The sequence below is a fragment of the Loktanella sp. 3ANDIMAR09 genome (assembly GCF_001420005.1).
In the GTDB taxonomy this organism is placed as follows: Bacteria; Pseudomonadota; Alphaproteobacteria; order Rhodobacterales; family Rhodobacteraceae; genus Loktanella.
Genome location: NZ_LJAK01000003.1, coordinates 56,095 through 111,728, shown reverse-complemented (window position 1 = coordinate 111,728; position 55,634 = coordinate 56,095). Strand labels below are relative to the sequence as shown.

Sequence of the window (55,634 nt, the reverse complement as noted above, 5' to 3'; positions counted from 1 at the left end):
CGCTGCACCGCGCGCATCAGGAACTGACGTTCCGCGCCGCCAAGGAGGCACAGGCCAACCTGCTAATCCACCCCGTCGTGGGCCTGACCAAGCCGGGCGACGTCGATCACTTTACACGCGTGCGCTGCTACGAGGCGGTGCTGGACCAGTACCAGCCGTCAACGACCACCATGTCCCTGCTGAACCTCGCGATGCGCATGGCCGGTCCGCGCGAGGCCGTGTGGCACGGATTGATCCGCAAGAACCACGGCTGCACCCATTTCATCGTCGGCCGCGACCACGCAGGCCCGGGCAAGAACTCTGCCGGTGACGATTTCTACGGCCCCTATGATGCGCAGGACCTGTTCCGCGAGCATCAAGAGGAAATGGGCATCGAAATGGTCGATTTCAAACACATGGTCTATGTGCAGGAACGCGCCCAATACGAACCCGCAGATGAGATTGAGGACCGCGACAACGTCACGATTCTGAACATTTCCGGCACCGAACTGCGTCGCCGCCTGCAAGAGGGCCTGGAAATCCCGGAATGGTTCAGCTTTCCGCAGGTTGTCGAAGAGCTGCGCCGCACCAAGCCAGCCCGGTCCAAGCAGGGCTTTACCGTGTTTTTCACCGGTTTCTCGGGTTCGGGCAAATCCACCATCGCCAATGCGCTGATGGTCAAGCTGATGGAAATGGGTGGCCGCCCGGTCACGTTGCTGGACGGTGACATCGTGCGCAAGAACCTGTCGTCGGAACTGGGCTTTTCCAAGGAACACCGCGACCTGAACATCCGCCGCATCGGCTATGTCGCGTCCGAGATCACCAAGAACGGCGGCATCGCCATCTGTGCGCCCATCGCACCCTATGCCACGACCCGCCGCGCCGTGCGCGAAGAGATCGAGGATTTCGGCGCATTCATCGAGGTGCACGTCGCAACCTCGATCGAGGAATGCGAGCGCCGCGACCGCAAGGGCCTGTACAAGCTGGCACGCGAAGGCAAGATCAAGGAATTCACCGGAATTTCCGACCCCTATGACGTTCCGAAGGACCCTGAACTGCGGCTGGATACCGAAGGACAGGATGTCGACAACTGCGCACATCAGGTCATTCTGAAGCTGGAATCCATGGGCCTGATCAGCGGCTAGATCCGACGCGAACATGCAAAGCAAAAGGCCGGGCATCAGCCCGGCCTTTTTTCTGTGGTCGGCCACAAACTGCGACCTCTTGCCACGTCCTCTCCATGATTTTGCCCAGATCGGCTGCGATCACGAACAAAACAAAGCTGCTCTCAAGAGAGGAAAAAGGGAATGCGTATCCTGGCGGTGGACGACGACCCTATCATTCTTGACTTTCTTTGCGATCCTGACGTTCTGGGCGGCACTCATGTGATCACGCCCGTTGGCTGCGCGGCGGACGCGTTGCGGGCTATCGCAGAGGCGGAAACGCCCTTTGACGCACTGCTGATCGATATCTACCTGCCCGGCCAGAACGGGATGGCGCTGTGCGGTGCCGTGCGCAAACTGGATGACTACGATCAGACGCCAATCGTCATCATGACGGCCAGCAACGATGTCGACCTGATCCAAGAGGCCTTTTCCGCCGGAGCGACCGATTTCGTCAGGAAACCTTTTGACGGACTCGAACTGCTGACACGCGTGCTGGTTGCCGAAACACTGGCTGACGCGGTTCAAAAGAGGCGCGAGGCACAGATCAGGGTAAACAGCCTGTCCGTGCTGCTGACGGATGCGTTTTCCCTGCTGCCGCCGCAGTCCGCACAGACCGGATTGCTGCGCTATATGGAGCTTGAAAACAGATTGCTGACCGCCCCGCAGGGCTGTCATGCGTTGCATCTGTTCCACATCATGGTGCCCAACGCCGAGCGCACCCCCAAGCCACAAGAGGCCGAGGCCTTTGCCGCTGATCTGCGTGCGGTCGCCAGTGCCGCGCTGTCATCAGGCAACCACAAGATGGATCTGGCCTACGCAGGTCACGGTCTGTTCGTTGGTGTGACCTACGGGCGCCGCTGCGAATCCATGAGCGCACTACAGATCAACATCGTGAAATCGCTGATTGAGGCCGGTCAGGACCGGATTGCCGACGGCATCACCTGCGGCAGCATTTCAGGAACGCGCGTCTGGACCAGCAGAACCGCGGTGGCCGCGGTCCGGCATTTCGTAAATGTCCACTCGGATTGTAGCGGGTCCGGCGACGTCATGGACGACGAATTGTTCGAAGTCGCCTGACGCCGCTGCATGGGCGAACCGGACAGGTTCGCCCTGATCGGTTATTGCAGGGTCACCAGCTGCATGTCGTGTTCGGCGGCCAGATGTGTGGCGATACCTTCGCTGGCAACAAGTGCGACCTGTTCGCCCTTGGTGTTGTGCACCGCGAACAGCGTGTCCAGATCGCCCGCCTGCTGGCGGACATCATCGGGCAGATCGTCGACCTGCACCTGCTTGAGATAGACGATGTTCTGGCCCAGATCGGCGAAGTCTTTTTTCGTGAACATGATTTAACCTTTCGAGATCTGTATTGTCTGGATAACGCGGTCGGGCTGCTTTCGGTTCAGATCGATGTGCAACAGGCCATTTTCCATCGTGGCGGCACCAACATCGACACCGTCAGCCAACACGAATGCACGTTGAAACTGTCGCCCGGCGATACCGCGGTGCAAAAACACGCGTTCGCCCATATCCTCGGTCATACGGCCACGGATCAACAGGGTCGCATCCTCGACCGTGATGCTCAGGTCATCCGCGGCAAAGCCCGCGACGGCGAGCGTGATCCGGTAGGATGTGTCAGAGGTCTGTTCGATGTTGTAGGGCGGATAGCCTTCGTTACCGGATTTGGCGGTGCGTTCCACCAGCCGTTCCAGCCCCTCGAACCCCAGCAGGAACGGATGCGTTCCCAAAGCCAATTTCGTCATTGCGATCAGTCCTTATATGCAAGCGACATCAATCGTGCGGTCCCGTAACGGCAACCGTCCTGTTGAAAATATGGGTGCAGCGCGCGCCCCGCGCAAGACCCTATGCCTGTGGGACAGTTCGCGCTAAAAGGACGTTCAGACAGACAGGCAATCGCGCATGAACACCTCATCCCGACTATCAGAGACCGAAGTGCAGCGCATCGAATTGGGCGTGCTGCGGCAGGAACACCATGATCTCGACCTTGCGATTTCAGCGTTGCAGATGACCCACCCCGGCGACGTGCTGACCATCAAACGGCTGAAACGCAAGAAACTGATGCTCAAGGATCGGATCGCGCGGATCGCGGACCAGCTGAACCCCGACATCATCGCCTAAAGGCGCATTGCGCCCCTGCGGCTGCTGACTATAGTGCCGCTTCGTTCAATTACCGGGGTGTCCCGCCATGACCCAACCACCTGTCGGCATCATCATGGGTAGCCAGTCCGACTGGCCCACGATGAAAGAGGCCGCGCTGATCCTCGACACCCTTGGCGTCGCCTATGAAACCCGGATCGTGTCGGCGCATCGCACGCCGGACCGTCTGTGGGACTACGGCAAGGGTGCCGTGGATCGCGGATTGCAGGTCATCATCGCAGGGGCCGGGGGTGCGGCGCATCTGCCCGGCATGATGGCGTCGAAAACCCGCGTGCCGGTGATCGGCGTGCCGGTCCAGACCAAGGCGCTGTCGGGCGTGGACAGCCTGTATTCCATCCTGCAAATGCCGCGCGGTTTCCCCGTTGCCACCATGGCGATCGGGGCTGCTGGCGCACAGAATGCCGGCCTGATGGCCGCCGGGATCCTCGCCTTGCAGGACGCCGATCTGGCCGCGCGTCTGGACCAGTGGCGCAGCGACCTGTCCGCATCCATTCCAGAGGTCCCGACCGATGACTGAACCGCTGCGCACGGGTGCGACCATCGGCATTCTGGGCGGCGGCCAACTGGGTCGGATGCTGTCAGTGGCCGCCAGCCGGTTGGGCTTCAAGACCTGCGTGTTCGAGCCGGGTTCCGATTGCCCGGCAAGCCATGTGGCGAATTTCCACCTCAAGGCCGATTACGACGACCATGCGGCACTCGAACGCTTTGCCCGGTCGGTCGATGTGATCACCTACGAATTCGAAAACATCCCAACCGCCGCGCTGGATGTGCTGGAGGCGATCACGCCAATCCACCCTAACCGCCGCGCGCTTGCGACCTCGCAGGATCGTTTGACGGAAAAGGACTTTCTGACTGGCATCGGCCTGACCGTCGCCCCCTTTTCCGATGTGACGGATGCGGACAGCCTGCGCGCGGCATTGGACAACATCGGCACACCGTCGATCCTGAAAACCCGGCGCATGGGTTACGATGGCAAGGGGCAGGCCCGGATCAAATCGCCGGACGACGCGGACGACGCCTTGGCCGCGATGAACGGTGCGCCTGCCGTGCTGGAAGGTTTCGTCGATTTTCAGCGCGAGGTGTCGGTGATTGCAGCACGCGCGCAGGATGGGTCCGTTGCCTGCTATGACCCCGGCGAAAACGTGCACCGCGACGGGATTTTGCACACCACGACCGTGCCCGCATCACTCTCGCCCAGTCAGCGCACCGACGCCGTGCTGATTGCCGCACGGGTGCTGAACGCGTTGGATTACGTGGGCGTTCTGGGTGTGGAGCTGTTCGTGACCCGCGATGCGCTGATCGTGAACGAAATTGCGCCGCGCGTGCATAATTCGGGCCATTGGACCCAGAACGGCTGTGCCATCGACCAGTTCGAACAGCACATTCGCGCGGTGGCGGGCTGGCCGCTGGGCGACGGAAGCCGCCACAGCAATGTCACCATGGAAAACCTGATCGGGGACGACATGGACCGTGTTCCCCTGATCGCCAAAACCAGCGCCAGCCTGCACCTGTATGGCAAGGCCGATGTCAAACCGGGTCGCAAGATGGGTCATGTAAACACGGTCACGGGTGCAGCGACCTAGGACCGCGCCTATTCGTCGCCCAGGATAACCCCTGTCAGGCTGAGCCCACGATCAAATGCGCCTGTTGTCAGAAACGACAGCACCTGCGCCATGACCAGCGGATTGTTCATCATGAAGGTATGAGTCACCGGCAGGGTGATGTGGTCGTTCATGCCGTCCAGCATGGTGGATTCCACACTGACCTTGCCGTCGTCTGGCCCGTCGATCACGTTGGAATAGATCGGGTTCAGGCTGCGTGATCCGGCGATCACACCCAGGTCATAGTCGGCCGCACCCGACAGGCGATTGGGCAGGCTCGTCGCCTCGGTGCCCAGTTGTTCACCGGCGGGACCGTTGATCCATTCAAAGGGCTCCCAATCGCCGAACACATCCACCAGTGCAGATCCGTTGTTCGGCGGTGCCAGCATCACCACGCGGCCAAAATTGGCGGGACGGTTGTTTTCCAGCCATGCCCGCACAAGAATGCCACCCATCGAGTGGGTCACGAAATTCACTCGACGGTCGCCGCATTGCGCCACGTCCTGACCCACGTTTTCGGCAACCAGCTGCTGGATCGTCTCCTCGGTCGAGGGATAGCCGCGGTTGACGACGAAATAGCCCCTGTTTTCAAGGTAGATCTGCATCGGTGTCAGCGATGTTTCAGAGCGGGCCAGACCGTGCAGCAGCACGACGCAATCCTTGTCCGGATCAGCCATCAGGGGACCTCCGCCGCCGCATGCGGCGAGAAATAGTGTTAGTGTCAGGGCGATGCGTTTCATGGCGCTAAGCTAGAGTGTCGCAGGCCCAGCGCAATAGGCTTGCGATCAAAACGGCGGAACGTCACTGTCCGCCCATGTCAAAACCGCCCCGCATTGCCGTTCGCGCCGTCCTCGTGGAAAACGACCGCCTGCTGGTGGTCAATGCCTACAAGGGGCGCGATGATCTGTGGTGCGCTCCCGGTGGCGGGGCCGAGGCGCACGCCAGCCTGCACGACAATCTGCGCCGCGAGATGATCGAGGAAACAGGATTGCGCGTGGACATCGGTCCGGTCTGCCTCGTGAACGAATTCCACGATCCCGAACGGGACATGCATCAGGTCGACATCTATTTTCGCTGCACCGTGGCCGATGCGCAGATCGACCCCGACTGGCAGGATCCAGAGGGAATCGTGACTGACAGGCGTTGGGTGACGCGGGCCGAATTGGCACAACTGCGGGTCAAGCCCGACAGCCTTGCGGCCGTGGCCTTTGACGGGGTGAGTATATTTTATGACCCGCTCGAGCCGCTTTTACGATAGAGCGACAGTGCGATCCCGCCCAGCACCAGCCCCGCTGCGATCACCAGACGCTGCGTCAAAGGCTCGCCCAGCAAGACCACGCCACCGGCAACGGCGATGACCGGCACGCTGAGCTGCGCGATGGCGGCGACCGTTGTCGGCAGCTGCGGCAGCACCCGATACCACAGCGCATAGCCAAGCCCCGAGGTTACGGCGCCGGAGGTGACGGCGGCCAGGATCGCTGGTGCTGTCAGCGTCCCGATCTGCCCGGACACCATCAATGCCAGGATCACCAGCGGCAGGCAAAGCACGAAATTCACCGCACTGGCGGCGACAGGGTCAGCGGCCCCCTGCCCCAATAAGGTATAGCCAGCCCATCCCAGACCAGCCGCGACCATGGCGATTGCCGGCAGCACGGGCACCTGCACCCCGCCTGCGGGCCACAGCAGGACAGCCAGCCCAGCCAGCGCGACCCCGGCACCGACCCAGCGCATCACCGGGACAACGGCCCCCCGCGCGACGGCATAGGCAAACATGCCCAACTGCACGCATCCGAACAGGATCAGCGCGCCCAACCCGGCATCCAGCGCCAGATATGCCCAGGAAAACCCGATCATGTAGACCGCCAGGGTGACGGCGCCGCCCAACCTGGCAGGGCTGACGCGCAACAGATCGCGCCGCGCGCATGCCAGCAGCACAGCAGCCCCCGCCGCCACACGCATGGCCGCGAATGTCATTGGTGCCATGTCATGACCTGCGACGGCCACCCGGTTCAGGATCGAATTCGCGGCAAAGGCCACCATGACCAAGGTCACGAGAGAGATAAGGCGCAACATGCTATTGAACGGGGAAATAGTCTTCGCATTGGCCTTCGCGATATACATCCGCTGTACAGCAATGCAGCCCGCCGCCAAAGGCGTATGCGTCACGCAATGCGACCGGGATGACATTCATTCCCAGTTTGTCCATCTGTTCCATCTGGTAAACCTCCGACGCCTCGACGCAGACGGTCTTGGGGTCCAGCACCAGCACGTTCATCGACAACCATGTGGACGAATAGCACAACGGTGGCGGGCTGTTATGGGCCGGTTGGGCGGCATCCACGATGTCCCATCCGTTGCGTTCGAACATCTGCCGTTGCGCGTCAGGCAACCGCCGTTGCGGGTTGTTCAGGATCAAACCGGGGCGCAACGGGGTAAAGGTCGCGTCGATATGGATCGGATAGGGATCACCGGGAAAGTTCACGGCATGCACGCGGTGGTCGGGGAAATGCCTGCGTAGCCATTCGATCCCCTTGAGGTTGGTCGTGAAACCGTGCTGCACCACCAGATCACGGCCAAAGCGCAGCACGTCGGCGGCGTCGAACAGCGGTTCTTCCTCGGTCGTGACGAAATGTTTCGCCGCGGCCCATTCCAGCCGTTTCGCGTTGCCGATTTTGTCCGACAGGTAATCGGGGTGATAATCGGCGTCGGTCAGGCGCGGCTTGGGCGCGGATTCGTGGCGAAACCGGGGGTCCTCTTCGAAATACCGCTGCATCAGGGGGCGGTAGTTGAGGTATTCGAACCATCGGCAGCGATAGGACATCGTCGCCTCGAGGATTTCTGACCCGACCGTCAGCAGGACATCGCGCGGCGGCATGCAGCCGAATTGGCTGTCGGTATGAAAATCGGGGGTCGTGGCGGGCTGCGCGTGGTCGATGGGCGTGGGGCGATCGACACGGATGCCGCGCCCCTCCAGCAGCGCCGCGAAACCGTCCAGCAATTCATTCGCGCGGTCGATCGTGTCCTGCGGCCGGCGGCCCCATTGGCCGCGCATGTCGCTGTCCTCTGGCACCTTGGCGTCCAGTGCGGGTTCAGCGGGGGGAATATGGCAATCATCCGCGCGCCCCACGATGACGTGGCGCAGGGGGTCCCATTCATTCCAGCTGTTGACGATTGTCTTGGTCATGGTGCCCTCCGCATCTGCGCCCGACCAGTGGTAGGGCGGCCACACCGATCCAGCAAGCACGGGTTTCGACCAAGGCCGATACAGGCGGCCCAGCCCCGCTGTCGCAACCGTGACATGCACACAACCGCGCCTGCGCTATCTGTGGGGCGGTTCAAACGGAGGAACGACCATGAAACGGATGACAGCCAAGGATTTCGACCAAGAGCTACTGGATCTCTACGATTATTATGCGCACGGCAAGATCACCAAGCGCGAGTTTCTGGATCAGGCGGGACGCTACGCGGTGGGCGGCGTGACGGCGCTGTCGCTGCTGGGCATGTTGTCGCCCAATTATGCGATGGCCGAACAGGTATCGTTCAACGACCCCGATATCGTGGCCGACTACATCAGCTATCCCTCGCCCAACGGCACGGGCGATGTGCGCGGGTATCTGGTGCGCCCTGCAAATGCCACGGGGCCTTTGCCGGCCGTGCTGGTCATCCACGAAAACCGCGGCCTGAACCCCTATATCGAGGATGTCGCGCGTCGGCTGGCCAAGGCCGGGTTCATGGCACTGGCCCCGGACGGTCTGACGTCGGTCGGCGGCTATCCCGGCAACGACGCTGACGGACGCGAATTGCAAAGCATGGTCGACGGCACGCAGTTGATGAACGATTTCTTCAATGGGTTTGAACACCTGCTGAATCGCGACGACAGCACGGGCCGCGTCGGTGCTGTCGGGTTCTGTTATGGCGGCGGCGTGGTCAATGCGATTGCCGTGGCCTACCCCGAATTGGCGGCTGGTGTGCCGTTCTACGGGCGCCAGGCCAGCATCGAGGATGTCCCGAAAATCGAGGCACCCCTCTTGTTGCAATACGCCGAACTGGACGAACGCATCAACGAAGGCTGGCCGCCGTTCGAGGCGGCGCTGCAAGCCAACGACAAAACCTACGAGGCGCATATCTATCCCGGTGTGAACCACGGCTTTCACAACGACAGCACCCCCCGTTACGACGCGGCAGCGGCAGAACTGGCCTGGGACCGGACCTTGGCCTGGTTCAACACTTATCTGACCTGATGCGTAGGCGGGCGCATCCCGACTGATGCGCCCGCAACCGACCATGCCGCGTTATGTCGCAGAAATGCCCGCTGCAATTTGCCCGGCGCACCATATCTGTTTGACGCACAGACAGGAGTTAATCCGATGAAACACGACACCGATATGGCATTGAGCGCCGACGCCTACATCACGCAGCACCACGAGCCCGTGGACTGGCGTGACCGGACCGCGCTGCGCGTCGTGAAATTCATGCGTTTCTTTGCCGACAAATTCTTTGCCCAGCGCTATGGCCACCGCGCCGTTGTTCTGGAAACCGTCGCTGCTGTCCCCGGCATGGTGGGCGGCCTGTTGCAGCACCTCAAGGCGCTGCGGCATATCCGCGACGACCAGGGCTGGATCAAGGAGCTGATCGAAGAGGCCGACAACGAGCGCATGCACCTGATGACGTTCATCGAAATCGCGCAACCGTCACGGTTGGAACGGTTTCTGATCGCCGCGGCACAGTTGGTTTTCTACAACCTGTATTTCTTTCTCTACCTGCTGGCCCCGCGCATTGCCCACCGGGTCGTGGGCTACCTCGAGGAAGAGGCCGTCATCAGCTACACGCACTATCTGGAACAGATCGACGCCGGGCATGCCGAAAACGTGCCAGCCCCCCAGATCGCCAAGGACTATTGGAAGCTGGACGATGACGCGCGCCTGCGCGAGGTCGTGATCGTGATCCGCGACGACGAGGCGCGCCACCGGGACGCCAACCACGGGTTTGCCGATCAGATCAAGAACGGCGAACACGTCTAGGCTGGACAGTCAATGGACGGCCCGCCGCCGCATTGCGGGTCAGCCGAACAATCCGAATACGCGAAAGGGCGACCCGCATGGGTCGCCCTCTTTTGACGTTGGCGGTCGGAAATGAGGTGCCGTTTGGCAGATGCCCGCACCGCGGTGCGGAGGCGGGACACGGTCCGTGTTTGCTGCGCAAACACCTGTCGTGCCCCGCCAAACGTGTTCGAGGCGATGCCTCAAACCACGTTTTTTACATCATGCCGCCCATGCCGCCCATTCCGCCCATGCCGCCCATGTCGCCGCCGCCGTTGCCGCCGTCCTTGGACGGACGATCAGCAACCATGGCTTCGGTGGTGATCAGCAGGCCTGCGACCGATGCTGCGTCCTGCAGTGCAGTGCGCACAACCTTGGCCGGGTCGATCACGCCGAACTTGAACATGTCGCCATATTCTTCGGTCTGCGCGTTAAAGCCAAAGTTCTTGTCCGTGCTTTCGCGGATCTTGCCAGCCACGACGGAACCGTCGACGCCAGAGTTTTCCGCGATCTGACGCAGCGGTGCCTCGAGGGCCTTGCGGATGATCGCGATACCGACGTCCTGGTCAGAGTTCGCACCCTTCAGGCCGTCCAGTGCCTTTGCACCCTGGACCAGAGCCACACCGCCACCGACGACAACGCCCTCTTGGACAGCTGCGCGGGTTGCGTTCAGCGCGTCATCGACGCGGTCCTTGCGCTCTTTGACTTCGACTTCGGACATGCCGCCGACGCGGATCACAGCAACACCACCGGCCAGTTTGGCCACGCGCTCTTGCAGTTTCTCACGGTCGTAGTCGGACGTGGTTTCCTCGATCTGGCCGCGGATCTGGTTGACCCGTGCTTCGATCTCGGCCTTGTCGCCGCCGCCATCAACGATGGTGGTGGTGTCCTTGGTGATGGAAACGCGCTTGGCGGTGCCCAGCATGTCCATCGTGACCGATTCCAGCTTCATGCCGAGGTCTTCGGAGATGACCTGACCGCCGGTCAGGATCGCGATGTCCTGCAGCATCGCCTTGCGACGATCACCGAAACCCGGTGCCTTGACGGCAGCGATTTTCAGACCGCCACGCAGCTTGTTGACCACGAGCGTTGCCAGGGCTTCGCCCTCGACGTCCTCGGAGATGATCAGCAGCGGCTTCTGGCTCTGGATCACGGCCTCAAGCAGCGGCACCATCGGCTGCAGCGAGGACAGCTTTTTCTCGTGCAGCAGGATCATGACGTCGTCGAGTTCGGCCGTCATTTTCTCGGTGTTGGTGGTGAAGTAAGGCGACAGGTAGCCACGGTCGAACTGCATACCTTCGACGACATCGGTCTCGGTCTCGAGGCCTTTGTTCTCTTCGACGGTGATGACACCTTCGTTGCCGACCTTTTGCATCGCGTCAGCGATCTGGCGACCGATTTCAGCTTCGCCGTTGGCAGAGATGGTGCCGACCTGTGCGACTTCGTCGCTGTCGGTCACGTCGCGGGCAGCGGCCTTGATGGCCTCGACAACCTTGGAGGTCGCCATGTCGATGCCGCGCTTGAGGTCCATCGGGTTCATGCCGGCAGCAACCGACTTCATGCCTTCGCGGACGATGGCCTGGGCCAGAACCGTGGCGGTGGTGGTGCCGTCACCGGCCTCGTCGTTGGTCCGGGAAGCAACTTCCTTGACCATCTGTGCGCCCATGTTCTCGAACTTGTCTTCCAGCTCGATCTCTTTGGCAACGGACACACCGTCCTTGGTGATGCGGGGGGCGCCGAACGATTTGTCCAGAACCACGTTGCGGCCTTTGGGGCCCAGCGTGACCTTGACGGCGTCTGCAAGGATGTTGACACCCTTGAGCATGCGATTGCGGGCGTCGGTGCCGAATTTGACGTCTTTAGCAGCCATTTTCATGTGCTCCTGATATTTGGTTTCGTTGGAAAAGCGTGCGTCTCAGGCGATCACAGGATGCCGAGGATGTCGCTTTCCTTCATGATCAACAGGTCTTCGCCGTCGATCTTGACTTCGGTGCCGGACCATTTGCCGAACAGAACCTTGTCGCCGGCCTTGACGGCCATCTCGATCAGTTCGCCGTTGTCCTTGCGCGCACCGGTGCCAACGCTGATGATCTCGCCCTCTGCGGGCTTTTCTTTTGCGGCTTCGGGGATGATCAGACCACCTGCGGTTTTGTCGTCGCCTTCGATGCGGCGAACCAGAACGCGGTCATGAAGAGGGGTGAATGCCATCTGAAAGACCTTCCTTCGTTGATGTTTCAATTTCGTTAGCACTCACCCAAGGCGAGTGCTAGCGCGCTGTAGTTAGGGAGGGGACGTGCAGCTGTCAACTGGTTTGCGTGTCGCAAAATCGTTTCACCGGCGGGTTAGCGTCACCGGCGGAATTGATAAATCACAAGGACCACTTTCATGTTTCGCACCCTGATGACAAGCGTGGCAGCCGCAGCCCTCGCAACACCGCTGCTGGCCGCCGGCCACGCCCCCCTGATCGTGTCGACGGACGCGGCAGCCGGCCCCGGCAGCCTGTCCGAGGCATTGGCACAGGCCAGCGCCGCGACCACGCCCGCGACCATCCTGATCACGACAGAGGGCGACATCGCGCTGGACGCGACAGCGACCTATGACGGCGCGGCACCACTGACACTGATCGGTCGCGGGCAGACCCTGACGGCCAACGGCGATTTCACGCTGCTGGCCATCGCGCAGGGTGCAGATGTGACCATCCATGCGCTGAATTTCACCGGGCCGGGTGGATTTGATATCGCAAACCAGTCCACCGGCACGCCGGGCAAGGGGATCTATGTCGGCGTCCCGCAGGATGCGACAGGCACCGTGACACTGACCTTGCAGGACGTCACCGTGCGCGACGTGGCCGGACACGGAATCCACCTGTCGGATTGTTCGCTGGCCGATGCCTGTGGTGCGGGTGCCGGTGGTGGTGGCGATGGATCGGCCGCCAGCATTTCCGTGATGCTGAACGGGGTGACCGTTGAAAACGCAGGCCATGGCAGTTTCGACTCCGATGGCGTGCGGGTCGACGAACGCGGTGATGGGGACATCACGTTTCACGCCAGCGCGTCGCGGTTCATCAGCGTCGGGGCCGACGGGGTCGAACTGGACGAAGGCGACGCAGGCGATGTGCGCGTCACCTCGATCGACAACCATTACGACCTGAACGGAAACTATTGCGATCCTGCCGTGGTGGCCGGGTTCCTGCCCGATCCCGATGAGGGTGAATTCGAACCCGGCGTCCTGGCCGAGGCGGACGCCCCCGGACCGGTCACAGGATCGCCGGATGATCGCTGTATCGAACGCGAGGTCGATCTGCATGATGACGGGTCCGTTGCCGAATACGCTTTTGGCATCGACCTGGACGACGGGTTTGACGTGGACGAGGCCGGTGATGGGTCCATCATCGCGACCCTGACCGGCGGCCAGATCATGAACAACACCGATGAGGGATTGGATTTCGACGAGGCTGGTGCGGGCGACATCACGCTGACGCTGGTGGGGGCCATGGCCGAAGGCAACACCGATGATGCGATCAAGCTGTCCGAAGAAGATGCAGGCGACGTTACCGTGGTGGCCACGGCCATCACCGCGCGCGCCAACGGTGGCAAGGGCATCGTGCTGGAAGAGGCCGACGCGGGCGACCTTGCGCTGACGGGTGTCGACCTGTCCACCGAGGCCAACGACGATGGCGACGATACCGGCCTGGAGCTGGTCCAAGAGGACGAAGGCGCAGGCACCGCAACGCTGATCCGGGCCAACCTGACCGACGGGATGGATCTGGACGGCGTCACCCTGCCCTGACCCCACTTGCCCGCCGCACCCGGTGCGGCGGGCGCACCACGATGCGCGCTGCATGTCCAAGGGCGTGCAGCGCCCCCCCTGCGCTGCTGCCGGTCCCTGCGCCTACCGTGCGCGGCAGGCGACAAACCACTCGGTGCGGATCGGGCGCTGGCCGATCCGGGCGCGGCAACCTATGATCGCGCAAAATCGTCCGGGGCAGGATCACCGGATAGCCCCAGCGAACCGAGGCCAAGATGCGACAGTTGATTTCCCTCACCCTGATGGCCCTTGTCAGCGCGACACAGGTCATTGCGGCCTGTGAAGGCGAGGACGTGCGCACCCGCCTGTCAGCCGCCGAACGGCTGGAAGTGACGACAGCCGCAGCGGCGACACCCTATGGCAGCGGCACGATCTGGACCGCCACGCGCGGCGATGACCGCATCACCATCGCAGGCACGATGCACCTGTTTGATCCCCGACTGGCCCCGATCGCAGCGCAATTGGCCCCCGCCATCAGCGCAGCAGACCTTCTGCTGGTCGAGGCCGGCCCCGAGGAAGAGGCCGCGATGGCAGACGCCATCGCAAGCGACCCGTCGCTGCTGTTCCTGACGGACGGGAATGCGCTGACGGATCTGATGGAGCCAGAAGCCTTTATCGCCTTGTCACGCGCGGTCGAGGCCCGCGGCCTGCCAGCGGCCGCAGCCGCTCAGATGCAACCCTGGTATCTGTCACTCACCCTCGCCATGCCGACCTGTGCGCTGGCGGACTTGCAGCAGGGCCGACAGGGCCTCGATGCGAAGTTGATCGATATCGCTCTGTCAGCAGGTGTCGATGTGCAGGCCGTCGAACCCTGGGACACGATCTTTTCCCTGATGTCTGCCGACCCGATCGATGACCAGATCGACGCGCTGAACCTCGCGTTCATGCCAGAGGACCTCGCGAACGCGATGAACGCAACGATGCTCGACAGTTACTTTTCCGGCGAAATCGCCGAACTGTGGGAACTCAGCCGCGTGGTCTCGCGTCAGGTTCCAGGTCTGTCGGCAGACGAGGCGGATACCCTGTTCGCCGAGATGGAAGACGACCTGCTGACCCGCCGCAATCTGGACTGGATGCCCGTCATCGCCCAAGCCGCAGATGCGCATGACAACATTGTTCTGGCCGTCGGCGCGGGTCACCTGCCGGGCGCGCAGGGCGTGCTGCGCCTGCTGGAAACCGATGGCTGGACGATCACGCCGGGGCTCTAGTCGCCGACGTCACCCCAATCAGCCAGGGCCGTTCGTCCCGATGCAGTCAGGTCATAGACACCGCGCGACACCCGCGTGAACCAGCCATAATGGTTGGCGGCCATGATGGCGGTCGCGTCCGGCACCTTGGCCCAATCCTTGATCCGGGCACCCCCCGACGGGCCATGCACCGCCAGAAACCGCGCGCAGGTGATCGCGTCCTGACGGTAGCCGGTAATCAATCCATGGCGCGTGGCCCCGCCCGCGTTGGGGTCGCCCTGCAGCCGGTCGAATGCCTTTTGCAGGCGCTTGATCTTTTTGGGTGATTTGCGCGGAGTATAGCCGCCGGGGGTGGCGTGGGTCTCAACAAATCCATCACGCAGCCGCACCGACAAGACACCCAGACCCAGACGCCGGGCCAGTTTCACATTCGCGGCGAACGGCTTGGCCTTGCCCCCGGCCGGTACTGCGACATAGACCGTGTCGCTCACGGCCAACCGGTCCATCGCCTGATGAAACAGCGTCAGCGAAAACCCCAGCTTCAATTCGACGACGATGATCTCATCGCCCTTGCGCGCCACCAGGTCAGCGGCCCCGACCTCTCCCTTGACGGTATATCCCTGCGCCGCGAACCAGGCCTTGAGCGGCGGATACAGATCGCTTTCCCGTGCCATTGCACGCCCCCGTGACACCCGCGGCACTCCGACCTATAAGGCCCCAAATCCGCATTCCATGAGGCACATACCATGACCACCCTGATTTTCGGCCACAAGTCCCCTGACACCGATTCGACCGGATCGCCTCTGATCTGGGAATGGTTTCTGAACGACGCCGGTGTCGACGCCAAGGCTGTGCTGCTGGGCACCCCCAACACCGAGGCCGCCTTCGTGATCGACCGTTGGGGATTCGCACAGCCCGAAATCATCGCGGATGTCGACGCAGGCCAGGCCTGCGTCATTGTCGACACGAACAACCCAGCCGAACTGCCCGCCAGCATCAATGACGCGGATATCCGCGGCATTATCGACCACCACCTGCTGGTCGGCGGCCTCAAGACCAAGGGCCCGATCGACATCACGATCCGCCCGCTGGCCTGCACCGCCACCATCATGCACCAGCTGATGGGCGACAAGGCCGCGACAATGCCCGACGGCATCAAGGGGCTGATGCTGTCCTGCATCCTGTCGGACACGCTGCACTTCCGGTCACCGACCACGACGCCGACCGACCGCGCATTGGCCGAACAACTGGCCTCCGACCTCAATATCGACATCGCGGCCTACGCGGACGAAATGTTCTCCGCCAAATCGGACGTCAGCGCGTTTTCGGATGCGGAACTGCTGCGCATGGATTCCAAGGAATACGAAGTCGACGGCACGAAATTCCGCGTCAGCGTTCTGGAAACCACCTCACCCAAGGCCGTGCTCGACCGCAAGGACGCCCTGATGGCCGCCATGCCCGCCGTCGCAGAGCAAGACGGCGTTGATCAGGTCCTGCTCTTTGTTGTGGACATTCTGAACGAAGAAGCCACGATGCTGCTGCCGAACGACCTGACCCGTGACGTTGCGCGCGCCAGCTTTGACGCCAAACCCGAGGGCGACACGGTCGTTCTGCCCGGCGTGATGAGCCGCAAGAAGCAGATCATCCCGAACCTGAAGAAATAAGCGCAGCCTGCGCATCATCTTGCCAGAAATACTCCCGCCGGAGGCACCGATTTTTCGCGAAAAATCGGCCGCCGCATCATGAAGAGGTCCCGCCACATGACACAGATCATCAACAGCTTTCTGGATGTGGCGGGCGATTACGACGCCGCCTTTGTCGACCTGTGGGGCTGCATGCACGACGGAATCAGGGCGCATCCCGCAGCCGTGACGGCAATGCAGAACTACCGCCGCGCGGGCGGGCGGGTCATCCTGGTCACCAACTCGCCCCGTCCCTGGTCGTCGGTGCACAAACAGATCAACGGTATGGGCGTGCCGGACGATGCGTTCGACGCCATCGCGACATCAGGCGATTCGGCCCGGGCGGCCATGTTCAAAGGGGCTGTCGGGTCCAATGTCTGGTTCATCGGAGAGGACCACGACGCCGCATTCTTCAATCCGATGGATATCCTGGATGATCCGGTGACCATCAACCGCGTCCCGCTGGACGAGGCGGATGGGATCGTCTGTTGCGGCCCGTTCGACCCGATGGCCCATCCCGACACCTACCGTCCGCAATTCCTCGCCGCCAAGCAGCGCAGTCTGAAATTGCTCTGTGCCAACCCTGATATCGTGGTCGATCGCGGCGAGACACGCGAATGGTGCGCGGGCGCGCTGGCGCAGCTCTATACGGAAATGGGCGGCGAAAGCCTGTATTTCGGCAAGCCGCATCCCCCGATCTACGATCTGGCACGCCGCAGGCTGGCACAGATCGACCCCGAGGCGGACAGATCGCGGATCATCTGCATCGGCGACGGTATCCGGACCGACGTTCTGGGCGGCCAGCAAGAAGATCTGGACACGCTGTTCATCACGGGCGGTCTGGCCGCGGCAGAAACGCTGACTGAAAACGCGGGCCCCGATGCAGAGGCACTTTCGCGCTACCTTGACGCCGAAATGGTTTCGCCAACATTCTCGATCGGCCACCTGCGCTAGGCCAAAGTGCCCATTGAGCCTTGACGCAACAAAGTTTCGTGGTAGTTACACGGCATAGATTTTTGTTGCGTGATGGATGATGGATATGCTGGACAACATGCCCCGTGGGACAATCGTCATCGAGGATATCGAAGTCGGCATGGTCAGGTCCCTGCGCAAGGTCGTGACCGACGCGGACATCGAGATGTTCGCGCAGGTCACAACTGACCATAACCCGGTGCATCTGGACGACGATTATGCGCAGGACACGATCTTTGCCGGGCGTATCGCGCATGGGATGCTGACGGCGGGGCTGATTTCCGCCGTGATCGGCGAACAGCTGCCGGGACATGGCACCGTCTACATGGGGCAGACGCTAAAATTCCTGGCCCCCGTGCGCCCGGGCGACATGGTGCTGGCCGAGGTCGAGGTGACGGCCATCGACTACGCCCGGCGGCGCGTGACCATGGAGACGCGCTGTCTGGTGGATGGTCAAAAGGTCCTGACCGGCGAGGCGACGGTTTTGGCCCCCTCGGGCAAGTTCGACTAACTTGCGCTGACCCCGCGCGCGCGATACGCCTCGCACATGCGCATCATCAGAGACACTCTTTTTATCGATCCGGCCGACCGCGGGGCTGCTGCGGCTGTCGGAAACTTTGACGGTGTCCATCTGGGGCATCGCGCGGTGATCGACATTGCACGCGCTGCCGCACAGGCGGCTGGTGCCCCGCTGGGCGTGATGACCTTTGAGCCGCATCCGCGTCAGCTGTTTGCGCGTGACGCGGCACCGTTTCGGCTGATGAACGCCGCTGCCCGCGCCGAGGCGCTGGGCAAACTGGGCGTGGAAAAACTGTATGAGGTGCCGTTCAACCCGGCGCTTGTCGCACTGACACCCAGAGAATTCGCCGGGCGGATCATTCACGACCGGCTGGGTCTGGCCCATGTGGTCGTGGGACAGGATTTCTGTTTCGGCAAGGACAGGGCAGGTACGGCGCAGGACCTTGCTGCCTTTGGCACAGAAATGGGGTTCGGCGTGACAGTCGTGCCGATGGTCAAGAACGACGACGGGCGCATCAGCTCGACCGCGATCCGTGCGGCGCTGACCGATGGGCGCCCGCGCGATGCAGCGGCCATGCTGGGCCACCGCCACCGCATCGTGGGCGAGGTCATTCGCGGCGACCAGCGCGGGCGCGATCTGGGATACCCCACCGCCAACATGAGCATCGCCGGACTGCATCCGCCAAAATTCGGCGTTTATGCCGTGGTTGTCGATGTGCACGACGGGCCACATGCCGGCAGCTATCACGGTGCAGCCTCGATCGGGGTGCGACCGATGTTCGGTGAAAATCTGCCGAATTGCGAAACGTTCCTGTTTGATTTCAAGGGCGACCTTTACGGTGCCGAAATCTCGGTCGGGCTGGTGGAATACCTGCGCGGCGAAGAAAAGTTCGACAGCCTTGATGCGCTGATCACCCAGATGGACGCCGATTGCGCCCGTGCGCGGGACATCCTGACCAATGGCTGAAATCACGCGCACCGGCCTGCGGCCGCGGTTCTGGGAAAACGTGCCCATGGCCAAGATGACCCGCCCCGAGTGGGAGGCCCTGTGCGACGGCTGCGGCAAATGCTGCCTGAATAAGCTGGAGGACGAGGACACCGGCGAGGTCGCGCTGACCCGTGTCGCCTGCCGGCTGCTGGATAACGAAAGCTGTTTGTGCAGCCAGTATCCCGTCCGCCACCAGTTCGTGCCGGAATGCATCGTGCTGACCCCGAAAACCATCGCGGACAACATGTACTGGTTGCCACAGACCTGCGCCTACCGGTTGCTGACCGAAGGCCGCAAACTGTATGACTGGCACCCGCTGATCAGCGGCGATGCAGACAGTCCGCATACCGCTGGCGTCACCCTGCTCGGCGAGACCCTGTCCGAGTGGGACGTCGCCGACGAGGACTGGGAAGACCACATCATCGAGGAGCCAACCTGATGTTCTTTGCCTCTGACAATGGCGGGCCTGCCCACCCCAATGTCATGCGTGCCCTGATGCGCGCCAATGACGGCTATGCCAGCGCCTATGGTGCCGACCCGATCATGGAAGAGGTCCGCGCCCAGATCCGTGAGATTTTCGAGGCCCCGCAGGCAGCGGTCTATCTGGTGGCAACCGGCACCGCGGCAAATGCGCTGACACTCGGCGCGCTGTGCAATCCCTGGCAGACGGTGTTCTGCACCCCGATGGCCCATATCCAAGAGGATGAATGCAACGCCCCCGAATTTTTCACCGGAGGTGCCAAGCTGACGCTGGTGGACTCTGTCGCGGCCAAGATGACGCCCGACACCCTGCGCCGCGCGATCATGGCCGAGGAAACGCGCGGGGTGCACGGCCCGCAACGCGGCCCTGTCAGCATCACGCAAGCCACCGAAAAAGGGACGGTGCACAGTTGCGCCGAAATCGCGGCGCTGTCGGCGGTTGCGCATGAATACGGGCTAAAGGTGCATCTGGATGGTGCACGGTTTGCCAATGCCCTGGTGGCGCTGGATTGCACCCCGGCCGAAATGACGTGGAAGGCCGGCGTTGATGCCGTGTGTTTCGGCGGCACCAAAAACGGTCTGCTGGGCGTGGAGGCCTGCGTATTCTTTGACCCCGCCGACGCGGCAACATTCGAGCTGCGGCGCAAGCGGGGCGCACACCTGTTTTCCAAGCACCGTTACCTGTCGGCTCAGATGCAGGCCTATCTGTCGGGCGATCTGTGGCTGGACATGGCGCGCAGCGCAAATGCCCGTGGTCAGCGGCTGCTACGCGGTTTGCAGCAGATGCCGCACGTGCAGGTCCTGTATGATCCGCCTGCGAACCTGCTTTTCTTTGACGCGCCGCGTACGGTTCACGCCAGGGCGCTGAATGGCGGAGCGCTTTATTACGTCATGGGCGGAGATCCTCATGTCGGTGACCCCGACGAGATGCTGACCGGACGACTGGTGGCGGACTGGTCTGGCGATGATCAGGCAGTGGACGACCTGCTCGACCTGCTCCGCGCCTAGAGCAATGCCGCCACTGCCTTTGGGTGGGTCAGCGGCGCCATGTGCCCGGCACCGACGATGATGTGGGACTGGGTCTGCGGGATCATGCGCGCAATGGCGTCATGGATTTCGGCCACGATCGGCTGACAGGTTTCACCCCGGATCAAGGTGACAGGCACCCGTACCTGCGGCAAACGCGCGGCGACGTCGTGAATGTCGTCCTCGATGGCAGGGGCCGCTGCCAGCACAAGCGGCATTCCGGCGGCCATTGCCCGTCTGGCTTGCGGTTTCAGCGCGCCCCAGCCCCCCATGCCATAGGCTGCGTGAAACTTGCGCGCGGCAGCATCAGGATCACCGGAGGAAAGCGCGGACATGATCGCGCGGAACGTGGCACGGTGGGCGTGCATCGCATCGGTCCCGGCAGCCAGCGCAAAGAACACAGGTTCGATCAGGGTCAGGCGCGTGACGAGGTCCGGCCTTTCGACGGCCAGACGCAAGGCGATGGTGCCGCCAAAGGAATGTCCGATCACATGCATGGGCCGTGTGACCAGCGGCAAGATCGCATTCAGATTGGCGGTCTGATAGTCGCCCTGCCCGTCCCAATCGGGGCTTTGGCCGTGGCCGAGCAGGTCGGGCAGGACCGCGCGCAACCCCGCGGCCTGCGCCAGCGGCAACAGCGCCTCGTGCCGGGCCAAGGAGCAATGCAACATCAGCGTATCGGGCGATTGTCCGGTCCAGCCGGTATGGAGCGCCACCATCAGATGCGACCTGCGAGGTGCGCCTCCAGGTCAGTCAGACGGTCCTCGCCCCAGAAACGCGCGTCGCCGTCGGTGATAAAGAACGGTGCGCCGAAAACGCCCAGGCGCACGGCCTCTTCGGTATTGCGGTGATAGGTTTCTGCCCCGGCCAGCAAGCCGCTGTCCGCAAGGCCGGCGGGGAAACCGGCGGCAGTCAGGCAATCACGGATGACATCGTCGGAGGCAATGTCGCGGTCTTCAGCCCAGCAGGCGCGGGTGATGCTTGCCACGAGTGCGGCCATATCGCCGGAGCCATCCGCCTGCGCGGCAATGATCGCATAGGATGACGGCGCAGGATTTGTCGGAAAGAACGCTGGTTTTTCCTTCATCGGGAGGCCGGTCATCATGGCGCGCCGCCGCATGTCCTGCAGTCGATAGGCCTGCCTGTTGGGGTGGCGTTCCGCAGGCGGCTGGCCGCCCGTGCGTGAAAAGACAGTCATCAGGTCCATCGGTCTGTATGTCAGCGTCGCGCCATGCGCGGTGGCAATTTCGGCAGGGCGCACACCACACAAGTAGGTGTAGGGGCTGATCGTTGCGAAATAGTAGTCGACATGGGCCATTGCGCCGTCTCCGGGTGCGGGGGATGTTTTCGCGACGGTAGCGGTGTGCTAGGCGGTGTCAACGCAGCGATTCCTGCCGCTGCCAGCGCAAAGGACCGCCCTGCATGCCCACATCCCATGAACCCAAACTGATTTCCGGCAATGCCAACCGCCCCCTGACCGAGGCCATCGCCCAACGGATGAGCCTGCACCGCGGCATTGACGTCGGTCTGGTCGATGCGCGGGTCGAGCGTTTCAACGACGGTGAAATCTTTGTCGAGGTGTTCGAAAACGTCCGCGGCGAGGACATGTTCGTGGTCCAGCCCACGTCAAACCCCGCGAATGACAACCTGATGGAGCTGATGATCATCGCAGATGCCCTGCGCCGGTCATCCGCCGCACGGATCACGGCCGTGATGCCCTATTTCGGCTATGCCCGTCAGGATCGCCGCAGCAAGGCGCGGACGCCGATCACCGCCAAACTGGTGGCAAACCTGCTGGTCGAGGCCGGGATCGAACGCATCCTGACGCTGGACCTGCACGCGACGCAGATACAGGGTTTTTTCGATATTCCCGTCGACAACCTCTATGCCAGCCCGATCTGGGCGCTGGATGCGATGCACCACTTCAAGGATCGCATGGACGAGGTGATGGTCGTGTCACCCGATGTGGGCGGCGTGGCCCGTGCCCGCGATCTGGCGCAGCGTATCAACGCGCCGCTGTCGATCGTGGACAAACGACGCGGAAAACCCGGTGAAGTCGCCGAAATGACAGTCATCGGTGACGTCAAGGACCGCGTGTGCCTGATCGTCGACGACATCGTCGATACGGCGGGCACCCTGTGCAAGGCAGCGCAGGTGTTGATGGATAACGGCGCAAAGGAAGTGCATTCCTACATCACCCATGGCGTCCTGTCCGGCCCCGCGATCGAACGGATCAGCAAATCGGTCATGACGAACCTCGTCATCACAAACACGATTCAGCCGTCCGCCGCCGTGCTGGCCTGCCCGCAGATTCGCATCGTGAATACAGCGCCCGTCTTTGCACAGGCGATCCTGAACACTTGGAACGGCACCAGCGTGTCGTCACTGTTCAATCACAAGACGCTCAAGCCGATCTACGAGGGCGTCTACAGCGGCTGATCAGATATCCCAGGCATCCTCTGACCGGAGGGTGCCTATTGCCATCCATGCCACCCGCACGCGGGCGACCTGCGTGTCGCCCCAGGTCCGGAAAACCACGTCAAAACCGTCGCGGGCAATGTTTTCAGACGTGATATCGACGCGGCTGTTTGCGGAATTGGAAATATCCCACATCGACAGTGACACATGGACCAGTGGCGTATCTGCGTAAAGTTCGCCAAAGGTGACACGCTGCCGCGTGAGCCGCGGCCCCTCGCCCGTCCACATTGCCCCGTCGTCCTCGAAATCCGAAAAAAGCACGAGATCGCCCTGATCTATGCCGACGGCATTATTCTCAATTCTGCGCATCAAAAATCACTCAACGTAAATCACCACTAACCTGCACAACAATCTGCATGAATTGGGGCGATTGTGCAGCAAAAAGGGGCCAGCAACGCCAGCCCCTTGTTGAATTGCCCGTTATCGGTCGGATCAGCCGAAATTCGACTGCTTTGGGTCAAGACCGATATGCGTGCCGATCGCGACCATGTCCGCAATCAGGCGGGCCGCATCGTCGACGGGGCCGGGTTCGTTTTCGACGGTTTTCGCCTTTTGCATTTCTGCGTGGGCGTCCTCCATCATCTTGTTGAACACCTCTTGCGTCATCTCGGCGCGCGGCAATGCCGATTCAGCCAGAACCGACACCGAGGTTGCCGTGATTTCAGCGAAACCACCGACCACGACGTATTCATCAGACCCACCACTATGCACCACGGTCATGATACCGGGGCGCAATGTGGTGATCGTGGGCGCATGGTTGGCCATGGCCGTGAGGTCGCCGTCCGCCCCGGGGATGCGGACTTCGGTTGCCTCGACCGACGCCAAGCGGCGCTCGGGCGAGACAAGATCGAATTGCAGGTTGTCTGCCATGTCGGCTCCTTACGCGGCGTCGGCCGCCATTTTCTCTGCCTTGGCTTTCACTTCGTCGATGCCGCCGACCATGTAGAACGCACCTTCGGGCAGGTGGTCATACTCGCCTGCAACGACAGCCTTGAAGGACGCGATCGTGTCCTCGAGGGCGACCTGAACGCCGGGCGAACCGGTGAACACCTGTGCCACGTCGAACGGCTGCGACAGGAAGCGCTCGATCTTGCGGGCGCGGGCCACGGTCAGCTTGTCGTCCTCGGACAGTTCGTCCATGCCGAGAATGGCGATGATGTCCTGCAGCGACTTGTAACGCTGAAGCACCTGCTGGACGTCGTTGGCGACCTTGTAGTGCTCTTCGCCGACGATGCCGGGATCAAGCAGACGCGAGGTGGAATCGAGCGGGTCAACGGCCGGGTAGATACCCTTTTCCGAAATCGCACGGTTGAGAACCGTCGTCGCGTCGAGGTGCGCAAAGGAGGTTGCGGGTGCAGGGTCGGTCAAGTCGTCGGCGGGCACATAGATGGCCTGCACGGAGGTGATCGAACCGTTCTTGGTCGAGGTGATGCGTTCCTGCATGGCACCCATGTCGGTGGCCAGCGTCGGCTGGTAGCCCACGGCAGAGGGGATACGACCCAGAAGTGCGGACACCTCGGAACCGGCCTGCGTAAAGCGGAAGATGTTATCCACAAAGAACAGCACGTCCGTACCGGACTGATCGCGGAACTGTTCGGCCATTGTCAGACCGGACAGGGCCACACGCATACGCGCACCGGGAGGCTCGTTCATCTGACCGTAGACCAGTGCCACTTTGGACTTGGTCAGGTCTTCGGCGTTGATGACGCCGGATTCGATGAATTCGTAATACAGGTCGTTGCCTTCGCGGGTACGCTCACCCACGCCAGCGAACACCGAATAGCCCGAGTGCACCTTGGCGATGTTGTTGATCAGTTCCTGGATCAGAACCGTCTTGCCGACGCCGGCACCACCGAACAGACCGATCTTACCGCCCTTTGCGTAGGGGGCCAGCAGGTCGATGACCTTGATGCCGGTGACCAGCACCTCGGAGGTGGTGGACTGTGCCTCGAACGAAGGCGCCTCGGCGTGGATGGAACGACGCTCGGTTGTCTCGATCGGGCCTTTTTCGTCAACGGGGGCGCCGACGACGTTCATGATGCGACCCAGCGTCGCATCGCCGACGGGGACGGTGATAGTTTCGTCCATGTCGGTCACTTCCTGACCGCGGACCAGACCTTCGGTCGCGTCCATGGCGATGCAGCGCACGGTGTTTTCACCAAGGTGCTGTGCGACCTCGAGGATCAGCTCTTTGCCGTTGTTGTCCGTCTTGAGGGCGTTCAGGATCTCCGGCAGGTGATCATCGAACTGCACGTCCACGACGGCGCCAATCACCTGGGTGATCTTGCCTTTTGCGTTAGCCATAATGGTTCTCCGGGTTCGTTACAGCGCTTCCGCGCCGGAAATGATTTCGATCAGCTCGTTGGTGATGACGGCCTGGCGCGAGCGGTTGAATTCGATGGTCAGGTCGTCGATCATCTCGCCTGCGTTGCGGGTCGCGTTGTCCATGGCGGACATCCGCGCGCCCTGCTCCGAGGCCGCATTTTCCAGCAACGCCGCAAAGATTTGCGTCGCAACACCACGCGGCAGCAGATCGGCAAGGATCGCCTCTTCGCCCGGCTCGTAGTCATAGAGCGTGTTCGACGCATCGTTGACGTTGGCGTCGGCGACCTCTTCGAACTTGGCCGGGATGATCTGCTGTGCCGTCGGATGCTGGCTGACGACGTTTTCAAAGCGCGCAAAGAAGATCGTCGCGACATCGAATTCTGCGTTGTCGAAACGCGCCAACACGTCCTTGGCGATGCCCTGCGCATCGGCATAACCGACCCGCTTGACGTCCGTCATGTCGACGTGACCAATGAACAACTCGCCCAGGTCGCGGCGCAGGGCGTCGCGGCCTTTTTTGCCAACGGTCAGGACCTTCACGGTCTTGCCTTCACCCTTGAGCCGGGTGGCGTGCTGACGTGCCAGCTTGGCAATGTTGGCGTTGAAGCCGCCACACAGACCGCGCTCTGCCGTCATGACGATCAGCAGATGCGTCTGATCGCTGCCCGTCCCGGCCAGCAATTTCGGCGCAGCGGGCGAACCCTCTGCGGCTTGCGACAGGCCAGCCATCACCGCGTTGAACCGTTCCGTGTAGGGACGCGCAGCTTCGGCAGCATCCTGTGCCCGCCGCAGTTTCGCGGCGGCCACCATCTGCATGGCCTTGGTGATCTTGCGGGTCGATTTGACCGACGCGATCCGGTTTTTAAGGTCCTTGAGACTAGGCAAAACCTAAACTCCTCTCTCGAGCTGAATTACGCGAAGTCCTTGGCGAACGATTCAATAGCGTCCTTCAGTTTGGCTTCGGCATCGCCCTTGATCTTGGGGTCCTCGTTCGTGAGGAAATCCAGCACGTCACGCTTGTTGGTGCGCATGTGGTTCAGCAGACCAGCCTCGAACTTGCCAACCTGATCGACGGGCAGTTTATCAAGGAAACCGTTGGTGCCGGCATAGATCACGGTGACGATCTCTGCGTTGGTCAGCGGCGAATACTGCGGCTGCTTCATCAGTTCGGTCAGGCGTGCACCACGGTTCAGCAGACGCTGGGTTGCGGCGTCCAGATCGGAACCGAACTGCGCAAAGGCTGCCATTTCGCGATACTGCGCCAGTTCCAGTTTCACCGGACCAGCGACAGATTTCATCGCGTTGGTCTGTGCGGCAGAACCCACGCGCGACACCGACAGACCGGTGTTCACAGCAGGACGGATCCCCTGGAAGAACAGTTCGGTTTCCAGGAAGATCTGGCCGTCGGTGATCGAAATCACGTTGGTCGGAATAAACGCGGACACGTCGCCGCCCTGGGTTTCGATGATCGGCAGTGCGGTCAGCGAACCTGCGCCGTTGTCTTCGTTCAGCTTGGCCGAACGCTCCAGCAGGCGGGAGTGGAGGTAGAACACGTCGCCGGGATAGGCTTCACGGCCCGGCGGACGACGCAGCAGCAGCGACATCTGACGATAGGACACGGCCTGCTTGGACAGGTCGTCGTAGATGATCAGGGCATGCTTGCCGTTGTCACGGAAATATTCGGCCATCGCGGTGGCCGAATAGGGTGCGAGGTACTGCATCGGTGCAGGCTCGGACGCGGTAGCTGCGACGACGGTGGTATATTCGATAGCACCGGTCTCTTCGAGCTTTTTCACCAGCTGGGCAACGGTCGAACGTTTCTGACCGATTGCAACGTAGATGCAGTACAGCTTCTCGGAATCGTCCTTGGCCGCGTCGTTGTAGGACTTCTGGTTCAGGATCGTATCGAGCGCGACAGCGGTTTTACCTGTCTGACGGTCACCGATGATCAGCTCGCGCTGGCCACGGCCAATCGGGATCATGGCGTCGATGGATTTCAGACCGGTCGGCATCGGCTCGTGCACGGATTTGCGCGGGATGATGCCCGGTGCCTTGACGTCGGCCACGCGACGTTCGGTGGCGTTGATCTCGCCCTTGCCGTCCAGCGGGTTGCCCAGACCGTCGACAACGCGGCCCAGCAGTTCGGGACCGGCAGGCACGTCCACGATCGAGTTCGTGCGTTTGACGGTGTCGCCTTCTTTGATGTCGCGGTCAGAGCCGAAGATCACGACGCCGACGTTGTCGGTTTCGAGGTTCAGCGCCATGCCGCGAATGCCACCGGGGAATTCGACCATTTCACCAGCCTGGACGTTATCCAGACCGTGAACGCGGGCAATACCGTCACCCACGGACAGAACGCGGCCGACTTCGGCGACTTCGGCGTCCTGGCCAAAGTTCTTGATCTGATCCTTGAGGATTGCAGAGATTTCAGATGCTTGGATCGCCATTTATCCGGCCTCTTTCATGTTGTTCTGGAGTGCATTGAGCTTGGAGCGGATCGAGGTGTCGATCATCTTGGAGCCCACTTTGACAATAAGACCGCCGATAATGGCGGGGTCGACGGTTTCGTCGATGGTGACGGACTTGCCGAACTGGTCGGACAGTGTTTTCACCAGCTTCTCGCTTTGACCCTTGGTCAGGGCCTTGGCGGTAATCACTTCGGCGGTTACCTCGCCGCGTTCCTCGGCGAGCATGTCGCGCAGGGTGGTCAGAATGCCGGGCAGCACGAACAGGCGACGCTTGTCAGCCAGCAGACCAAGAAGGTTCGACATCGTGTCGGACAGTTTCATCTTGGCAGCCACCGCGCGGATTGCGGCGAATTGCTGATCGCGACCATAGATCGGCGAATGGATCAGATCGCGCAGGTCTGCGCTGTCGTTCAACGCGGTCTGAAGCGCGACGACGTCACCCTCCATGACCTTGAACTCGTTGCCGTCTTTGGCCAGTTCAAACACCGCAAGCGCATAGCGCTTGGCGATACCTTGAGAAATCGAAGCTGGTTCGGACACGTCCACCCTTCCGATCAAAGGCCCGCGAATCCGCTAGGGACCATGCAGGCATTAAGGTTTTACCCAAAAACGAAGCGTTGGGCCGTAAAAGTCAGCGCGGATGTAACAGAGGTGTGCGTGGTCCGCAACTCTGACAAGCGCCGCATATTATGGGTTTCGGCCAAAGAATTTCCACGCGCACGTCAGGCGGGTGCGGGCTGGTGGTCATGCACACGCTGAGGGCGCTTAATTCTGACCGCCGTGCCGCCGCCCGGCATGGGCGCATGGGATTTACCGGCCTCGACGATCAGGACCCCGCCGCCTGCCAGCCAGGGGATCTTGTGACCGGCCCGTTCGAGAAAGGCCGCCGTCTTGCGCCAGATCGCCCGTTGTGATGGCGGCTGATACAGGGCTGCGGTCGCATGTCGCACCATGAACCCATGCGTGCGCAACTGATCGTCCAGCTGGCCGGTCAGGTAGGGACGGCCGAACCCGAACGGCGTGCGGTCAGACCGCGCCCACATGCCCGCACGGTTCGGCACGATGAAAACCGCACTGCCCCCCGGCCCAAGCACGCGATGACATTCGGACAGGACCCCTGCGGGATGGTCAGAGGTTTCCAGCCCATGCATCACCACCAGCTTGTCCACCATGCCCGTCGGCAGCGGCCAATGCGCGTCATCGCACAGAACCGATACGTTTTTTTCGCCTGCAGGCCAGGGCATGACACCCTGCGGTCCCGGCATCAGCCCGATGACCCGGCGGGCGTCCGGCAGATAGGGCCGCAACAGCGGAACGGCAAAACCGTAACCTGCGACCGTCTGGCCCTTTGCCTCTGGCCAGATTCGCACCAGTTCATCACGTATGACACGCTGCGCAGCCCGGCCAAGGGCGCTTCGGTAGTAGAAGCTGCGCAGGTCCAGAACGTCGAGGTGCATCGGATGGCGGTCCTGTTTAGGGTCAGATCATTCTAGCAAGAACAAAGGTAAGTAGACCATGCCCGTTGAACTGATCACCGTCCCGTGTCTTTCGGACAACTATGCCTATCTGATTCATGACCATGCGACGGGTGATACGGCAGTCGTCGATGTGCCCGAGGCTGCCCCGATCCGGTCCGCACTGACCGCACGCGGCTGGACATTGACCGATATCCTGCTGACCCACCACCACGATGATCACGTGCAAGGTGTCGCTGAACTGCGTGATGGATGCCGTGTCATTGGTGCGGCCGCGGATGCGCACCGCCTGCCCGAACTGGATCTGGCCGCATCCGACGGCGACAGGTTCACCGTGCTGGGGTGCGATGTCGACGTGTTGGATGTGTCGGGACACACGATCGGGCACATCGCGTTTCACCTGCCGTCGGAAAAGCTGTTGTTCACCGGCGACAGCCTGATGGCCATGGGATGCGGTCGCCTGTTCGAAGGCACCCCCGCCCGGATGTGGGACAGCCTGGAAAAACTGCGCGGGTTCGACCCCGCCACGCAGGTCTGCTCTGGTCACGAATACACAATGACCAATGCGCGCTTTGCCGCATCTCTTGAACCGGGCAATCCAGCGATTAACTCTAGATACGAAGCGACACGGCAGGCGCGTGAAAACGGCCATGCGACTGTGCCGTCGCTTTTGTCGCTGGAACTGGAAACGAACCCTTTCCTGCGGGCCGACGATCCGAATTTGGCGCAAGCGTTGAACATGTCGGATTCACAACCTGCCGAAATTTTCGCCGAAATTCGCGGTCGGCGTGACCGCGTCTAGGCAAAAGAGACGACCATGTCTGGTGTTCACGGCACGTCAGTGAATTTGTGAACATCATATGACAGAAAAATCTTGAAGGTTGGCCGAAATCGTCTGACCTTGGAAACACAGGCAAACGCGGCATCCCGTCCGCGCTCGAGAAAAGGAGCACAGCCGTGCCATCATTTTCCGCAACGCTCGAACAGTCCATTCATGGCGCACTAGCGCTGGCAAATGCGCGCCGCCATGAACTCGCTACGCTAGAGCATCTCCTGCTCGCGTTGATCGACGAACCCGATGCCGTGCGCGTCCTCAAGGCGTGTTCCGTCGACCTTGATGAACTGCGCAAGGATCTCGAAGATTTCATCTCTGACGATCTGTCGACGCTGGAAACAGACGTCGAAGGGTCAGAGGCCGTGCCGACTGCCGCGTTCCAGCGCGTCATCCAGCGCGCCGCGATCCACGTGCAATCGTCCGGCCGCAACGAGGTGACGGGTGCCAACGTGCTGGTCGCCATTTTTGCGGAACGCGAATCCAATGCGGCCTATTTCCTGCAAGAACAGGACATGACCCGCTACGACGCGGTGAATTTCATCGCGCATGGCGTGGCCAAGGATCCTGCCTACGGCGAATCCCGTCCCATCACTGGCGCGACCGAACAAGAAGACGAGAGCGTCACCGATGGCGACGGCAAGGAAACCGCGCTGGAAAAATATTGCGTCGATCTGAATGCCAAGGCCGGCAAGGGCGATGTCGATCCGCTGATCGGTCGCGCCCACGAGGTCGAACGCTGCATCCAGGTGCTGTGCCGCCGCCGCAAGAACAACCCGCTGCTGGTGGGTGATCCCGGCGTGGGCAAGACTGCAATCGCCGAAGGTCTCGCCTTCAAGATCGTCAATGGCGAAGTGCCCGAAGTCCTGGCAGGTGCCACGATCTTTAGCCTCGACATGGGCGCATTGCTGGCCGGAACCCGCTATCGCGGCGATTTCGAAGAGCGCCTGAAAGCCGTGATGACCGAAATGGAGAACCACAAGGATGCGGTTCTGTTCATCGACGAAATCCACACGGTCATCGGGGCCGGTGCGACCTCTGGGGGGGCGATGGACGCGTCCAACCTGCTGAAACCCGCATTGCAGGGCGGCAAGCTGCGCTGCATGGGGTCCACGACCTACAAGGAATTCCGTCAGCATTTCGAAAAGGACCGCGCCCTGTCGCGCCGGTTCCAGAAAATCGACGTCAACGAGCCTTCGGTCGAGGATGCGGTCAAGATCCTGCGCGGCCTCAAGCCCTATTTCGAGGAGCATCACAACGTCAAATACACCGCTGACGCGATCCGCACGGCCGTGGAACTGGCGGCGCGTTACATCAACGACCGCAAGCTGCCCGACAAGGCGATCGACGTGATCGACGAGGCAGGTGCGAGCCAGCAGCTGATTCCCGAATCCAAGCGTCGCAAGACCATCGGCGTCAAGGAAATCGAAAACGTCGTTGCCAAGATCGCGCGCATCCCGCCCAAGAACGTCACCAAGGACGATGCAGAGGTTCTCAAGGATCTCGAAAAGTCGCTCAAGCGGGTGGTGTTCGGTCAGGACAAGGCGATCGAGGCGCTGTCCTCTGCCATCAAGCTGGCCCGTGCCGGCCTGCGCGAACCCGAAAAGCCCATCGGCAACTACCTGTTCGCGGGCCCGACCGGTGTCGGTAAAACCGAGGTGGCGAAACAGCTGGCCGATACGCTGGGTGTGGAACTGATCCGGTTCGACATGTCCGAGTACATGGAGAAACACGCGGTTTCACGTCTGATCGGTGCGCCTCCGGGCTATGTGGGGTTCGATCAGGGCGGGATGCTGACCGACGGTGTCGACCAGAACCCGCATTGCGTGCTGCTGCTGGACGAAATGGAAAAGGCGCATCCGGATGTCTACAACATCCTGTTGCAGGTCATGGACCACGGGAAACTGACCGACCACAACGGCCGGACCACCGATTTCCGCAACGTGATCCTGATCATGACCTCGAACGCCGGTGCCGCAGAGATGGGCAAGAATGCCATGGGCTTTGGGCGCGAAACTCGCGAGGGCGAGGATACGGCGGCGATCGAGCGGATCTTTACGCCGGAATTCCGCAACCGTCTGGACGCGATCATCAGCTTTGGCGCACTGCCCAAGGAGGTGATCATGAAGGTTGTCGACAAGTTCGTCCTCCAGCTTGAGGCGCAGCTGATCGACCGGAACGTTCATATCGAACTGACGCCCAAGGCGGCAGAGTGGCTGGCAGACAAGGGCTATGATGTGAAGATGGGTGCGCGTCCGCTGGGCCGCGTGATCCAGGAAAACATCAAGAAGCCGCTGGCCGAGGAACTGTTGTTCGGCAAACTGGTCAAGGGCGGCCTGGTCAAGGTCGGCGTCAAGGATGGCGAACTGGACTTGCGGTTCGAAGAACCGGAGCAAGGCAAAATTGCCGGAAAGAAGCCACCCCTTCTGACGGCCAAGTGATCCGGCCTACGGCGATTGCGATATTGTCCCTCGCAGCCACTTCGGCTGCGGGGGATTTTTCATTGGCGCAGCCCATAGACTGTGATCTTGGCGTTGACTGCTACATCCAGCAGGTCGTGGATCACGACCCGACGGCAGGCGCGTCTGATTTTCGCTGCGGCAGCCTGACCTATGACGGGCACAAGGGCACGGATTTCGCCCTGCCCTCGCTGGCGGCACAGGCCGCTGGCGTGACCGTGCTGGCCGCAGCCGATGGTGTGGTCACAGGGGTGCGCGACGGCATGGCAGACGCCCTGCAAATCGACGCAGCGGCACCGGACGTATCCGGACGCGAATGCGGGAATGGCGTTGTCCTCAGTCACGAAGACGGATGGGAAACCCAATATTGCCACCTGGCCCAAGGGTCGATCAGCGTCGCCAACGGCGATCTGGTCACGGCTGGCACCCCGTTGGGGCAAGTCGGCCTGTCGGGTCAAACCCAGTTTCCGCATCTGCACCTGTCTGTCCGGCAGAACGGTCAGGTCGTTGATCCCTACGATCCTGATGGCGTCATCACTTGCGATGCCCCTGAACAGGACTGGTTGTGGTCGGATGTCACCCCGACCCCACCCGGCGGGATCATCGCAGCCGGATTCAGCGATACGGTTCCATCCTACGGCGCGATCAAGGCAGGCACCGCCGCAGTCGATGATCTGACGACGACATCGGACGCGCTCGTGTTGTGGGGGTATCTGTTCGGCGCGCGCGCTGGCGACGAACTGCGCCTGACGATCATCGGCCCGGACATGGACCCGATATTCGAAAATGTGCAGACCCTCGAACGGACACAGGCGCAGCTGTTCCGCGCGGGCGGCAGACGTACGCCGCCCGGTGGCTGGCAACCGGGCCTGCATGTTGGGCTGGTCGAATTGTTCCGCGCCGACCGACCTATGGCGGTCCTGAAATCCGAAATCGTGCTGAATTAACGCTCTGTCAGTTTCAGCTCGATCCGGCGGTTCTGCGCGCGGGCCTCGGGCGTGTCGGCGCTGTTGATCGGCTGAAATTCCCCAAACCCGTTTGCCGCCAACCGCGTCGGAGGAATACCCAGAAAATCCTCCATGTAGCGGACGACCGACAGGGCGCGCGCCTGGCTCAGTTCCCAGTTATCCAGAAACTCGCCCTGGCCGGACAGGGGGACATTGTCCGTGTGGCCATCGACGCGAATGATCCAATCGATGCTGTCTGGGATATCGGATGCGATCTGGCGCAACAGGCTGGCGACATTCGCGATCTCGCCGCGGCCCTGCGGCGAGAGCGTGGCCGATCCGGGGTTGAACAGCACCTCTGACGAGAACACGAAACGATCCCCCTCGATCCGGACACCAGCCAGTCCCTCGACCGCCTCGCGCACCTGACCAAAGAAATCCGACCGGAATCGTTCCAGATTCTGCGCCTCTGCCGCGAGGCGTGCCGCCTCGGCCTCGAGCCGGGTGCGCTCCGCCTCTTCCAGTGCGCGGCGGCGGCGTTCTTCGGCAGCGACACGCGCCAGCGCGGTGTTCAGCTGTGCGCCCAGCTGTTCGATCTGCACGTCGGCATCCTGACTGTCCTGATTGGCGACGTTCAGCAACGATTGCAGCGTGCCGACCTGCGTGCGCAGGGCCGCGACCTGTTCGTTCAACAAGGCAGTCTGTCGCTGCGCCTCGGCGCTTTGCGCCTCTTCCTCGCTCAGGCGGCGATTGGCCTCGGCCAGTGCGACAGACTGCTGGTCTGCCAGATCCTCGGCGGCGGTACGCGCGGCTAGGGCGGCGGCCAAACGCGCATTGATGTCGGCCCGTTGCTGATCAACGTCCGTTGTCGTCTCGCGCAGCGCGTTCACCTGCGCGGACAATTCGTCCCGCGCCAGCAACGCTTCGGCCAGACGATCCTCGAGCGTTGCAGACCGTGCGCCCGCGTTTTCCGCCTGCGTTTCTGCAGCCTGCTGCGCCAGGATGGCCGCGGCCAGTTGCGCCTGAATGTCGTCCAGCTGCGCCGCACCATCGGCAAGAGCAGCATCGAGTGCCGCGCGCGCGCTGTCCAGTTCCGCCTCGGTCTGCCGCCCTGCGATCGCGGCAGCCGCCAGACGGGCGGTCAGTTCCTCTGCCTGCGCCTGACTGGAATCCAGTGCTGCCCGGGCCGCATCCAGTTCGGCGGCCGTGCTTTCCTGAAGTGCCAATGCCGCAACCAGCCGGGCATCCAGGTCATCGCCCTGCGAGAGCGCCGCCGACAGATCGCCTTCGGCCTGCTGCTGGGCCAAAAGGGCCGCAGACAGGTTCATGTCCAATTCGTCGCGTGCCGCCCGCGTCGCGGCCAAAAGGGTCAGTGTTTCCTCGGCCTCGCGGCGCTGTTCCTCAAGCGCGAGGGTCATCGCCGTCAGCTCCGCATCGGCATCCGACAACCGCTGCCGCAGGGCCTCGGCCGCCGCGGCATCCGCCAGCTGTGCGGCCTCCAGCTCGGAAATCTGCGCACCCTGATCAGTGGTTTGTCGTTCCAGATCGGCAATCATCGCCTGCAATGCCGCGCGTCGGGCAGCAGCCAGGCGCGCCGCCTCGGCCTGGGCGTCGACCTCGTCGCGGGCTGTCGCAAGAGCGAGGTTCAACTGTTCCTGTTCGCTGAGCAGCGCGGCCTCGCGGTTTTGCAGGTCATCGACCTGGGCCGTCAGATCGCTGCGCTGTGCCAGCAGGCCCGCGACCTGGGCCTCGAACCCGGTGATCGTGTTTTGCGCGGCAACCAGCGCGTCAGCGGCCGCATCGCGTTCACCGATCAAGGCTGCAATCCGGCTGGCCTGCGCATCGGCCGTGTCATTGGCCCGATCAAGGTCGGCGGTCAGCGTCGCCGTCAGCGATTGTTCAAGGCCCAGCGCCGTCGTCAATGACGCGATCTGTCCTGCCAGTTCATCCAGTTGCGTCGCCTGACCGCTGATCGTTTCGCGCAGAACGAACTGGATCACCATAAAGATCGTGAGCACGAACATCAGAACCAGCAACAGTCCGGTCATCGCATCCACGAAACCGGGCCAAATCGTCGAATTCATCCGTTGACTGCGGCGCGACAGGGCCATGTCAGCCCTCCTTGCGGGTCTGCCGGATCGCCCGCGTCAGTTGCGCCAGCTCTGTGCGCAGTTCGCCGATCAGTTCCTGACGGCCTGACACCATTTCCTCGGTCAGGCGCAGCATCTGCGTATCCATCGACCGCAAACGCATCCGGCTTTCGGCATCCAGACCATCGACACCGCCGTCCTCCAGCTTGGCGATCAGGCGTTCCTGACCTTCGGCAATGCGGGTCAGCAGGGCTGCGTCCGTTCCCGTGCCCCGTTGCGCATCCACCAGACGGTCGATCGTGCGCGCCAACTGGCTCAGGTGTTCATCCGCCTCGCGTGACGTGTTTTCAGCGCGGGCGAACATCGCTTCCATTGCGTCCAGCTGGGTGCCCATGTGTTCGGCAAAGGCAGACAGCATCGCGCTGTCCTCGTTGCTGCCTTCTTCGCCGCTGGCGAAACCAAGACGCGTGATGGTGGACAGCCATTCCTCCAGCTCGCGATAGAACCGGTTTTGCCCGTGGCCTGCGAACAATTCCAGCAAACCAACGATCAACGACCCCGCCAATCCCAGCAGTGACGACGAAAACGCCGTCCCCATGCCGCCAAGCTGGCTTTCGAGGCCCTGTTGCAACCGGCCGAACACGTCCTCGCCGCTTTCGCCATCGGCCGGTGACAGGGACCGGATGGTATCAACCAAGGCCGGAACCGTGGTGGCGAGCCCGTAGAACGTTCCCAAAAGGCCCAGGAAAATCAGCGTATTGCCGATATAGCGCGTGATCTCTCGATCCTCGTCGATGCGCTGTGCCACGGAATCCTGGATCGAACGGCTGGACGTGGCACTGATCTGCATCCGTTTGCCCACCGACCGGAGCAATGTTGCCAGCGGAGCCAGCAGCGACGGGGCCTTGGTCAGGTGATGCCCGGACCGGCCCGCGGCAAAGCCTTCGATCCATTCAACGGATTTCATCAGCTGATAGACCTGGGCAAAGGTCGAATACACGCCGATGACGAACACCAACAGGATCGCGCCGTTCAGATAGGGGTTCGACAAAAAGATGCCGCGCATCTGCGGGTAGCTGACATAGAGACCGGCCGCCACCAGCGCCAGCACGATCAACATCGACGTGATCTGCCGGACGGGTTGCGAAAACTGTGGTTCTAGCCTGGGTTTTCGGTCTTCGGACAAGGGGCTGGTCCTGCTCTGTTTTGCGCAGCCTAACGGGCAAATGGCAGGCTGGAAACGATTATTCCTGCCCGATCAGTGCACGGACCCGTGTGGACAGCCACACCATTTCGGGATCCGCGATCCCCATCTGGTCAAGCAGGGCCGCCGTGTTGAACAGGTAATCAGGGTTTGGTCCCATGCCCCCCACCGCCCGTGCGATCATTTGTGCCTGAGTTTCCAGATCCAGTTGCACATATTGTTCATGGGCCGGGTCGATCACATAAGCGAGCGATTGCAATGGTCCCTCGGCCGTTTCCAGCGTCAACGCGTGCTCGACATAGGCCGAAGAGATCAATTCGCGTTCGCGCAGCATCGCCAGAACGGCGTCCGCCTCTGCGTCGGCGGCGCGAAATGCCACCCCGGTGCAGGTCGCACCCGGCACCGCATCCAGCGCCAGAACCAGGCCCGGTTCCGCAACGGTGCCCCGGTGATGGATCGACAGCATGCAGAAACTGCGGTGATAATCGCGCAGCACCGCACGACGTTGTTCCACCGGGGTAAACCCGGTTTTCCACAACAGCGATCCATACCCAAAAACCCAAAGACTCATGCGGGTGGTCCTTTCTTTGCCTGCGCTATAAACCGCAAGGACAGCGATGGCGAGGGTGAGATCATGAAGGCTTTGTTGGTTGTGGTTCTTGCGCTGAGCGCGCTTTATTCGGGGTATTGGTTCATCGCCACCCAAGGCCTGAACAGCGGGCTGGAATCGGCGATGACGGCTGCCGAAACACGCGGCTGGGAGATCGATACGGAAAAGCTCGACACCTCCGGGTTTCCATCGCGCTTTGACGTCACCGCGACGAACCTGTCTGTGCGCAGTCCGTCCGATTTGATCGCATGGCGGGCCCCTGTCGTTCAGACCGCAGCCCTCAGCTATCGGCCCAACAGCGTGATCGCCACATTGCCACCAGAGCAGACGCTGCGCCTGGGCCAACAGGTGCTGGCAATTGGATCGGAAAACCTGCGTGCCAACGTCAAGGTCGCGGCCTCGCCGTCACTTGCGTTCGAGGCCCTGACGGCCGAGGCCGCCACCCTGAACATCCGTTCCGATGCAGGCTGGCAGGCGACTACGGGGGCGGCATTGATCGCGATGCGCGCAGCAGGTCCGGCGGCCAACACCTACGAAGGCTATGTCAGTCTGGCCGATATCATGCCCGTCCTGCCGCTGGCCGGGCTGCCTGACGCGGCCGCTCGGATGACCGCTGACATCACGGCGGTCCTCGACCGGCCACTTGACCGCACAACGCCGACGCAACCACCACTGCTCGAAACCCTGACGATCAGCGAAATCGACCTGAGCTGGGGGTCACTGCGCCTGGGCGGCACGGGCGAGGTGACGGTTGATGCAGGCGGTTATCCCGACGGGCGCATCCTGTTGCAGGTGGCGAACTGGCGCGACATGCTTGCGTTGGCGAACGACGCCGGGGTGGTGCCACCCAACCTGTTGCCTGCGCTGACCAGCGGTTTGCGGATGCTGTCGGGTGGCAGCGACAATCTGCAACTGCCGCTGACCTTTGCCGGGGGGGACATGATGCTGGGCCCCCTGCCCCTGGGCCCGGCCCCGCGTCTACGCTAGGCGACGGGCCTCGATCGCTTCCCAAATCAGGGCCGCCACATTGGTCCCGTCAAAGCGTTCAAGCTCCTGAATCCCGGTTGGCGAGGTCACGTTGATTTCCGTCAACCAGTCACCAATCACATCGATTCCTACGAAAATCTGGCCCTTTTCACGCAACAACGGCCCGATCCGCGCACAGATTTCACGGTCGCGGTCGGTCAGTTCCACCTTTTCGGGGCGGCCTCCGACATGCATGTTCGACCGCGTCTCGCCTGCGGCCGGCACGCGGTTGATTGCGCCGACAGGTTCGCCATCGACCAGGATGACGCGCTTGTCACCCTTGGTGACGGCGGGCAGGAATTTCTGCATGATCAACGGCTCGCGATTGATGTCGGAAAACAGCTCGTGCAGGGATGCAAGATTGCCGTCTGACTGGCTCAGTTTGAACACGCCCGCACCGCCGTTGCCGTAGAGCGGCTTGAGAATGACATCGCCGTGCGTCGCCCGAAATGCCTTGAGCGTGTCCAGATCGCGCGCAATCATCGTGGGCGGCGTGAGGTCCTGGAATTCCAGAACCAGCAGTTTTTCAGGGTAATTGCGCACCCAGAACGGATCATTCACCACAAGTGTGTCGGGGTGAATCATGTCAAGCAGGTGAGTGGTCGTAATGTACCCCATGTCGAATGGTGGATCCTGCCGCAGCCAGACCACGTCAAAATCGGCCAGATCGACGGTTGTCTCGGCGCCTAGCGTGAAATGGTTGCCCTTTTCGCGGCGAACCGTCAGCGGCCAGCCGCGCGCCGTCACGCGCCCGGTGTCGAACGCGATCCGGTCCGGCGTGTAGTAGAACAACTGATGCCCCCGCGCCTGCGCCTCTTCTGCGATCCGAAAGGTGCTGTCGGCGTTGATATCAATTGGTCCGATCGGGTCCATCTGAAAGGCGATTTTCAACGACATGGTCACTGCTCCTGCGTGCGGGTCCTGATGGGGATATGGCGCAGGCAGGCGCGGTCGGCAATGGCGGGTTACCAACCACCGAATGCATTTGGCACAATACGGACGGCACCGACCGAATCGACCAGACCGACATCGAACCGCATTCTGGTCAGCTGTCCTGTAGGTTCACCCGCCACGTATTCCATCGCAGCGCGGCAGATCCTGTCCGCCTGTCGTCGCGTGACACGGGCGGCGGCCTGCGCGAAACTTCGGCTCTTTTTGACTTCGACGAAAACGATGGTGTCGCCGTCCCGCACGATCAGGTCGATTTCGCCTGCCTGCCCCCGCCAGCGCCGCGCGGCTGTCGCACAGCCACGTCGATCATAGGCCATAGCCACTGATTGTTCCGCAGCCGCGCCTGCCAAATGATTGCACCGCCCCCGATGTTGCCGGGTCCGGTCACTGGTTGCCAGCATCCTCTTCATCCTTTCCCAGTTGCAGCGCAGTTTGATAGACCTGCCTGCGTGGCAGGCCCATCGCACCTGCAACGGCCGTGGCCGCATCCTTCACCCGCATGGTCTGCATCGCTTGGCGCAAGGCAACCTCGATATCAGCCTCGACGACCGCGACAGCACCTGCGCGGCCGATCAGAACCACGATTTCGCCCTTCACGTTGCGGCCATCAAAAGCATCGACCAGGTCTGACAAACGCCCGGTCGACACCTCTTCGAATTTTTTGGTCAGTTCCCGGCAGACACTTGCCTGACGATCACCTCCCAGAGCATCGCGCGCAGCAACTAAGAAATCATGAACGCGTTTGGGGGATTCATAAAAAACAAGCGTGAATGGCAGATCACGCAGATCCACCAGCTCTGCCAGCCGCGCCGCAGGCGAAGCTGGCAGAAACCCGCAAAACGCAAATCGGTCGGTCGGCAGGTCACCGACGCTCAGCGCGGTGACAACCGCGGATGGGCCGGGGGCGGCTGTGACCGGCAGGCCCGCCGCGCGCACGGCGCGGGCCAGTTCAAACCCGGGGTCCGCGATCAGTGGCGTACCCGCCTCGGATACGCAGGCCAGGGATGCACCGTTCCGGATTGCATCCACCAGGCGGGCGACGGCGGCGTCATTGCTGTGATCGTGAAACGCGATGACCCGCCGGTCCCCGAGGGGAATCCCGTGAATCTCCATCAGCTTGCGCGCCGTGCGGGTGTCCTCGGCCGCGATCAAGTCGCAACTGGCAAGGATGTCCAGCGCCCGCAGCGTGATGTCCCGCGCCGTGCCGATGGGCGTCGCGACCAGATACAAACCTGCCGACAGCGATACGTTGAGATGATTCATGCCTAGACCCGTCCGGCTCTCGCCTTATGATAGCGTTAAAGGGCGACAATGCGGCCTATGGACGTTAAGGACAACGCCGATACCGCAACGCCCGCCACAGATGTTAGGATTTGCCATGACCGCTGCCGCCCCTTCATTGATGACATCACGGCTGCGCCGTGCTGCCGCTTATGTGACTGCAACTGTTGGATTGATGTGGATGGGTGCCTGTGTCCCCGTCGGCACCGTCGGCATGACACAGGACACCGGCCAGACGATTGACGCTAATGCGCCCGTTCAGGTCGCGCTTCTGGTGCCCGGCGGATCCACGCAAGGCGCAAATCAGGCGATTGCCTCCAGCCTCGAAAACGCGGCGCGAATGGCGATCAGCGACCTCGACGGGGTCAGCATCGACCTGCGGGTCTATAATTCGGGCTCTGATTCGGCGCAGGCCGCGGCCGTTGCCACCCGTGCCGTGGACGAAGGGGCCAAGATCATCCTCGGCCCGCTGTTTGCTGACGCGGCCAATGCCGCAGGGGTCGCCGTGGCACCCCGCAACGTGAATGTGCTGGCCTTTTCGAACAACACCACCATCGCGGGCGGCAATGTTTTTGTCCTCGGGGCAACCTTTGAAAACACGGCCGACCGTCTGGTGCGTTATGCCAGCGGTCAGGGCATCAGCCGGATCGGCATCGTGCACGGTGACGATCTGGCCGGACAGGTCGGTCGCGATGCGATCGCCCGTGCAGTTCAGGCAAATGGTGCCAGCGTGGCGGGTATCGCCAGCTATCCGCTGAGCCAGCAGGGCATCACCGCATCTGCCGCGCAGATCGCAGCCACGGTCAAATCGAACGGTGCAGATGCCGTGTTCCTGACGGCAGGCGTCAATGCCGACCTGCCGTTGTTGGCCACAGCCCTGCCCGAGGCCGGGATCAACCCCGCGGACACGCGTTATCTGGGTCTGACACGCTGGGATGCGGCCCCACAGGCGCTGGCGCTGCCCGGACTTCAGGGCGGGCTGTTCGCGGTGCCAGATCGCGCCATGGCCAGCAACTTTGAGGCGCGCTATAGCAGCGTCTACGGCGGTCAGCCTCACCCCCTCGCAGGTCTTGCCTATGACGGGATCGCGGCCATCGGCGCATTGGTGGCGCAAGGCCGGTCTGACGCATTGACCAAGGCGGCGCTGACGCAGCGCCAGGGCTTTATGGGCACCTCGGGCGTCTTCCGCCTGCGCGCCGACGGCACAAACGAACGCGCCCTGTCTGTCGCGACGGTGCGCAACAATGCCGTCGTCATCCTTGAAAACGCACCGCGCAGCTTTGGCCGTGCCGGCAGCTAGGCCCGCGCCGACCGGACTGGACACGACGCCGGAGGACCTGATCCTGCCGGCGTCGTCGATTTTCGATGCCCCCGCCGTCGCCGAGCAGATTGCAGCCGCAAGCGAGACCGCAGCAGATGACCGCGCACTGCGCACAGCCGTTGTCGGCATCCTGAAGGACGCGCAAAAGAACGGACGTGCCGCGATCCGCGCGGCATTTCTGGATCAGCCATTTCGCGCCACGCCCACGACACGCGCCTACAGCTGGCTGACCGATTGTCTTGTCTGCGCGGTGCTGGACGTGGCCCGCAACCGTTTGCATCCCAATCCCAATCCGACCGAAGGCGAACGGCTGTCCGTCATCGCGGTGGGCGGCTATGGCCGCGGTGAAATGGCCCCCCATTCGGATGTCGACCTGCTGTTTCTGACGCCCTACAAGATCACGCCCTGGGCCGAGGCCGTCATCGAATCCAGCCTCTACATGCTCTGGGATCTCAAGCTGAAGGTCGGACACGCCAGCCGGACGATCAAGGATTGCCTGCGACTGGCCGGCGAGGACTACACCATCCGCACCAGCCTTGTGGAATACCGGTATCTGACCGGTGACGCCGACCTGTCCGTGACGCTTGGTGATCGGCTGTGGACCGATCTGTTCAAATCCTCTGCCCCCGATTTCATCGAGGCCAAACTGGAAGAACGTGGTCAGCGCCACAAGAAACAGGGCGGCCAGCGCTATATGGTCGAACCCAACGTCAAGGAAGGCAAAGGCGGTCTGCGCGACCTGCAATCGCTGTATTGGATCGGGAAATACATTCACGGCGTGCAGGACGCGTCGGACCTGGTCAAGCACAAGGTCTTTACCCAGGACGAATACGAAACCTTTCGTCAGGCCCATGAATTCCTGTGGGCCGTGCGCTGCCATCTGCACCTGATTGCCGGCCGCGCGCAGGACCAGCTGACGTTCGACATGCAGGTCCAGGTGGCCGATGCAATGGGGTTCCAGGACCGCGCCGGGCGGCGCGGCGTCGAACATTTCATGCAGGCCTATTTCCGCCACGCGACCATGGTGGGGGATCTGACGCGCATTTTCCTGACCGCGCAGGAACGCACCCACGCCAAGGCGGCACCGATGCTGGAACGTCTGCTGACCCGCAAGCCCAAGACGAAACCGCCCTTTGCGATCAAGCAAAACCGCCTGACTGTTTCGGGACCCAAGACGTTTCTGGCCGATCCGCTGAACCTGCTGCACATCTTTGAAGAAGCGATGCGCACAGGCACATTGATGCACCCAGACGCGATGCGCCTGATTGCAGCCAACCTGCACCTGATCGATGACACCGTGCGTGCGGATCCAGAGGCGAACCGCATTTTCATGCGCCTGATGCTGAAATACGGCAACCCCGAACGCGCGCTGCGCCGCATGAACGAATTGAACATGCTGGCGACGTTTATGCCGGAATTCGCACCGATCGTGGCGATGATGCAGTTCAACATGTACCACAGCTATACCGTGGACGAGCATACCATCCAGGTCATCAGCCACCTGTCGCGCATCGAGCGCGGCGAGCTGGTCGAGGAATTGCCGGTCGCCTCGCAGATCATCGAGGCCGGGGTCAATCGCAAGGTCCTGTATGTCGCGCTGTTGCTGCACGACATCGGCAAGGGCCGACCAGAGGATCATTCGGTGTTGGGCGCGCGCATTTCGCGCAAGGTCGCACCGCGCCTGGGTCTGTCGAAAAAGGAATGCGAGACGGTCGAATGGCTGATCCGCAATCATCTGCTGATGTCGGACACGGCACAAAAACGCGACATTTCCGAACCGCGCACCGTGCGCGGCTTTGCCAAGGCGGTGAAATCCAAGGAACGGCTGGACCTGCTGCTGCTGCTGACGGTCTGCGACATCCGCGGCGTGGGCCCCGGCACCTGGAACAACTGGAAGGCCGTGCTGCTGCGCAACCTGTATTCCGCGACCCGCGACGCGCTGGACAACGGGCTGGAGGACCTTAGCCGCGAAACCCGTGAAACCGTTGCAAAACGGGCCTTGCGCGATGCATTGGCGGACTGGGACGCTGCTGATCTGAAAACCGAAATGAACCGTCATTACGGGCCTTATTGGCAGGGCTTGCCGCTGACGACCCATGTTGTGTTCGCCAATCTGCTGCACGCCATCTCGGACAGCGAAATTCGGGTGGACCTGACGCTGGACCATGACAGGGATGCGACCCGGGCCTGCTTTGCGATGGTCGATCATCCGGGTCTGTTCAGTCGCATGAACGGCGCATTGGCACTGGTCGGGGCCAATATTGTGGACGCACGCACCTATACGTCAAAGGACGGCTATGCGACCGCTGCCTTCTGGATACAGGATGCCGACGGCCGCCCCTACGAAGAAGCGCGCCTGCCGCGTCTGCGTTCCATGATCCAGCGCACCCTAATGGGCGAAGTCGTGGCGAGCACCGCGCTGAAGGATCGCGATGTGCTGCCCGTTCGCATGCGGGCATTCCGGGTGCCGACGGTCATCACCTTCGACAATGACGGGTCCGAAATCTACACGATCATCGAGGTGGACACCCGTGACCGCCCCGGCCTGCTGTATGATCTGACCCGGACGCTGGCGAATGCCAATGTCTATATCTCGTCCGCGGTGATCGCGACCTATGGCGAACAGGCTGTCGATACCTTTTACGTCAAGGATATCACCGGACTGAAATTCCATTCCGAGGCCAAGCGCGAGGCGCTGACGACCAAGCTGCGTCACGCCATTGACCGTGGCGCGGAACGGGCGCAAGGGTAGCGCCGCAGTCAAAGAAGGCCCCAGCCCATGAAACCCATCCGCCTGATGTCCGGCTTTTTCACCGTGGGGATCTGGACACTGATCAGCCGCGTGATGGGGTTTGCCCGCGACATCCTGATCGCGGGCTATCTGGGCACCGGGGTCGCGGCACAGGCGTTCATCATCGCATTTTCATTGCCGAACCTGTTCCGCCGGTTCTTTGCCGAGGGCGCGTTCAACATGGCCTTTGTGCCGATGTTCTCCAAGAAACTGGAAGGCGGCGAGGACGCGCGGGCCTTTGCTCAGGATGCATTCGTTGCAATGACCCTGATCCTGTCCGTGTTCACGGTGGTGGGGATCATCTTCATGCCGTGGCTGGTGACGGCGATGGCCAGCGGTTTCCGGGAAGATGCCCGTTTCGATCTGGCGGTGGAATACGGGCGTATCGCCTTTCCCTACATCATGTTCATTTCGTTGACGGCTTTGCTGTCCGGCGTGCTGAACGCGACCGGCCGGTTTGTCGCCGCCGCCGCCGCACCCGTCATCCTGAACGTGGTTTTCATCATCGCCATGCTTGTTACGGCCCTGCTGGGCCGGGATATGTCGGACAGTCTCGGGATGGGTATCGACCGGGCGCTAGGACTGCAGATCGGTGACAGCCTCGCACTGGCGGTGCCATTGGGCGGAATCCTGCAGATGGGGATCGTCTGGTGGGCCGCATCGCGTGCGGGTTTCACCATGACCCTGCGCATGCCGCGCTGGACGCCGGAACTGAAAAAATTGGCCATCATCGCGGCCCCTGCCGCGCTGGCCGGTGGTGTGGTTCAGATCAATCTGCTGGTGGGCCGTCAGGTCGCCAGTTTCTTTGACGGGGCGGTGGCGTGGCTGTCCTATGCCGACCGGCTGTATCAGTTGCCACTGGGCGTCGTCGGCATCGCCATCGGCGTTGTCCTGCTGCCTGACCTGTCGCGCCGCCTGCGGGCCGGTGATGCGGCGGGCGGGCGCGACGCGTTCAACCGCGCCGCAGAACTGAGCCTTGCGCTGACGGTGCCGGCGGCCGTGGCGCTGCTGGTCATCCCCGTTCCGCTGACGTCTGTGCTGTTCCAGCGCGGTGCCTTTACCCCCGAGGACACGATGGCCACGGCCCTGGCCGTCGCGGTCTATGGGTTGGGCCTGCCCGCGTTCGTGCTGCAAAAATCCCTGCAACCGCTGTTTTTCGCGCGCGAGGATACCCGGCGCCCGTTCATCTATGCGCTGGTTGCGATGGTCTTGAACCTGGTGATCGCGCTGGGGCTGGCCCCTTATGTCGGGTTCATCGCCGCCGCATTGGGCACGACGGCCGTGGGCTGGATCATGGTCGCGCAACTGTGGATCGGATCACGCAGCATGGGTGCCGCCGCGACATGGGACGACCGTTTCCGCGCCCGCATCTGGCGGATTGTCCTGGCGTCGGTCGGGATGGGCGTGGTGCTGTTTGGTGCCGCTGTCGTGCTGGGACCGTTCCTTGCGACCGAAGGCCTGCGTTACCTCGCGCTGGCCGTGCTCATCGCAATCGGAATCGTCAGCTATTTCGGCATCGGTCAGATGATTGGCGCGTTCCGTCTGCAGGACTTTCGCAGGGCGCTGCGGCGTTAACGCTGGCGCAAGCGGCCCAGCAGCGCATCCCATCCCCCCGGCGCAAGGATGATCGACGCCCCGAAACCGGCGGCGAAACCGGCCAGATCCGCGACCCAACGCATCGTGCCGCCAAAGATCAGCGCAAAGATCAGTTGCAGCGCCAGCAAAAAGCCGATCAGGCGAAACGCCTTGATCTGCTGCCCGCCCTGCTGCCCGATCCGGGTCCACAGGATGTAGGTGAACGCCCCGATGAAACCGTAGACCGCCGGATATGCGCCAAACAGCGGTTGCGTACCATCAGCGACCAGACCAAAGGCCAGCGCCCCCGCCACGGCCGAAACCACGAACAGCGCCAGCGTTGCCGCCGGATGGAACACATCGCCCACGAACTTGCCCAGCGCCAGCAGGAGTGCACCGCCGAACAGCGCATCGGTGAAACTGCCATGCACAAAGGCGTAGGTCACAAACCGTTTGAGCAGGTCCAGCGACAGGTCACCCCGCATGACGACGTAATCCACAACGGCGGGGGATACCGCGTATTCCTGCAAGGCCTGCAACCGCCAGCCGATCCCGCCGGGTCCACCGACCAGTCCCATAGCACCCGCCGACAGGGTCAGTTCGACCGCAACGACGATCAGCACAAGTGCAGTGACCACGGGGGGAATGGCGTTGACGGGACTTTGGATTGCCATGGCGGATGCCTCGGGTTGTTGCGAATGGGGCCGTGCTCTGGCATGGGTATGCGGAAATATCGCAGCCTACCAGCCCGGATGACCCCATGACCCAAAGCCAGTTCACCCCCCGCGTGTTTTCCGGGATCAAACCGTCGGGCGGATTGACGCTGGGCAACTACCTGGGCGCGATCAAGCGGTTCGTCGGCATGCAGGGTGCCATGGAAACGATGTATTGCGTGGTGGATCTGCACGCGATCACAGTCTGGCAAGACCCCAAGGAGCTGAGCCACGCCACCCGCGAGGTTGCGGCGGGCTATCTGGCCGCCGGCCTAGACCCAAGCCAATCGATTCTGTTCAATCAGAGCCGCGTGTCGGCGCACGCCGAGTTGGGCTGGATTTTCAACTGCGTCGCCCGTGTCGGCTGGATGAACCGCATGACACAGTTCAAGGACAAGGCCGGCAGCAACGCCGAAAAGGTGTCGTTGGGCCTGTACGCCTACCCGTCGCTGATGGCGGCCGACATTTTGCTGTATCATGCCACGCAGGTCCCCGTGGGCGAGGACCAGAAACAACATGTCGAGCTGACGCGCGATATCGCGGCCAAGTTCAACCACGATTACAAGACCGACTTTTTCCCGATGACCGAACCGGTGATCGACGGCCCCGCGACCCGCGTGATGAACCTGCGCGACGGGTCCAAGAAGATGTCGAAATCCGGCGAAAGCGACATGGAGCGCATCAACATGCGCGACGGCGCCGACCTGATCGCGAAAAAGTTCAAGAAGGCCAAGACCGACCCCGAACCTTTGCCCGACACGCTGGACGGGCTGAAAGGCCGGCCAGAGGCGCGCAACCTGGTCGATATCTACGCCGCGCTGTCCGACACCACGTCAGAGGCGGTGATCACGGAATATGCAGGTGCAGGCTGGGGCCGGTTCAAGCCTGCGCTGGCCGATCTGGCGGTCGATCGGCTTGCACCGATTTCGGACGAGATGACCCGTCTGATGGACGACCCCGCAGAGATCGACCGCATCCTTGCAGACGGGGCCGAGCGCGCCCGCAAGATCGCAGAACCGATCCTGTCGCGCACCTATGAAATCGTGGGCCTGTTGCGCTGACCCAAGGTGCGGGATGCCGATTTTTCGCGAAAAATCGGTAAGCCGCCGCATGCTGCGACGGCTGCCTCCGGCGGGGATATTTTGAAAACAGCGATTGATCAGGGGGGCGCATCAGCGCAGTCATGCTTGACGGCAGGACTTTACCTCTGGCCGGTTGCGGCCTAGGGCTATCACAAAAAGGCGGAGGGTGATCATGGCGACGGGAACGCAGATCAGGACCTATTTCAATGGCGCATGGCACGACGGAGACGTCGCTGTGATGCGTGCGGCGGACCACGGGTCATGGCTGGGGACGACGGTGTTCGACGGGGCCCGCTATGCCAATGGCGTTGTCCCGGATCTGGCGGCACATTGCGCCCGCGTGAACCGATCAGCCGAGGCGCTGATGATTACCCCAACCGTCAGCACGGCAGACATGGTGGCCATCGTCCGCGAAGGACTGCGCGCCTATTCACCCCAGACGTCCGTCTATATCCGCCCGATGTACTGGGCACTGGATGGCGGCGACCTTGGGATCGTGCCCAAGGAGGGATCGACCGGTTTCGCCATATCGCTCGAGGCTATTCCGATGGCACCGGCGGGCGCATCCACCACCCTGACCACCACACGGTTCCGCCGTCCGGTGATGGAAGACAACGTCGTCAACGCCAAGGCGGGCTGCCTGTATCCCAACAACGCCCGCATGCTGGCCGAGGCCCGGTCCAAGGGGTTCGGCAACGCCCTGGTCGCGGATGTGATGGGCAACGTGGCGGAAACCGCCAGCGCCAATGTGTTCATGGTGCGCGACGGCGTTGTGTTCACACCGATCCCCAACGGCACCTTTCTGGCTGGTATCACCCGCGCCCGCCACATGGTCAATCTGCGCGCAGATGGCGTCGAGGTCATCGAAAAGGTTTTGACCTTTGAGGATTTCCGTGCAGCGGACGAGGTGTTTTTGTCGGGCAACATGATGAAGGTCACGCCGGTCAGTGCCTTTGACGACCGATCCTACAACAGCGGGCCGGTCACGGCCCGTGTGCGGGAATTGTATTGGGACTGGGCCGCGTCCGAAACGCTCTGACCGTTGCGCGCAAGCGGCACCCAAGGCAAGATGCGCCAAAGAGGGGGATGAAATGCGCAAGTTTCTGGTCGTGCTGGATGACAGCCGCGAATGTCTGAACGCGATGCGATACGCCGCCATGCGGGCCTCCAAGACCGGGGCGGGCGTCACGGTGCTGTCGGTCATTCCACCCGATGAATTCAACCACTGGATCGGCGTTGGCGAGATCATGCGCGAAGAAGCACGCGAGCGCATCGAGGTGCATTTCGAGGTCTTTGCCAAATGGATGCGGGACCGGCAGAACGTGAACCCCGATCTAGTGATCCGGGAAGGCGAGGCCCTGCCCGAGATCATGGCCCAGATTACCGAGGACCCGGAAATCGGGGTTCTGGTGCTGGGCGCGGGCACCGACAACAAGGGACCCGGCCCGCTGGTCAGCGCACTCAGCCGTCAGGCCGGGACGTTCCACGTGCCGATCACCATCGTGCCCGGTGACCTGTCAAAAGAAAAACTGGACGCGATCACCTGAATGTTTAGAATGGTTCTAAACCTTGACGTGGGCCACCACAGGGCGCATATCGGTAACCTGACATAAAAGGACGGTTTTCATGTTCATCCAGACCGAATCGACACCGAACCCCGCGACGTTGAAATTCCTGCCTGGCCAGACCGTGCTGGAGGTCGGCACCGCCGATTTTCCATCGGCTGATGCAGCGGGCACATCGCCTCTGGCGCAGCGCCTGTTTGCCGTGAACGGCGTGACGGGCGTGTTTTTTGGCATGGATTTCGTGACGGTGACCAAGGCCGATGACGTGGAATGGGATCACGTCAAACCCGCCTTGCTGGGCGCGATCATGGAACACTACCAGTCGGGCCAGCCGGTCATGGGTGCCGACCACCAGCCGGTCAGCGGCCATGCCGATCACACTGGCGAGGATGGTGCCATCGTCGACCAGATCAAGGAATTGCTGGACACCCGCGTCCGCCCTGCCGTGGCGCAGGATGGCGGCGACATCACGTTCCACGGGTTCGAACGCGGCGTCGTCTATCTGCACATGCAGGGGGCTTGCGCCGGTTGCCCGTCGTCCACGCTGACGCTGAAGATGGGGATCGAGAACCTGCTGCGGCATTACATTCCCGAAGTGACCGAAGTCCGCCCCGTCGCTGCCTGATGGCCGACAAGGTCGAAGTCCTGAACGTCAACCAACCCGGCCATGTGGGCCGGGTTGATGCTGCGAAATACAACGCGATGAAATCTGCGATGTTGTCGACAGTCACCGCAGCGCCATTGACCGCGGCGCAGATCAAGGCCGGTGTGCTGCCGCAACTGCCTGACGATGTGTTCCCCGGTGGGTCCACGGCGGGTTGGTGGCTCAAATGCGTGCAACTTGACCTTGAGGCGCGCGGCATTCTGCAACGTCATCCGACAAAGCCGCTGACGTGGTCGCTGGCGTGACCGACAGCCCGTTCATCATTGCCTTTGATACCTCTGGCCCGCAGTGCGCTGCTGCGCTGATGACACCATCAGGCATCACCACCCGCACCGACGCCATGTCCAAGGGGCAGGCCGAACATCTGATGCCGATGCTTGACGAGATGCTGCGTGACGCCGGTCTGGACTGGTCCGGACTGGATGCCATCGGTGTGGGTATCGGGCCGGGAAACTTTACCGGTATCCGGATCGCCGTCGCCGCCGCACGGGGGCTGTCCCTTGCGCTGAACATTCCGGCAATCGGCGTGTCCAGCCTCGAGGCACAGGCCGAAGGGCTGGCAGGACCCGTGATTTCGGTGCTGGACGCGCGGTCTGGCCGATATTACGCACAGTTTTTCGACGGCACCATCCAAGGCACGCCAGAGTTTCTGGAGACCGGGCAAACCCCCCGTTGTCCGGCTGGCATCCGCCCCGCTTATGTCGGGGCGGCAGCATTCGGTGAGGTGATCGAAGCGGCCATGCCGCCCCCGACCGCCATGGCGATCATCGCAGGCCGCCGGATGCAGACGCCACAGCCACGCCCCGCGCCGCTGTATCTGCGCCCCGCGGATGCAGCACCACCACGCGATGCGCCGCCCGTCGTCGTGCCGTGACGCCCGAAATTCTGGCACAGGTTCACGCCGCGGCCTTTGACCGCGACCGCCCGTGGTCGGCGGATGAATTCGCAGACCTGCTGGCCAGCCCCCTTGTCAGTGTCGTTGGGGATGACCGTGCATTTGCCATGGGCCGCGTCATCGCGCCAGAACTCGAGATACTGACGGTGGCCTGTCGCCGCGACCTGCAGCGGCAGGGTCTGGGACATGCTTGTGTACATGCCCTGCTCTTGGCCGGGCAACAAAAAGGGGCGCAAACCGCCTTTCTGGAGGTCGCCGCTGACAATCTCGCCGCGCGCCACCTCTACGACCGACTGGGATTCGAAAAGGTTGGTCTGCGGCGCGCCTATTACGATCGGACCAACGGCCCGGCTGTCGATGCACTGGTGCTGTCAAAAGCCTTGAACGCTTGAATCTCCGCCTGCTTTTTGACCGATTGGCAAAAAAAGGGGTGCGCCGTTAAGTAACGGTTGACCACCGGCCCCGCCCGTTGCCTTATCGTTGCCTGAAGCGGGGTGAATGCCACCTTGCTTGCCTCAATGACGGGCGGCAACAGACTGCCCGCATCAACCAACGGGAGACCGACATGACCCTCATGCATAAACTGTTCGGCGCAACCGCAGCGCTGGCCCTGACGGCCGGTGCGGCGATGGCCGACCCCGCAATCGTCTTTGACCTTGGCGGCAAGTTCGACAAATCCTTTAACGAGTCGGCGTTCAATGGCGCGACACGTTGGGCCGAAGAAACCGGCGGCACCTTTGCCGAGGTGGAATTGCAGTCCGACGCCCAGCGCGAGCAGGCCCTGCGCCGTTTCGCTGAATCCGGCGCAAACCCAATCGTCATGGCCGGTTTTTCCTTCGCAACACCCTTGGGTGACGTGGCTGGCGACTATCCCGACACGAAATTCGTCATCATCGACGCCGTGGTCGACGCGCCCAACGTTCAGTCCATCGTGTTCAACGAAGAGCAGGGCAGCTATCTGGTCGGCATGATGGCCGCCATGGCCTCTGAGACCGGCACCGTCAGCTTTGTCGGTGGCATGGATATCCCGCTGATCCGCAAGTTCGCCTGTGGTTACGCACAGGGTGCCAAGGCTGCAAACCCCGATGTGACCATCATCGCGAACATGACCGGCACCACACCTGCCGCATGGAACGACCCGGTCAAGGGCACCGAGCTGGTGCTGGCGCAGAAATCCCAGGGGTCTGACGTCGTGTTCCAGGCCGCTGGCGGCACCGGTGTCGGCGTTCTTCAGGCTGCTGCCGACAACGACATGCTGGGCATCGGCGTTGACGCGAACCAGAACTACATGTACCCCGGTTCCGTGCTGACATCCATGCTCAAGCGCGTGGACAATGCCGTCTACAACTCGTTCATCGCGGGTGAAGCTGTCGAGCCCGGCATTCAGGCCCTGGGTCTGGAACAAGAGGGCGTCGGCTACGCCATGGACGAATTCAACGCCGAACTGGTCAGCGCCGACATGCAGGCTGCCGTGGATGCCGCAGCAGCGCAGATCATTGCAGGCGACATCACGGTTCACGACTATATGTCCGACGAATCCTGCCCGGCCCTGTCGTTCTAAGATAGCCGATCAGGCCAAGATACGGGGCCGTGCCGATTATCGGCGCGGCCCCAATGCGTAAAATAAAAGGGATGTCATGACAGACCGCATCGCCGATTTCTTTGCTGCATGGGGCGAAACGGACGCCGCAAAACGCCGCGCGACCATTGCGGCCTGCATGGCCGACCATTTCGTCTATTGCGATCCCCGTAGTCCGGGTCAGATCACGACGCTGGACGGATTGGCCGAATATATTGGCATGTATTCGCAAATGGCACCCGGCTGGACCGCCGGGGTGATCCAGACAGACGCGCAAAACGGATTCGCCCGCAGCATCGTGGGATTCGGCGATGGTGGCGATTGGGCGCAGCATGGCACCTATTTCGCGGCACTGAACGCCACAGGCCAGATGACGACGCTCGCCGGATTTGTCGGCGCAGGAGGGCTGCCGCAATGACCGCACCTGCAATCGAACTCAAGGGGATCTCCAAGGCGTTCGGCCCTGTTCAGGCCAACAAGGACATCAGTATCCGCGTCATGCCCGGCACGATCCACGGGATCATCGGCGAAAACGGCGCGGGCAAATCGACCCTGATGAGCATCCTCTATGGATTCTACAAAGCCGACAAAGGCGAGATTTTCATCGGCGGCACCAAGACGGATATCCCCGACAGCCAGTCCGCCATCGCGGCAGGCATCGGGATGGTGTTCCAGCATTTCAAGCTGGTCGAGAATTTCACCGTTCTGGAAAACATCATCCTCGGGGCAGAGGACAGCGGGCTGTTGCGCCCGTCGCTGTCGCGTGCGCGCCGCGAACTCAAGGCGCTGGCCGACGAATACGAACTGAATGTCGATCCCGACGCGATTGTCGAGGATATCGGCGTGGGCATGCAGCAGCGGGTCGAAATCCTCAAGGCGCTGTACCGGCAAGCGGATATTCTGATCCTTGATGAACCGACCGGCGTGCTGACCCCGGCCGAGGCGGATCACCTGTTTCGTATCCTCGAAAACCTGCGCCGCGAAGGCAAGACGATCATCCTGATCACGCATAAACTGCGCGAAATCATGGACATTACCGACACGGTCAGCGTCATGCGCCGCGGCGAGATGACAGCCACCGTGAAAACGGTCGATACCAGCCCGCAGGAGCTGGCCGAACTGATGGTCGGGCGCAAGGTGTTGTTGCGGGTGGAAAAAACCCCGGCCAGCCCCGGCGATGTGATTCTGGATGTGCAGGACCTGAACGTGACCGACGCCAAGGGCGTTCACAGGGTCAAGGGCATCAGTTTCAACGTGCGTGCGGGTGAAATCCTGGGGATTGCCGGGGTGGCTGGCAATGGTCAGTCCGAATTGCTGGAGGTTCTGGGCGGCTACGAAAAGGCATCGGGTCAGATCACCGTCAACGGCACACCGATTGACCTGACAGGCCAAAAATCCGACGGGCAAAGCAGGCGGCGGCGCGGCATCGCCCATGTGCCCGAGGACCGTCAGGCCGAAGGTCTGATCATGGATTATGCAGCCTGGGAAAACACGGCATTCGGCTATCACCACGACGCCAAATATCGCAACGGCCTGTTCATGAACAACGCCGCGATCCTGCAAGATACCACTGAAAAGATGGAACGCTTTGACGTCCGCCCCCCAGATCCCAAGCTGGCGGCCAAGAACTTTTCGGGCGGAAACCAGCAAAAGATCGTGCTGGCCCGCGAGATTGAGCGGAACCCGGACCTGTTGCTGATCGGTCAGCCCACGCGCGGCGTGGATATCGGCGCGATCGAATTCATCCATCAGCAGATCGTCGCCTTGCGCGATCAGGGCAAGGCGATCCTGCTCGTGTCCGTCGAACTGGAGGAAATCCTCGCGTTGTCCGACCGGATTGCAGTCATGTTCGACGGTCACATCATGGGCGAACGCGACCCCGCGCAGACCGATGAAAAGGAACTGGGCCTGCTGATGGCGGGCATGACCGGGAATCCGTCACAGGTCAGCGTAAAAGACATCGAAGAAAACCTGGCACATGCCGGAACGGGAAAGGTCTGATCATGGATGTCATGCCAAAATGGGCCGAGGTCATTCTGGTTCCGCTGATTTCGCTGCTGCTGGCGGCGGTGCTGTCGGCGCTGGTGATCCTGGCCATCGGTGAAAACCCGTGGGATGCGCTGAAACTGATGGTGGATGGCGCGCTGGGGTCGACCTATGGCTGGGGCTATACGCTGTATTACGCGACCAATTTCATCTTTACCGGTCTTGCGGTCGCCATCGCGTTTCATGCGCGCATGTTCAACATCGGTGGAGAAGGTCAGGCCGTTCTGGGCGGTCTGGGTGTCGCACTGGTGTGTCTGTACATCCCGTTTCCGCATTGGTCGCTGGCGTTGATCACGGCCAGCGTCGGTGCGGCGCTGTTCGGGGCCGCCTGGGCCTTTATTCCCGCGATCCTTCAGGCCAAGCGGGGAAGTCACATCGTCATCACGACGATCATGTTCAACTTTATCGCCGCTGCGCTGCTGAACTACCTGCTGGTCGGCGCGCTGAAACCCGCAGGCAGCATGGAACCCGCCACCGGCAAGTTTCCCGAAACCACGCATCTGCCCAGTTTTCAGGACATGTTTTCGTTCGGTGAGGCCACGCTGTTTCGCGGCGCACCGGCGAACATCAGCTTTTTCGTGGCAATCGCGGCCTGTATCGCACTTTGGGCGCTGATCTGGCGCACGCGTCTGGGAT

The 55,634-nt window shown here is 62.0% G+C and carries 59 protein-coding genes (2 of these 59 only partly in view); 35 read left to right on the top strand and 24 right to left on the bottom strand.

Features of this window, described 5'->3' with window-relative positions; all coding sequences use genetic code 11:
- Positions 1-1,124, top strand: partial view of a bifunctional sulfate adenylyltransferase/adenylylsulfate kinase gene (locus AN189_RS05855; protein ID WP_056033220.1) — the 3' portion only. The gene continues 952 nt to the left of window position 1, outside the view; the window shows 1,124 of its 2,076 coding nt (coding positions 953-2,076); its start codon lies off the left edge, out of view; the stop codon is at positions 1,122-1,124.
- 162 nt (positions 1,125-1,286) lie between these two features.
- The gene (locus AN189_RS05850) at positions 1,287-2,222 is read left to right on the top strand and encodes a response regulator (RefSeq protein ID WP_056032512.1); all 936 of its coding nucleotides are present in this window, start codon (positions 1,287-1,289) and stop codon (positions 2,220-2,222) included.
- Between the two features lie 41 nt (positions 2,223-2,263).
- Here the strand turns inward: AN189_RS05850 and AN189_RS05845 are convergent, their stop codons facing one another.
- Positions 2,264-2,488 (bottom strand): DUF1150 family protein, encoded by a 225-nt coding sequence (locus AN189_RS05845; protein WP_056032509.1) that lies wholly within the window; start codon positions 2,486-2,488, stop codon positions 2,264-2,266.
- Positions 2,489-2,491: 3 nt separating this feature from the next.
- Positions 2,492-2,905: an Hsp20 family protein gene (locus AN189_RS05840; protein ID WP_056032506.1), complete on the bottom strand. Its 414-nt coding sequence runs from the start codon at positions 2,903-2,905 to the stop codon at positions 2,492-2,494.
- A 157-nt stretch (positions 2,906-3,062) separates the two neighbouring features.
- Between AN189_RS05840 and AN189_RS05835 the strand changes: the two genes are divergently transcribed.
- The 3 genes from AN189_RS05835 to AN189_RS05825 all read left to right on the top strand — a co-directional run bounded on the left by AN189_RS05835 (position 3,063) and on the right by AN189_RS05825 (position 4,903).
- A complete protein-coding gene (locus AN189_RS05835; protein ID WP_056032503.1) occupies positions 3,063-3,281 on the top strand; it encodes a YdcH family protein in 219 nt (72 codons plus the stop codon).
- Between the two features lie 67 nt (positions 3,282-3,348).
- Positions 3,349-3,837, top strand: coding sequence for a 5-(carboxyamino)imidazole ribonucleotide mutase (gene purE, locus AN189_RS05830; RefSeq protein WP_056032500.1), 489 nt, complete (start codon positions 3,349-3,351; stop codon positions 3,835-3,837).
- Positions 3,830-4,903 carry a 5-(carboxyamino)imidazole ribonucleotide synthase gene (locus tag AN189_RS05825; protein WP_056032498.1) on the top strand — a complete coding sequence of 358 codons (1,074 nt, stop codon included), beginning with the start codon at positions 3,830-3,832 and terminating at the stop codon, positions 4,901-4,903. Before purE ends, AN189_RS05825 begins: the two co-directional genes overlap by 8 nt.
- Before the next feature lie 8 nt (positions 4,904-4,911).
- On the opposite strand, the gene AN189_RS05820 is transcribed toward AN189_RS05825, so the two are convergent.
- Positions 4,912-5,598 carry a triacylglycerol lipase gene (locus tag AN189_RS05820; protein WP_253279560.1) on the bottom strand — a complete coding sequence of 229 codons (687 nt, stop codon included), beginning with the start codon at positions 5,596-5,598 and terminating at the stop codon, positions 4,912-4,914.
- Between the two features lie 137 nt (positions 5,599-5,735).
- Between AN189_RS05820 and AN189_RS05815 the strand changes: the two genes are divergently transcribed.
- A complete protein-coding gene (locus tag AN189_RS05815; protein ID WP_056033216.1) occupies positions 5,736-6,179 on the top strand; it encodes an NUDIX hydrolase in 444 nt (147 codons plus the stop codon).
- On the opposite strand, the gene AN189_RS05810 is transcribed toward AN189_RS05815, so the two are convergent.
- Entirely contained in the window at positions 6,149-6,994 is an 846-nt protein-coding gene (locus AN189_RS05810) for a DMT family transporter (protein ID WP_367379431.1), read from the bottom strand. The two genes, AN189_RS05815 and AN189_RS05810, sit on opposite strands and share 31 nt — an antisense overlap.
- 1 nt (position 6,995) lies before the next feature.
- Positions 6,996-8,105, bottom strand: coding sequence for a serine/threonine protein kinase (locus AN189_RS05805; RefSeq protein WP_056033210.1), 1,110 nt, complete (start codon positions 8,103-8,105; stop codon positions 6,996-6,998).
- Between the two features lie 169 nt (positions 8,106-8,274).
- Here AN189_RS05805 and yghX point away from each other — a divergent pair, with 169 nt between their 5' ends.
- Complete coding sequence (gene yghX, locus AN189_RS05800) at positions 8,275-9,162, top strand: YghX family hydrolase (protein ID WP_056032492.1); 888 nt, start codon at positions 8,275-8,277, stop codon at positions 9,160-9,162.
- A 144-nt stretch (positions 9,163-9,306) separates the two neighbouring features.
- Positions 9,307-9,942, top strand: coding sequence for an alternative oxidase (locus AN189_RS05795; RefSeq protein ID WP_056033207.1), 636 nt, complete (start codon positions 9,307-9,309; stop codon positions 9,940-9,942).
- 235 nt (positions 9,943-10,177) lie between these two features.
- Here the strand turns inward: AN189_RS05795 and groL are convergent, their stop codons facing one another.
- Positions 10,178-11,830 (bottom strand): chaperonin GroEL, encoded by a 1,653-nt coding sequence (groL, locus tag AN189_RS05790; protein WP_056033202.1) that lies wholly within the window; start codon positions 11,828-11,830, stop codon positions 10,178-10,180.
- 53 nt (positions 11,831-11,883) lie between these two features.
- Positions 11,884-12,168, bottom strand: coding sequence for a co-chaperone GroES (locus AN189_RS05785; RefSeq protein WP_056032489.1), 285 nt, complete (start codon positions 12,166-12,168; stop codon positions 11,884-11,886).
- 177 nt (positions 12,169-12,345) lie between these two features.
- Here AN189_RS05785 and AN189_RS05780 point away from each other — a divergent pair, with 177 nt between their 5' ends.
- Complete coding sequence (locus AN189_RS05780) at positions 12,346-13,749, top strand: hypothetical protein (protein WP_056032487.1); 1,404 nt, start codon at positions 12,346-12,348, stop codon at positions 13,747-13,749.
- A gap of 260 nt (positions 13,750-14,009) precedes the next feature.
- Complete coding sequence (locus AN189_RS05775) at positions 14,010-14,975, top strand: TraB/GumN family protein (protein ID WP_056032484.1); 966 nt, start codon at positions 14,010-14,012, stop codon at positions 14,973-14,975.
- Here the strand turns inward: AN189_RS05775 and AN189_RS05770 are convergent.
- Positions 14,972-15,628, bottom strand: a complete 657-nt coding sequence (locus AN189_RS05770) for a DUF2161 domain-containing phosphodiesterase (RefSeq protein WP_056032481.1) — start codon at positions 15,626-15,628, stop codon at positions 14,972-14,974. The genes AN189_RS05775 and AN189_RS05770 overlap by 4 nt on opposite strands.
- A gap of 72 nt (positions 15,629-15,700) precedes the next feature.
- Here AN189_RS05770 and AN189_RS05765 point away from each other — a divergent pair, with 72 nt between their 5' ends.
- The 6 genes from AN189_RS05765 to AN189_RS05740 all read left to right on the top strand — a co-directional run bounded on the left by AN189_RS05765 (position 15,701) and on the right by AN189_RS05740 (position 20,603).
- On the top strand, positions 15,701-16,618 hold the full coding sequence (locus AN189_RS05765) for a manganese-dependent inorganic pyrophosphatase (protein WP_056032478.1): 918 nt from the start codon (positions 15,701-15,703) through the stop codon (positions 16,616-16,618).
- A 96-nt stretch (positions 16,619-16,714) separates the two neighbouring features.
- The gene (locus AN189_RS05760; RefSeq protein ID WP_056032475.1) at positions 16,715-17,590 is read left to right on the top strand and encodes a TIGR01459 family HAD-type hydrolase; all 876 of its coding nucleotides are present in this window, start codon (positions 16,715-16,717) and stop codon (positions 17,588-17,590) included.
- Positions 17,591-17,675: 85 nt separating this feature from the next.
- Entirely contained in the window at positions 17,676-18,119 is a 444-nt protein-coding gene (locus tag AN189_RS05755) for a MaoC family dehydratase (RefSeq protein WP_056033198.1), read from the top strand.
- 36 nt (positions 18,120-18,155) lie between these two features.
- The gene (locus tag AN189_RS05750) at positions 18,156-19,094 is read left to right on the top strand and encodes a bifunctional riboflavin kinase/FAD synthetase (RefSeq protein ID WP_056032472.1); all 939 of its coding nucleotides are present in this window, start codon (positions 18,156-18,158) and stop codon (positions 19,092-19,094) included.
- A complete protein-coding gene (locus AN189_RS05745) occupies positions 19,087-19,554 on the top strand; it encodes a YcgN family cysteine cluster protein (protein ID WP_056032468.1) in 468 nt (155 codons plus the stop codon). The genes AN189_RS05750 and AN189_RS05745 overlap by 8 nt, the downstream gene beginning before the upstream one ends.
- Positions 19,554-20,603, top strand: coding sequence for a low specificity L-threonine aldolase (locus tag AN189_RS05740; protein WP_056032464.1), 1,050 nt, complete (start codon positions 19,554-19,556; stop codon positions 20,601-20,603). The genes AN189_RS05745 and AN189_RS05740 overlap by 1 nt, the downstream gene beginning before the upstream one ends.
- Here AN189_RS05740 and AN189_RS05735 read toward each other — a convergent pair.
- Both AN189_RS05735 and AN189_RS05730 read right to left on the bottom strand, forming a co-directional pair.
- Entirely contained in the window at positions 20,600-21,340 is a 741-nt protein-coding gene (locus AN189_RS05735) for an alpha/beta fold hydrolase (protein ID WP_056032460.1), read from the bottom strand. The two genes, AN189_RS05740 and AN189_RS05735, sit on opposite strands and share 4 nt — an antisense overlap.
- Positions 21,340-21,939, bottom strand: coding sequence for a 2-hydroxychromene-2-carboxylate isomerase (locus tag AN189_RS05730; RefSeq protein ID WP_056032457.1), 600 nt, complete (start codon positions 21,937-21,939; stop codon positions 21,340-21,342). The genes AN189_RS05735 and AN189_RS05730 overlap by 1 nt, the downstream gene beginning before the upstream one ends.
- Before the next feature lie 104 nt (positions 21,940-22,043).
- Here AN189_RS05730 and AN189_RS05725 point away from each other — a divergent pair, with 104 nt between their 5' ends.
- Positions 22,044-23,060: a ribose-phosphate pyrophosphokinase gene (locus AN189_RS05725; protein WP_056032454.1), complete on the top strand. Its 1,017-nt coding sequence runs from the start codon at positions 22,044-22,046 to the stop codon at positions 23,058-23,060.
- Here the strand turns inward: AN189_RS05725 and AN189_RS05720 are convergent, their stop codons facing one another.
- The 7 genes from AN189_RS05720 to AN189_RS05690 form a co-directional block, all read right to left on the bottom strand.
- A complete protein-coding gene (locus tag AN189_RS05720) occupies positions 23,061-23,408 on the bottom strand; it encodes an H-type lectin domain-containing protein (protein ID WP_056032450.1) in 348 nt (115 codons plus the stop codon).
- 123 nt (positions 23,409-23,531) lie between these two features.
- Entirely contained in the window at positions 23,532-23,969 is a 438-nt protein-coding gene (locus tag AN189_RS05715; protein WP_056032448.1) for a F0F1 ATP synthase subunit epsilon, read from the bottom strand.
- Positions 23,970-23,978: 9 nt separating this feature from the next.
- Positions 23,979-25,403: a F0F1 ATP synthase subunit beta gene (atpD, locus tag AN189_RS05710; RefSeq protein ID WP_056032444.1), complete on the bottom strand. Its 1,425-nt coding sequence runs from the start codon at positions 25,401-25,403 to the stop codon at positions 23,979-23,981.
- Positions 25,404-25,421: 18 nt separating this feature from the next.
- Complete coding sequence (locus AN189_RS05705; RefSeq protein WP_056032439.1) at positions 25,422-26,309, bottom strand: F0F1 ATP synthase subunit gamma; 888 nt, start codon at positions 26,307-26,309, stop codon at positions 25,422-25,424.
- A gap of 26 nt (positions 26,310-26,335) precedes the next feature.
- Positions 26,336-27,871 carry a F0F1 ATP synthase subunit alpha gene (gene atpA / locus AN189_RS05700; RefSeq protein WP_056032436.1) on the bottom strand — a complete coding sequence of 512 codons (1,536 nt, stop codon included), beginning with the start codon at positions 27,869-27,871 and terminating at the stop codon, positions 26,336-26,338.
- Positions 27,872-28,432 carry a F0F1 ATP synthase subunit delta gene (locus AN189_RS05695; protein WP_172794859.1) on the bottom strand — a complete coding sequence of 187 codons (561 nt, stop codon included), beginning with the start codon at positions 28,430-28,432 and terminating at the stop codon, positions 27,872-27,874.
- Between the two features lie 182 nt (positions 28,433-28,614).
- Positions 28,615-29,349, bottom strand: coding sequence for a class I SAM-dependent methyltransferase (locus AN189_RS05690; protein WP_056032430.1), 735 nt, complete (start codon positions 29,347-29,349; stop codon positions 28,615-28,617).
- A gap of 58 nt (positions 29,350-29,407) precedes the next feature.
- Between AN189_RS05690 and gloB the strand changes: the two genes are divergently transcribed.
- The 3 genes from gloB (at position 29,408) to AN189_RS05675 (ending at position 33,605) form a co-directional block, all read left to right on the top strand.
- Entirely contained in the window at positions 29,408-30,169 is a 762-nt protein-coding gene (gloB, locus tag AN189_RS05685) for a hydroxyacylglutathione hydrolase (protein WP_056032428.1), read from the top strand.
- A gap of 155 nt (positions 30,170-30,324) precedes the next feature.
- Positions 30,325-32,640: an ATP-dependent Clp protease ATP-binding subunit ClpA gene (clpA, locus tag AN189_RS05680; RefSeq protein ID WP_056032425.1), complete on the top strand. Its 2,316-nt coding sequence runs from the start codon at positions 30,325-30,327 to the stop codon at positions 32,638-32,640.
- A gap of 62 nt (positions 32,641-32,702) precedes the next feature.
- Positions 32,703-33,605, top strand: a complete 903-nt coding sequence (locus AN189_RS05675) for a M23 family metallopeptidase (protein ID WP_253279559.1) — start codon at positions 32,703-32,705, stop codon at positions 33,603-33,605.
- Here the strand turns inward: AN189_RS05675 and AN189_RS05670 are convergent.
- From AN189_RS05670 to AN189_RS05660, 3 genes are all read right to left on the bottom strand, one after another.
- Complete coding sequence (locus tag AN189_RS05670; protein ID WP_056032419.1) at positions 33,602-35,716, bottom strand: peptidoglycan -binding protein; 2,115 nt, start codon at positions 35,714-35,716, stop codon at positions 33,602-33,604. The two genes, AN189_RS05675 and AN189_RS05670, sit on opposite strands and share 4 nt — an antisense overlap.
- 1 nt (position 35,717) lies before the next feature.
- On the bottom strand, positions 35,718-36,815 hold the full coding sequence (locus tag AN189_RS05665; protein WP_056032416.1) for a hypothetical protein: 1,098 nt from the start codon (positions 36,813-36,815) through the stop codon (positions 35,718-35,720).
- Between the two features lie 124 nt (positions 36,816-36,939).
- The gene (locus tag AN189_RS05660; RefSeq protein WP_056032413.1) at positions 36,940-37,470 is read right to left on the bottom strand and encodes a gamma-glutamylcyclotransferase; all 531 of its coding nucleotides are present in this window, start codon (positions 37,468-37,470) and stop codon (positions 36,940-36,942) included.
- 63 nt (positions 37,471-37,533) lie between these two features.
- Between AN189_RS05660 and AN189_RS05655 the strand changes: the two genes are divergently transcribed.
- Positions 37,534-38,496, top strand: a complete 963-nt coding sequence (locus AN189_RS05655; protein WP_056032410.1) for a DUF2125 domain-containing protein — start codon at positions 37,534-37,536, stop codon at positions 38,494-38,496.
- On the opposite strand, the gene gshB is transcribed toward AN189_RS05655, so the two are convergent.
- The 3 genes from gshB to rsmI all read right to left on the bottom strand — a co-directional run bounded on the left by gshB (position 38,488) and on the right by rsmI (position 40,749).
- Positions 38,488-39,432 carry a glutathione synthase gene (gene gshB, locus AN189_RS05650; RefSeq protein WP_056032406.1) on the bottom strand — a complete coding sequence of 315 codons (945 nt, stop codon included), beginning with the start codon at positions 39,430-39,432 and terminating at the stop codon, positions 38,488-38,490. The two genes, AN189_RS05655 and gshB, sit on opposite strands and share 9 nt — an antisense overlap.
- 68 nt (positions 39,433-39,500) lie before the next feature.
- On the bottom strand, positions 39,501-39,887 hold the full coding sequence (locus tag AN189_RS05645; protein ID WP_056032403.1) for a YraN family protein: 387 nt from the start codon (positions 39,885-39,887) through the stop codon (positions 39,501-39,503).
- On the bottom strand, positions 39,871-40,749 hold the full coding sequence (gene rsmI / locus AN189_RS05640; RefSeq protein ID WP_056032400.1) for a 16S rRNA (cytidine(1402)-2'-O)-methyltransferase: 879 nt from the start codon (positions 40,747-40,749) through the stop codon (positions 39,871-39,873). Before rsmI ends, AN189_RS05645 begins: the two co-directional genes overlap by 17 nt.
- A 115-nt stretch (positions 40,750-40,864) precedes the next feature.
- On the opposite strand from rsmI, the gene AN189_RS05635 reads away from it, so the two are divergent.
- From AN189_RS05635 to murJ, 3 genes are read left to right on the top strand one after another with little or no spacing between them, the layout of a single operon-like run.
- Positions 40,865-42,067, top strand: a complete 1,203-nt coding sequence (locus tag AN189_RS05635; RefSeq protein WP_253279558.1) for a penicillin-binding protein activator — start codon at positions 40,865-40,867, stop codon at positions 42,065-42,067.
- A 16-nt stretch (positions 42,068-42,083) separates the two neighbouring features.
- Entirely contained in the window at positions 42,084-44,840 is a 2,757-nt protein-coding gene (locus AN189_RS05630; RefSeq protein ID WP_253279572.1) for a [protein-PII] uridylyltransferase, read from the top strand.
- Between the two features lie 27 nt (positions 44,841-44,867).
- Positions 44,868-46,454: a murein biosynthesis integral membrane protein MurJ gene (gene murJ, locus AN189_RS05625; RefSeq protein ID WP_056032394.1), complete on the top strand. Its 1,587-nt coding sequence runs from the start codon at positions 44,868-44,870 to the stop codon at positions 46,452-46,454.
- Here murJ and AN189_RS05620 read toward each other — a convergent pair.
- Entirely contained in the window at positions 46,451-47,128 is a 678-nt protein-coding gene (locus AN189_RS05620; protein ID WP_056032391.1) for a rhomboid family intramembrane serine protease, read from the bottom strand. The two genes, murJ and AN189_RS05620, sit on opposite strands and share 4 nt — an antisense overlap.
- Positions 47,129-47,214: 86 nt before the next feature.
- On the opposite strand from AN189_RS05620, the gene trpS reads away from it, so the two are divergent.
- The 11 genes from trpS to AN189_RS05565 all read left to right on the top strand — a co-directional run.
- Positions 47,215-48,228 (top strand): tryptophan--tRNA ligase, encoded by a 1,014-nt coding sequence (gene trpS, locus AN189_RS05615; RefSeq protein ID WP_056032388.1) that lies wholly within the window; start codon positions 47,215-47,217, stop codon positions 48,226-48,228.
- A gap of 193 nt (positions 48,229-48,421) precedes the next feature.
- Positions 48,422-49,288, top strand: a complete 867-nt coding sequence (locus AN189_RS05610) for a branched-chain amino acid aminotransferase (RefSeq protein WP_056032384.1) — start codon at positions 48,422-48,424, stop codon at positions 49,286-49,288.
- Between the two features lie 52 nt (positions 49,289-49,340).
- Positions 49,341-49,796: a universal stress protein gene (locus AN189_RS05605; RefSeq protein WP_056032381.1), complete on the top strand. Its 456-nt coding sequence runs from the start codon at positions 49,341-49,343 to the stop codon at positions 49,794-49,796.
- Between the two features lie 79 nt (positions 49,797-49,875).
- Positions 49,876-50,439 (top strand): NifU family protein, encoded by a 564-nt coding sequence (locus AN189_RS05600; protein WP_056032378.1) that lies wholly within the window; start codon positions 49,876-49,878, stop codon positions 50,437-50,439.
- A complete protein-coding gene (locus tag AN189_RS05595) occupies positions 50,439-50,723 on the top strand; it encodes a hypothetical protein (protein WP_056032375.1) in 285 nt (94 codons plus the stop codon). The genes AN189_RS05600 and AN189_RS05595 overlap by 1 nt, the downstream gene beginning before the upstream one ends.
- A complete protein-coding gene (gene tsaB, locus AN189_RS05590) occupies positions 50,720-51,352 on the top strand; it encodes a tRNA (adenosine(37)-N6)-threonylcarbamoyltransferase complex dimerization subunit type 1 TsaB (RefSeq protein ID WP_056033193.1) in 633 nt (210 codons plus the stop codon). The genes AN189_RS05595 and tsaB overlap by 4 nt, the downstream gene beginning before the upstream one ends.
- Positions 51,349-51,765: a GNAT family N-acetyltransferase gene (locus AN189_RS05585; protein WP_056032372.1), complete on the top strand. Its 417-nt coding sequence runs from the start codon at positions 51,349-51,351 to the stop codon at positions 51,763-51,765. The genes tsaB and AN189_RS05585 overlap by 4 nt, the downstream gene beginning before the upstream one ends.
- A 173-nt stretch (positions 51,766-51,938) precedes the next feature.
- The gene (locus AN189_RS05580; protein WP_056032369.1) at positions 51,939-52,934 is read left to right on the top strand and encodes a BMP family ABC transporter substrate-binding protein; all 996 of its coding nucleotides are present in this window, start codon (positions 51,939-51,941) and stop codon (positions 52,932-52,934) included.
- Between the two features lie 76 nt (positions 52,935-53,010).
- Positions 53,011-53,370, top strand: a complete 360-nt coding sequence (locus tag AN189_RS05575; protein WP_056032365.1) for a hypothetical protein — start codon at positions 53,011-53,013, stop codon at positions 53,368-53,370.
- Entirely contained in the window at positions 53,367-54,953 is a 1,587-nt protein-coding gene (locus tag AN189_RS05570) for an ABC transporter ATP-binding protein (RefSeq protein WP_056032362.1), read from the top strand. Before AN189_RS05575 ends, AN189_RS05570 begins: the two co-directional genes overlap by 4 nt.
- 2 nt (positions 54,954-54,955) lie before the next feature.
- Positions 54,956-55,634 carry the 5' portion of an ABC transporter permease gene (locus AN189_RS05565; protein ID WP_056032359.1) on the top strand. Its footprint extends 452 nt past the window's final position, so only the first 679 of its 1,131 coding nucleotides appear in the window; it begins with the start codon at positions 54,956-54,958; the stop codon falls past the right edge of the window.

What these genes read in the sequence shown, in the direction of transcription:
- AN189_RS05720 (WP_056032450.1), bottom strand. Translation starts at nt 23,408, where the DNA reads ATGCGCAGAATTGAGAATAATGCCGTCGGCATAGATCAGGGCGATCTC.
- gloB (WP_056032428.1), top strand. Translation starts at nt 29,408, where the DNA reads ATGCCCGTTGAACTGATCACCGTCCCGTGTCTTTCGGACAACTATGCC.
- AN189_RS05725 (WP_056032454.1), top strand. Translation starts at nt 22,044, where the DNA reads ATGCCCACATCCCATGAACCCAAACTGATTTCCGGCAATGCCAACCGC.
- AN189_RS05795 (WP_056033207.1), top strand. Translation starts at nt 9,307, where the DNA reads ATGGCATTGAGCGCCGACGCCTACATCACGCAGCACCACGAGCCCGTG.
- AN189_RS05645 (WP_056032403.1), bottom strand. Translation starts at nt 39,887, where the DNA reads ATGCTGGCAACCAGTGACCGGACCCGGCAACATCGGGGGCGGTGCAAT.
- gshB (WP_056032406.1), bottom strand. Translation starts at nt 39,432, where the DNA reads ATGTCGTTGAAAATCGCCTTTCAGATGGACCCGATCGGACCAATTGAT.
- AN189_RS05815 (WP_056033216.1), top strand. Translation starts at nt 5,736, where the DNA reads ATGTCAAAACCGCCCCGCATTGCCGTTCGCGCCGTCCTCGTGGAAAAC.
- AN189_RS05825 (WP_056032498.1), top strand. Translation starts at nt 3,830, where the DNA reads ATGACTGAACCGCTGCGCACGGGTGCGACCATCGGCATTCTGGGCGGC.
- AN189_RS05600 (WP_056032378.1), top strand. Translation starts at nt 49,876, where the DNA reads ATGTTCATCCAGACCGAATCGACACCGAACCCCGCGACGTTGAAATTC.
- atpD (WP_056032444.1), bottom strand. Translation starts at nt 25,403, where the DNA reads ATGGCTAACGCAAAAGGCAAGATCACCCAGGTGATTGGCGCCGTCGTG.
- AN189_RS05715 (WP_056032448.1), bottom strand. Translation starts at nt 23,969, where the DNA reads ATGGCAGACAACCTGCAATTCGATCTTGTCTCGCCCGAGCGCCGCTTG.
- AN189_RS05670 (WP_056032419.1), bottom strand. Translation starts at nt 35,716, where the DNA reads ATGGCCCTGTCGCGCCGCAGTCAACGGATGAATTCGACGATTTGGCCC.
- AN189_RS05755 (WP_056033198.1), top strand. Translation starts at nt 17,676, where the DNA reads ATGCTGGACAACATGCCCCGTGGGACAATCGTCATCGAGGATATCGAA.
- yghX (WP_056032492.1), top strand. Translation starts at nt 8,275, where the DNA reads ATGAAACGGATGACAGCCAAGGATTTCGACCAAGAGCTACTGGATCTC.
- AN189_RS05575 (WP_056032365.1), top strand. Translation starts at nt 53,011, where the DNA reads ATGACAGACCGCATCGCCGATTTCTTTGCTGCATGGGGCGAAACGGAC.
- AN189_RS05690 (WP_056032430.1), bottom strand. Translation starts at nt 29,349, where the DNA reads ATGCACCTCGACGTTCTGGACCTGCGCAGCTTCTACTACCGAAGCGCC.
- AN189_RS05730 (WP_056032457.1), bottom strand. Translation starts at nt 21,939, where the DNA reads ATGGCCCATGTCGACTACTATTTCGCAACGATCAGCCCCTACACCTAC.
- groL (WP_056033202.1), bottom strand. Translation starts at nt 11,830, where the DNA reads ATGGCTGCTAAAGACGTCAAATTCGGCACCGACGCCCGCAATCGCATG.
- AN189_RS05735 (WP_056032460.1), bottom strand. Translation starts at nt 21,340, where the DNA reads ATGGTGGCGCTCCATACCGGCTGGACCGGACAATCGCCCGATACGCTG.
- AN189_RS05745 (WP_056032468.1), top strand. Translation starts at nt 19,087, where the DNA reads ATGGCTGAAATCACGCGCACCGGCCTGCGGCCGCGGTTCTGGGAAAAC.
- AN189_RS05740 (WP_056032464.1), top strand. Translation starts at nt 19,554, where the DNA reads ATGTTCTTTGCCTCTGACAATGGCGGGCCTGCCCACCCCAATGTCATG.
- AN189_RS05785 (WP_056032489.1), bottom strand. Translation starts at nt 12,168, where the DNA reads ATGGCATTCACCCCTCTTCATGACCGCGTTCTGGTTCGCCGCATCGAA.
- AN189_RS05750 (WP_056032472.1), top strand. Translation starts at nt 18,156, where the DNA reads ATGCGCATCATCAGAGACACTCTTTTTATCGATCCGGCCGACCGCGGG.
- atpA (WP_056032436.1), bottom strand. Translation starts at nt 27,871, where the DNA reads ATGGCGATCCAAGCATCTGAAATCTCTGCAATCCTCAAGGATCAGATC.
- AN189_RS05610 (WP_056032384.1), top strand. Translation starts at nt 48,422, where the DNA reads ATGGCGACGGGAACGCAGATCAGGACCTATTTCAATGGCGCATGGCAC.
- AN189_RS05775 (WP_056032484.1), top strand. Translation starts at nt 14,010, where the DNA reads ATGGCCCTTGTCAGCGCGACACAGGTCATTGCGGCCTGTGAAGGCGAG.
- AN189_RS05835 (WP_056032503.1), top strand. Translation starts at nt 3,063, where the DNA reads ATGAACACCTCATCCCGACTATCAGAGACCGAAGTGCAGCGCATCGAA.
- AN189_RS05845 (WP_056032509.1), bottom strand. Translation starts at nt 2,488, where the DNA reads ATGTTCACGAAAAAAGACTTCGCCGATCTGGGCCAGAACATCGTCTAT.
- AN189_RS05760 (WP_056032475.1), top strand. Translation starts at nt 16,715, where the DNA reads ATGACACAGATCATCAACAGCTTTCTGGATGTGGCGGGCGATTACGAC.
- AN189_RS05850 (WP_056032512.1), top strand. Translation starts at nt 1,287, where the DNA reads ATGCGTATCCTGGCGGTGGACGACGACCCTATCATTCTTGACTTTCTT.
- AN189_RS05765 (WP_056032478.1), top strand. Translation starts at nt 15,701, where the DNA reads ATGACCACCCTGATTTTCGGCCACAAGTCCCCTGACACCGATTCGACC.
- AN189_RS05635 (WP_253279558.1), top strand. Translation starts at nt 40,865, where the DNA reads ATGACCGCTGCCGCCCCTTCATTGATGACATCACGGCTGCGCCGTGCT.
- AN189_RS05665 (WP_056032416.1), bottom strand. Translation starts at nt 36,815, where the DNA reads ATGTTGATCGTGCTGGCGCTGGTGGCGGCCGGTCTCTATGTCAGCTAC.
- purE (WP_056032500.1), top strand. Translation starts at nt 3,349, where the DNA reads ATGACCCAACCACCTGTCGGCATCATCATGGGTAGCCAGTCCGACTGG.
- AN189_RS05770 (WP_056032481.1), bottom strand. Translation starts at nt 15,628, where the DNA reads ATGGCACGGGAAAGCGATCTGTATCCGCCGCTCAAGGCCTGGTTCGCG.
- AN189_RS05780 (WP_056032487.1), top strand. Translation starts at nt 12,346, where the DNA reads ATGTTTCGCACCCTGATGACAAGCGTGGCAGCCGCAGCCCTCGCAACA.
- AN189_RS05620 (WP_056032391.1), bottom strand. Translation starts at nt 47,128, where the DNA reads ATGGCAATCCAAAGTCCCGTCAACGCCATTCCCCCCGTGGTCACTGCA.
- rsmI (WP_056032400.1), bottom strand. Translation starts at nt 40,749, where the DNA reads ATGAATCATCTCAACGTATCGCTGTCGGCAGGTTTGTATCTGGTCGCG.
- AN189_RS05810 (WP_367379431.1), bottom strand. Translation starts at nt 6,994, where the DNA reads ATGTTGCGCCTTATCTCTCTCGTGACCTTGGTCATGGTGGCCTTTGCC.
- AN189_RS05595 (WP_056032375.1), top strand. Translation starts at nt 50,439, where the DNA reads ATGGCCGACAAGGTCGAAGTCCTGAACGTCAACCAACCCGGCCATGTG.
- AN189_RS05580 (WP_056032369.1), top strand. Translation starts at nt 51,939, where the DNA reads ATGACCCTCATGCATAAACTGTTCGGCGCAACCGCAGCGCTGGCCCTG.
- AN189_RS05605 (WP_056032381.1), top strand. Translation starts at nt 49,341, where the DNA reads ATGCGCAAGTTTCTGGTCGTGCTGGATGACAGCCGCGAATGTCTGAAC.
- AN189_RS05820 (WP_253279560.1), bottom strand. Translation starts at nt 5,598, where the DNA reads ATGGCTGATCCGGACAAGGATTGCGTCGTGCTGCTGCACGGTCTGGCC.
- AN189_RS05655 (WP_056032410.1), top strand. Translation starts at nt 37,534, where the DNA reads ATGAAGGCTTTGTTGGTTGTGGTTCTTGCGCTGAGCGCGCTTTATTCG.
- AN189_RS05805 (WP_056033210.1), bottom strand. Translation starts at nt 8,105, where the DNA reads ATGACCAAGACAATCGTCAACAGCTGGAATGAATGGGACCCCCTGCGC.
- AN189_RS05840 (WP_056032506.1), bottom strand. Translation starts at nt 2,905, where the DNA reads ATGACGAAATTGGCTTTGGGAACGCATCCGTTCCTGCTGGGGTTCGAG.
- murJ (WP_056032394.1), top strand. Translation starts at nt 44,868, where the DNA reads ATGAAACCCATCCGCCTGATGTCCGGCTTTTTCACCGTGGGGATCTGG.
- trpS (WP_056032388.1), top strand. Translation starts at nt 47,215, where the DNA reads ATGACCCAAAGCCAGTTCACCCCCCGCGTGTTTTCCGGGATCAAACCG.
- AN189_RS05660 (WP_056032413.1), bottom strand. Translation starts at nt 37,470, where the DNA reads ATGAGTCTTTGGGTTTTTGGGTATGGATCGCTGTTGTGGAAAACCGGG.
- AN189_RS05570 (WP_056032362.1), top strand. Translation starts at nt 53,367, where the DNA reads ATGACCGCACCTGCAATCGAACTCAAGGGGATCTCCAAGGCGTTCGGC.